The organism is Paraburkholderia madseniana (genome assembly GCF_009690905.1).
In the GTDB taxonomy this organism is placed as follows: Bacteria; Pseudomonadota; Gammaproteobacteria; order Burkholderiales; family Burkholderiaceae; genus Paraburkholderia; species Paraburkholderia madseniana.
This window is the reverse complement of sequence record NZ_VOSW01000019.1, coordinates 38,801-96,185: the sequence shown is the minus strand read 5'-3', so window position 1 is coordinate 96,185 and position 57,385 is coordinate 38,801. Positions and strand designations below refer to the sequence as shown.

The window sequence follows — 57,385 nt, the reverse complement described above, 5'->3', positions numbered from 1 at the left end:
GCTCCATGCGAATCCAAAACAGCCTTGGATTATCGCGCGGATTAGTCGTTAAGCGAAGCACTCAAGCGTCGCGCTGACGGACTTTAAATCGAGATAAATCGATAGCGAATGATTCGGTCGGATGGACGTACCCGTCGCGAAATAAAAGATTTCAGATAAGACGAAAACGCAACAATTTGACTCGCGCATGACTCATGCGGACGTTTCCCAATCTGCATGGCGTTCGCGCGAATCCAACATCAAGCAGAGCTGCAATATGGAGATAGGCAGCAGCTTGATAAGCCACCGACGATGACCGGTGCATCACCCGCATAACCCGTAAAGGCCCTGATAGCGAAGCGAAGACGAACGGAAAGCCGCAGTGGGAAAACAACCTCACGGGGCGCCGCCGCCAAACATGGCGGCGGCCCGTGACAATCGTGCTTGAAAGACCGGACTCGAAACTCGAAAGCGCGGTTTAAAGGTGTGGCCTTAAAACCGCGTTTCGCGCGCCACTCGCAGGAAGGTGTCGAGCAACGGCGTGCAATCGAGCAACTCCGGACCGCCCGCGCGATGAAACTCCGGGTGCCACTGCACGCCCATCACAAACGGCGCACGCCGATAGCGCACGGCCTCGATGATGCCGTCCGACGCCGACACCGCCTCGATATTCAGATCGCGGCCGATGGTTTTGACCGCCTGATGGTGAATCGAGTTGACGATTGCCTCGCGCCGGCCCGGAAACATATTGGCCAGCGTCGAGCCGTCCGGGAAGTGAATGCCGTGCCGATGCTGATCGTAGTGCTCGTTGACGTGAGTGCCGGCGGTCGGCACTTCGGTGGCGATATCCTGGTACAAGGTGCCGCCGAACGCCACGTTGATCAACTGGCAACCGCGGCACACGCCGAGCACCGGCTTGCCCGACTCGATGAACTCATGCAGCAGTTCAAGTTCGTACATGTCGCGCACGCGGTCGCCCGGCCACTCGGGGCTCGTCGCCTGTTCCGCGTACGATTGCGGCGAGACGTCCGCGCCGCCTTGCAGCAGCAGACCGTCGAGATGCTTCGCGTAGTCGCGCAAACGGATATTGCTCGGGTGCAGCATGCCCTGATGGCCAACCGTCGGAATCATGAACACCAGCACGTCGCGCGACATCACCCAGTGCGCAATCGATTCCTCGAGGTATTGCAGCGTCTTGCCCCGCAGCCCCTTCGCACCCGGTTCCGGGTGAAAGATGCGCGCCGACACGCCGATGCGCAGCGTGCGCTGCGTGATCCGTTGGCCAGCGCGATCGAATAACTGACGCGCGCGCGCCGCGATGATGCGGCCGAACACGGTCCACGCCGAATCGCTTTGCCGCAGATAGCGCGGCGGCGACGGCGGCAACGCATTCGGCGGCGGCGGGTTCGTTGCGGTGAAGTCAGGCGCGGCGCCGAAACCCGGCGGCGGCGAGCCGGCCCGGCGGGCGGAAGCGGCCGCTTCTTGCGCTTTTTCCTCGTTTCCGGTGAGGGCAGCTTCGTCGGCCGGAGCGCTCAATTCGCCGGTGAGCGGTTCGCTGCTCTCGAGCGTGCCAGGAGGTGTGGCTGGACTCTTGTAGGCCTGTCCCGCCTTGCGTGCCGCCCGCTCGTGAACCTCGGCCTCCTGCTGTGCGGTCGACGCAGCCGCTGAACTGCGTGCTTCAGCCGCGTCGCGTTGCCGCGCCGTCTGCGCATCGGTGGGGGTGACAGTGGATGCGCTGTCAGGGTCGTCGGTCGACGATCTCGCCGCGGCCTCCCCGGCAGCCGGCAATGCAGCCGACGGCGCGACCACGTCCTTGATCGGGGACTGGATGGAATCTTCGTGGGAAAGCGGTAACGAGGCCGCCGGCTCAGGCGGCAAAACGTCGGGTTTCGACGCGCCGGGAGTTGCGCCGGACGACGTGGAAGGCCTTAAGGGCGTTGAGGACGCTGGCGTCGCCGAAGGCGACGATGGGCTGCCGGGCTTACCGGTGTTTTCAGGTTTGTTTTCGCTCATGACAGTCAGACAGGCCCCTTCCACGCGAACGAATGAATATGCCCTGATTATCCGCTAGCGCGGCAAGCCCGGCAAACCCGCACACAATTACTCACATTGTTGCGGTTCATAACGCAGGTCGTCCAACTCAGGGATCCGGCTGTTCTTCGAACGTTTCGCGCAGAGCGATCTGCATCGCCGCATGGATTTTCACGCACCAGCGCCACACCAGCGCCAGCAGTAGCGCAGCGCACACCAGCACCACAGTCAGGAGACCCGTCGGCGGCAAGATGCTGCTGGAGAGCGCCGCGACCAGCAGAAACACGCCGACCATCGAGACCACCGGCACCAGGTCGGAGATCGCGTAACGAATCGCACTGGTGAAGCGCCCCGCTGTCGCCGGCTGCACGCTCACCTCGGCGAGCAACAACGCAAGCGACTTGGTCTTGCGATAGACCGCGACCAGGAACGGCATCGACAGCACCAGCGCGATGCTCCACAGCACGACGCGCTGCATCGGCTCGGAATTCATCCACTGCCCGAGCAAGGTGCTGGTATAAGGCGCGCTATACGACACGATCAGGAAGATCGCCGCGACCAGCGCGAGATTGACGGCAATCTGCAAAATGATCCGCCGCGTCATGCTGAACAGCGTCGGCTCGCCGGTTCCCGTGCTCAAACTACGCAGCCACTGCCCGTACATGCCGAACACGTTGACGAGCGTGCGTGGCATCGCCTGCCCGAGACGCTGCGTCAGCGGATCGGCGGCACGAATCAGGTAAGGCGTGAAAAGCGTGGTCAAAGCGGAGACGGCCACCGCTATCGGATACAGAAACGCGCTCGTCACCTTCAAGGTCAAACCGAGCGACGCAATGATGAACGAGAACTCGCCGATCTGCGAAACGGTCATGCCGACCCGCATCGCCGTGCGCCCATCCTTGCCCGCGAGAAAAGTGCCGAGCCCGCACGACACGATCTTGCCGACGATCACCGCCACCGTAATCACCGCAATCGGCCAGGCATAGTCGACCAGCACGGCCGGGTTCAGCATCAGGCCGATCGTCACGAAGAAGATCGCGGAAAAGGCGTCGCGCAGTGGCGCGATCAGGTGCTCGATCCGATGCAGATGGCGCGACTCGGCCATGATCGCGCCGATCAGGAAAGCGCCAAGCGCAATGCTGTAATCGAGCTTCACCACCAGCAGACAGAAGCCGAAGCAGAAGCCGAGCACCGACACCAGCAGCATTTCGTCGCTCTTGGCGCGCGCCACGTAGTTCAGCGCGCGCGGCACGACCAGAATGCCCACCACTAACGACACCGTCATGAAGAGCAGCAACTTGCCGAGCGTCACGACGGCGACACCCGCGCTCAACTGCCCTGTCTGCGCAATGCCGGAGAGCAGCACCAGCATCGCGATGGCGAGAATATCCTCGACGATCAGAATCCCGAACACCAGTTGCGCGAAGCCCTCGCGCTTCAGGCCCAGCTCGGAGAGCGCCTTGACGATGATGGTCGTCGACGAGATCGCGAGAATCGCGCCGAGGAACAGCGAGTCCATCGAACTCCAGCCGAACGCGCTGCCGATCTCATAGCCGATCCAAAGCATCAGCACGATTTCGGAGAGCGCCGCGACGATCGCCGTCGCGCCGACCTTGAACAGCTTGCGCAGGCTGAATTCGAGTCCGAGCGAAAACATCAGGAACACCACGCCGAGTTCACCGAGCGTCTGGATGGTCTGCTCGTCGTGAATCAGTTGGAACGGCGGCGTGTACGGCCCGATGATCACGCCCGCGGCGATGTAGCCCAGCACCACCGGCTGCTTCAGGCGATGGAACAGCACGGTGACGACGCCGGCAAGCGCCATCACGACCGCCAGATCCTGAATGAAGCCGATGCCATGATGCATTGATGCGTCCCTTACAAAAAGTAATGTCTCAAAAACGCAGTGTAACGCACCCGCACGACGCGCCGAATCGCGCAAACGTCGAAAGGGCGTGGGATTGGCCGGATCAGGGGCCTAGCAACCGGACCGTAGGCCCGAAACTTTTTTGACACGCTGGACGCCAGTGAAATATCACAATAATATTTGCCGCATATTTTCTTGGGAGTCGGGTGATGCAGGTGTCCTTCAATGTCGTAAATCGTTCCGGCGACAGTCGCGCCGATATCGTCGAAGTGAATCGACTGACGATCGCCGGTTGGGCCGGGCGCGATCAGGCGGCGATCGAGCATCACATCGCCGAACTGGCGGAACTCGGCGTGAAGCGGCCGTCGACCACACCCTGCTTCTACCGCCTCGGCGCCGAGCTGCTGACGCAGGCCGAACAGATCGACGTGGTTGGTGTGAAGTCGAGCGGTGAAGCCGAGTGCGTGCTGGTGCGCTCGAAGGCGGGGCTCTTCGTCACCGTCGGCTCCGACCATACTGACCGCGAAGTCGAGGCCTACGGCGTCACCGTCTCCAAACAGGTCTGCCCGAAACCGCTCGCACGCGACGCATGGCGTTTCGACGATGTCGCCGGGCACTGGGATCAGCTCGAATTGCGTGCTTTCGCCGTGACAAAGAACGGCGAGCGGCGCGTCTACCAGCAAGGCACCGTCGCGTCGCTGCTGCCGGCCGCCGATCTGCTGGAACGCGCGCCCGTAGCGGATGGCGCCGCGATGTTCTGCGGCACGCTGGCGGTACAAGGCGGCATCGTCGGGATGGCCGACGGCGACGCGCTCGAACTCGAACTGCACGACCCCATCCTGAACCGCACGCTGCGCCACGCTTACCGCGTGCACGCGCTACCTATCGTCGAATGAGGCACCCATGAATCCCCCTTCGCTATCCGCCAACGCCGACGCGTCTTCCGACGCGTGGCTCGAAGCCGCCGCCCTGCGCAAGATCACCTGGCGCATCATGCCGTTCCTGTTTCTCGTCTACGTGCTGTCGTATCTGGACCGCGTCAACATCGGGTACGCGAAGCTGCAGTTCACCGGCGACCTCGGGCTTTCGAACGCGGCTTACGGACTCGGCGCGGGGATCTTCTTCTTCGGCTATTTCGTGTTCGAGGTACCGAGCAATCTGCTGCTGAAGAAGTTCGGCGCGCGCGCCACCATCGCCCGCATCACGATGCTGTGGGGGCTGCTGTCGTGTCTGATGATGTTCGTACGCTCGGAAACGATGTTCTACGTGCTGCGCTTTTTCCTCGGCGTCGCCGAGGCCGGACTGGTGCCGGGCGTGGTGCTGTATCTGACCTTCTGGTTTCCGTCCGACCGGCGCGCGCGGATGGTCGCCGTGTTCATGGCGGCGATTCCGGTGGCAGGGATCATCGGCGCGCCGTTGTCGGGCTTTCTGATGTCGGCGCTGCATGAAGCTCACGGCTTGCGCGGCTGGCAGTGGATGTTCCTGATCGAAGGTATTCCGTCGATCCTCGCCGGCTTCTGGGCGCTCGCCGTGTTGCGCAACACGCCCGCCGAAGCCGCCTGGCTTACCGACGACGAAAAGCGCGTGATCCTCACCCGCCTCTCGCGTGAAAACACGGCCGCTGCGGCAGCCGGCGCCGAGCAGAGTCTGGCGGTTGCCTTGCGCTCGGGCCGCTTCTGGCTGCTGACGCTGATCTACTTCTGCCTCGTCACCGGCAATGCGGGCTTCTCGTTCTGGCTGCCACAGATCGTCAAAGACCTCGGCGTCACGAATCTCGTTACGAACGGCTTCGTCACCGCGATTCCTTATCTCGCGGCGGGCATCGGCATGATTCTGATCGGCCGCTCGTCGGATATCACAGGCGAACGGCGCTGGCATTACGCCGTATGCTGCTTCATCGGCGCGGCGGGCCTGCTCGGCAGCGCCTCGGTGACCAATTCGATTCCGCTCGCCGTCACTGGTTTGTCGATCGCCTACATCGGCATTCTGGCGGGCTTCGGGATTTTCTGGTCGATGTCCACCACGTTCCTGCAAGGCTCCGCAGCCGTGGCCGGCATCGCCGTGATCAACTCGATTGCGAACCTTGCCGGCTATGTGAGCCCGTATGTGCTCGGCATCGTCAAAGATGCGACGCATAGCGTGACCTTCGGGCTGGTGCTGATCGCGGGGGCGTTGATCGTCGGCGGGTTGGTTACGTTGATGATGCCGCGCGTCAAGGTGCAGCACGCAGCGGCGGTGACGCCGAGGAGCGCCTGACACGTTGTGATTGCCGTGATTGCTGTGACGTGTGAGAACCACGCGTCATGCGCAAACGGCGCCGGGTGAGCAACCGCCCACCCGGCGCCGTCCGCGCAAAACCTTGTTCTACAATGCGGACGACAACGCCCGCACCTTCTTCACATGACGCTTTTGCAGACTGCCCGCCGCTCCAGTACCCCCCGCGAGACCGCCACGGCCAGCCTCGCCGAACAGGCCTATGCCTTCGTCAAGCGCGAGATCATCACGATGCGCCTGCGGCCAAGCGAGGTACTCAACGAAGCGGAATTGATGGTGCTGACCGGCATCGGCAGAACGCCCGTGCATCAGGCGCTGCACCGGCTGGTGCACGAGGGCATGCTGACCATCATGCCGAGAAAGGGCATCATGGTCCGCCCGGTTTCGCTCGACGATGTGCTGGCGATCATCGACGTGCGGCTCGTCAACGAAAGCTACTGCGTCGAGCTGGCCGCGCGCCATGCGCAGCAACACGATTTCGACGCGATGCAGGCCTTGTTGGACCGCTCGTCGGTGTGCGTCGCGGCGCACGATATCGAAGGCATGATGGATATCGACCGCGAGTTTCATCTGGCGATTTCGGCGGCGTCGCGCAACCCGGTGCTGGCCGACATTCTGCGTGGGCTGCATGAACGCTCGCTGCGCTTCTGGTTCATTTCGCTGTCCGAGCTGCATCATCTCGAAGACGTCCACGAAGAACATCTGGAGCTGTTTCGCCTGCTGCGCGAACGCGATGCCGAAGGCGCCCGCCAATCGGTGCAAAAGCATATCGAAGCGTTCCGCGCGACGCTTTTCAACCGCATCTGATCGACCGCGTCCCATCGACCGAATCTCTCGACCGCTTCCCATCCACCTTAACCGGCTTCCCCCGGTTCAACCGGATTCTCCCGACATCATGGCCACCGAATTCACGCCCTTCCCGCCGCTCGCCCAGCTTGCCGCCGACCTCGCCGCCGGCCGCACCACGAGCCGCGCGCTCGTTGAAACCGCGCTCGAACGGATCGCCGATCCTGCCGGCCAGGGTGCGGTCGCTTTCATGCACGTCGACGCCGACAGCGCCCGCGCCGCGGCCGATGCGCACGACCGCCTGCGCGCCGCCGGCACCGTCCTCTCGCCGCTCGCCGGGATTCCGGTGTCGGTCAAAGATCTGTTCGATATCGAAGGGCAGCCGACCCGCGCCGGTTCCGTGGTGCTAGCCGACGCGCCCGCCGCCAAAGCGGACGCGGTCGCGGTCGCGCGCCTGAAACGGGCGGGCGCGGTGATCGTCGGGCGCACCAATATGAGCGAGTTCGCGTTTTCCGGACTCGGCCTGAACCCGCACTACGGACATCCGCTGTCGCCGTATCAGCGCGACGTGAAGGGCGACGAGCGGATTTCGGGCGGCTCGTCGTCGGGGGCGGCGGCGTCGGTCGCGGACGGCATGGCGGCCGTCGCGCTCGGCACTGACACCGGCGGTTCGATCCGCATTCCGGCTGCGCTGTGCGGCCTGACGGGCTTCAAGCCGACCGCTGATCGCATTCCGAAGCAAGGCGGCGTACCGCTCTCTTCCACACTGGATTCGTTCGGGCCGATCGGCGTCTCAGTGGCGTGCTGCGCGCTGGTCGACCGCATGCTGGCCGGGCTCGAGCCGCGCATTCCGGCGGCCCGGCCGCTCGAAGGCGTGCGCCTTGGCGTATTGACCAATTTCGTGACCGACGGCGTCGAACCGGCGGTCGCCGCCGCGATCGACACGGCGCTCAAACATCTGGAAGCGGCCGGCGCGATCGTCACGGAAGTGCGCTTTGCACCGCTCGACCGTCTGCCCGAGATCAACCGCTTCGGCTTTTCGCCGATCGAAGCGTATGCATGGCACCGTCCGCTGCTGGAAAAGCACCGCGATCAATATGATCCGCGCGTGCTGGTACGCATCCTGAAAGGCCAGCCGGCCAGCGCCGTCGACTATCTGGACCTGCTCGCCGAGCGCCAGGCCATGCTCGACGAAGCCGCACGCACGCTGTGGCAGCGTTTCGACGCGGTGGTCGCACCGACCGTGCCGGTGGTGCCGCCGCGCGTGGCCGATCTGATCGACGACGATGAAGCATTTGGCCGCACCAACGCGCTGATCCTGCGCAACCCCAGCGTGTTCAACTTCCTCGACGCCTGCGCGCTGTCGCTGCCTTGCCATCTGCGCGGCGACGCGCCCGTCGGCCTGATGCTGGCAGGCGCACCGCACGCCGACGACGCCTTGCTGGCCATCGGCCGCGGCGCCCAGGCGGTGCTCAACGCGATTCGCTGATTGGGGCGCTGAACGGGATACGGCGCAGACACTGAGCGGGGATTGCGACTTAAAAGCGCGATAAGCGCCAGGGCGGGGGTTCGCGCTAGAATCGCGGGCACCCGCCCTTTTCGTTTCCAGACAGCCACACGACCCATGAATAACGACAATGCGATGCTGCGCCGCGAGCGCTCCCTGCTGGTTCTGCTTGGCCTGATCTGCGTCGGCCTCGTCGCCGGCGCGTTGTATCTGCAATACGGCTTGCACGAAGACCCGTGTCCGCTGTGCATCATCCAGCGGTATTTCTTCCTGCTGATCGCGATTTTTGCGTTCCTCGGCGCGCGCTTTAACAGTTGGCGTGGCGTGCGGCTGCTGGAAGTGCTGGCGGCCCTGTCGGCCCTGGGCGGCATCGTGACCGCCGCCCGGCACGTCTATGTGCAGGCCAATCCGGGCTTCAGTTGCGGCTTTGACGCGCTGCAGCCGGTGGTCGACAGCTTGCCGCCCGCGCAGTGGCTGCCGGGCGTCTTCAAAGTGGCAGGGCTCTGCGAAACAGCCTATCCGCCGATTCTGGGCCTGTCGCTGCCCACCTGGTCGCTGGTGGCGTTCGTCGTGGCTTTCGTGCCGCTGGCGCTGAGCCTGGTTAAGAATCACCGCCGGATCGCCTGATCGGCGCTTCCGGTCGATCTGATTGAATCGGCGCCGGCCTTTGATCCGTCTTCTCTGACGGGGCGAAGGCCGGCGTTTTCACGTCCGCTCCGCCCCCTTTTCTCGCCGTGCCCCGTCCCTCAAGGCTTTGCGCCACTCATCCCGCCTCACGCAACTTCCCGCCCTGGCGCGAATCGTACTTATCTCATGACTGCTTCCGAATAAGCTTCATGCGAGTTGGGAAATCTTTTCGGGACGAGGTAGTGCTATCTTCGGAACTGGATGGCGATCTACGTGCGCGAGGCCGGCTTTGGCGCGACCCCATGCGTAACGCGCGCCCGGTCCGCACTGTCTTTCGGATTCGCCATGACAACGCAAACCATCCGCTTTTATCACCAGGGGTCCGTCCGTGAGGTCGCGGGCGCCCCGGCGTCGCGCACCGTGCTTCAGCACCTGCGCGAGGACTTGCATTGCACGGGCACCAAGGAAGGTTGCGCGGAGGGCGACTGCGGCGCCTGCACGGTGGTGATTGGCGAACTGGATGCACAAGGCGGGCTCGCGCTGAAAGCGGTCAACGCCTGTATTCAGTTCCTGCCGACGCTGGACGGCAAAGCCCTCTTCACCGTCGAAGACCTGCGCGCCGCCGATGGCGCCCTGCACCCAGTCCAACAGGCCATGGTCGATTGCCACGGCTCGCAGTGCGGTTTCTGCACCCCCGGCTTCGTGATGTCGATGTGGGCGCTGTATGAAAACCAGCCGGCCGCCGCCGGCCTGCCCACCCGCGATGAGATCAACGCCGCGCTGTCCGGCAATTTGTGCCGCTGCACTGGCTACCGGCCGATTGTCGATGCGTCGCAGAAAATGTTCGACTATCCGCAATACCCACGCGTGACGCTGGACCGCAAGGCGGTCGCCGACAAGCTGCGTGAGATCCAACGCCGCGACACCTTCGAGTACAGCGCGCCCGATACGCGTGGCGCCACGTTCGGCTCGCCCACTTTCCATGCACCGATCTCGCTCGACGCGTTCGCCAAACTGCGCGCCGAGCATCCGCAAGCGCGTCTGCTGGCCGGCAGCACCGATGTCGGCCTCTGGGTCACCAAGCAGTTCCGCGATCTCGGCGACATCCTGTACATCGGCAACGTCGCCGAATTGAAGACGATCGAGCGCGATGCGCAGACGCTGACAATCGGCGCCGCCGTGACGCTCGAAGACGCCTACGCGGCGCTCGCCGTCGACTACCCGGAACTGGCCGAGATGTGGACGCGCTTCGCGTCGCTGCCGATCCGCAATGCCGGCACACTCGGCGGCAACGTCGCGAACGGCTCGCCAATCGGCGATTCGATGCCTGCGCTGCTCGCGCTCGACGCCGAAGTCGTGCTGCGCCAAGGCGCCAAAACCCGCACGCTGAAGCTCGACGCGTTCTACCTCGGCTATCAGAAAACCGCGCTCGCGGCCGGCGAATTCGTCGCAGCGCTGCGCGTGCCGCGTCCGGCGCGTGATCTGCGCTTCCGCACCTACAAAGTGTCAAAGCGTTACGATCAGGACATCTCCGCGGTGTGCGCCGCATTCGCGCTGCACATCGGCGAAAACGGCGCGATCAGGGAAGCCCGTATTGCATTCGGCGGCATGGCTGCGACGCCTAAACGCGCCGCGCAAACCGAGGCCGCGCTGAATGGCGCAACATGGAACGAAAGCACCGCGCGGCAAGCGATGAACGCACTCGTCGCCGATTACCAGCCGCTCACCGACATGCGCGCCTCGAGCGCCTATCGACTGAAGGTGGCGCGCAACCTGTTGTGGCGCTTCCACCTCGAAACGCGCGATGACGCGCCGCTCGCCCTCTTCGACGTGAATGCGTTCGCGTACGAAGCCGGCGCGCCCGACGCGGCCGTTGCGAAGGAGTCGTCGTGATGAACCGGACCGATGCTTTCGTCGAACATGCTGCCAGGCACGCCGCCGCTCAGGAGAGCGAGACGGCGATCGGCATCTCCTTGCCGCACGAATCGGCCGCGCTGCACGTGAGCGGCGAAGCCACCTACACCGACGACGTCCCCGAATTGCAAGGCACGCTGCACGCGGCGCTTGGGCTGTCGCGGCATGCACACGCCCGGATCGTGTCGCTCGATCTGGACGCTGTCAGAAAAGCGCCTGGCGTGATCGCCGTGCTGACCGCCGAAGACATCCCCGGCGAGAACAACTGCGGCCCGGTGCTGCACGACGATCCGATTCTCGCTGTGGACGAAGTGCTGTATCTCGGTCAACCGGTGTTCGCGGTGATCGCCGAAAGTCATGATCTCGCGCGGCGCGCGGCAGCGCTGGCGAAAAGCGATGACGTCGTGCGATATGAACCGCTCGAGGTCGTCCTCACTCCCGCCGAAGCGAAAGCCAATAAGCAGTTCGTCCTGCCGCCGCTGCATCTGAGGCGCGGCGAACCCGATGCGAAAATCGCTGCCGCGCCGCATAAGATCCGCGGCACGTTCGAAGTCGGCGGCCAGGAACAGTTTTATCTCGAAGGCCAGATCGCGTACGCCGTGCCGAAGGAAATGGACGGCATGCTCGTCTACAGTTCGACGCAGCATCCGAGCGAAATGCAGCAGGTCGTCGCGCATATGCTCGGCTGGCCGGCGCACAACGTCGTGTGCGAATGCCGGCGAATGGGTGGCGGCTTCGGCGGCAAGGAATCGCAATCGGCGGTGTTTGCGTGTGTGGCATCGTTGGCGGCGAAGCTGCTGCGCCGGCCGGTCAAACTACGTGCCGACCGCGACGACGATTTCATGATCACCGGCAAGCGCCACGACGCGGTCTACGAATACGAAGCAGGCTTTGACGATAGCGGCCGCATCCTCGGCGCACGCGTCGAAATTGCCTTGCGAGCCGGCTATTCCGCTGACTTGTCCGGTGCGGTCGCAACCCGTGCCGTCTGTCACTTCGACAACGCGTACTACCTGTCCGACGTCGACATCGTCGCGCTGTGCTGCAAGACCAATACGCAATCGAACACCGCATTCCGCGGCTTCGGCGGCCCGCAAGGCGCGCTGGTGATGGAAGTGATGCTCGACAGCATCGCGCGTCAATTGCACTGCGATCCGCTCGACGTGCGCCTCGCCAACTACTACGGCATCGGCGAACGCGACACGACGCCGTACGGACAGCCAGTCGAAGACAACATCATCGCCCCGCTAACGGATGAGTTGCTTGCAACCAGCGACTACCGCGCGCGCCGCGACGCGATCGCCGCGTTCAACGCAAAAAGTCCTGTGCTCAAACGCGGCCTCGCGTTCTCGCCGGTGAAGTTCGGCATCTCGTTCAACGTGCCGTTTCTGAATCAGGCCGGCGCGCTGGTGCACGTGTACAAAGACGGTTCGGTCCTCGTCAATCACGGCGGCACCGAAATGGGCCAGGGACTGAATACGAAGGTCGCGCAAGTCGTCGCGAACCAGCTCGGCCTGCCGCTTTCGCGCGTGCGCGTGACGGCGACCGATACGTCGAAGATCGCCAACACCTCGGCGACCGCCGCCTCCACTGGCAGCGACCTGAACGGCAAAGCCGCCGAAGCCGCTGCGCGGACCATTCGCGACAGGCTCGCCAAACTCGCGGCGAAGCAACTCGGCGGCACCGCCGATGCAGTGGAATTCGCCAGCGGTGAAGTGTCGGTGAACGGCGGTGCGATGCCATTCGAGCAACTGGTCGCCGCCGCATATCTGGCCCGTGTGCAGTTGTGGTCGGATGGGTTCTACACGACACCGAAAGTGCACTGGGATGCGAAAACGCTGACCGGTCACCCGTTTTATTACTTTGCCTACGGTGCGGCCGTGTCGGAAGTAGTGATCGATACGCTGACCGGCGAATGGAAATTGGTGCGAGCGGACGTGTTGCACGACGCCGGCCAATCGATCAATCCGGCGATCGATCTCGGCCAGGTGGAAGGCGGCTTCATTCAGGGCATGGGCTGGCTCACCACCGAAGAATTGTGGTGGAACCGCGATGGCCGCCTGATGACGCACGCGCCGTCGACCTACAAGATTCCCGCCGTCAGCGATACGCCCGCGGCATTTAACGTGCAGCTTTATCAGAATCAGAACGTCGAGCCGACCGTGTTCCATTCGAAGGCAGTAGGCGAGCCGCCACTGCTGTTGCCGTTCTCGGTGTTCCTCGCGATTCGTGACGCGGTCGCGGCCGCGGTGCCGGGCGCGGAAAACGCACCGCAGCTTCGCGCGCCGGCGACACCTGAAGCGATTCTCGACGCGCTGGACGCGTTGCAATCGCCCGCGACGACGACAGAACCCGCGACAGGACAGCCGACGGAACAAGCAACGGAAGCGGCAGCCGCAGCCGCATCCGCCACCACGCCGGTTTAGCAAATTGATGAAGCGTTGAACGACGTTAAGCAACTTAAAGCCTGGGCCCGACGCGACACGAACGCGTCCCGCCACACTCAACCGGCCGCACGGACACCCCGCGCGGCCATGTATGGAGAACCGCCGGATGCAAGCCTGGCTACCTGACCTGCAACAACTGCTCGCGCACGGCGACGCCGCCGTGCTGGTGACGGTCGCACGCGTCGAAGGGTCGGCGCCCCGCGAAGCCGGCACCAAGATGATCGTCACACGCGATTCGGCCAAGCACACGATCGGCGGCGGGCACCTCGAATGGAAAGCCATCGAGACCGCGCGCCAGGTGCTGCGCGACGGCATGCGCTCGCCGCATATGCGCCGCCTCGAACGTTTCGCGCTTGGCCCCAGTCTCGGCCAGTGCTGCGGCGGCGCCGTGATTCTCGCCTTTGAACGCCTCGACATCGGCGACCTCGGCTGGATCACCTCGCTCGCGAAACGCGTGGCCGCGGGCCTTTCGACGGTGCGTAGCGTATCATTCGGCCCCGCACCGGATGCGGTGATGCTGTCCGACCCCGAACCGGGTGTCGATGCCTCCGACTGCCTGCTGTGGGACGGCGCCGGTTTCGACGACAGCGGCGCGCTGCTCACCGAAACCATCGCGCCAGGCGATTTCCAGGTCGTGCTGTTCGGCGCCGGTCACGTGGGCGCGGCGCTGGTTCGCGTGCTGGCCACGTTGCCTTGCACGGTACGCTGGGTCGACGAACGCGACGCGCAGTTTCCCCCCGTGGAGACGCTGCGTGCGCCCAACGTGAAGATCGATCCGAACGATGCGCCCGACGAAGCCATCGACCAGGCTGCGCCGCACACGTACTTCATCGTGATGACGCACAACCATGCGCGCGATCTCGAGTTGGCCGAGCGCATTCTGCGGCGCGGCGATTTCGCGTTCTTCGGCATGATCGGCTCGCACAGCAAGCGCAAGCAGTTCGAACATCGGCTGGCCGCGCGTGGCATCGATCCTTCGCAGATTGCGCGGATGAAGTGCCCGCTCGGCGTCGACGGTATCGTCGACAAGTCGCCGGAGATCATTGCGATTTCCGCGGCTGCTCAAGTGTTGCAGGCAGTAGAGGCGAATGCGGGCGCGCACGCGGCGCAGACGGTCTGATTTGCCGCACAATCGACCTGCCGCCCCACAGCGATTGCGTTCTGTCCTGCATCCCGCATCCGGCGCGAAACGACTCCAACGAACTTCTGACCGACCATGAATACAACAACCGCTACCCCCACGGCACTCATTGAGAAAACCGCTCGCGCCCCGAAGGCCGAGTTGCACATTCATATTGAAGGCTCGCTCGAACCCGAGCTGATCTTCGCGCTTGCCGAACGCAACGGCGTGAAGCTCGCGTACGAGTCGATCGAAGCGCTGCGCGCCGCGTATGCGTTCACCGATCTGCAATCGTTCCTCGACATCTACTACGCCGGCGCGAGCGTGCTGCTGCACGAGCAGGACTTCTACGACATGACGACGGCGTATGTCGAGCGCTGTCTCGCCGACAACGTGATCCACAGCGAAATCTTCTTCGATCCGCAGACGCATACGGAGCGTGGCGTGCCGATCGCAACCGTCGTCGCAGGCATTGATCGCGCGTTGGCCGATGCGGAAAAGCGCGGTATGACGAGCAAGCTGATTCTGTGTTTCCTGCGTCACCTATCGGAAGAAGACGCGCTCGCCACGTTCGAAGAAGCGCTGCCGCTGTTCGAGCAATACAAACATCGGCTGATCGGCGTGGGTCTCGATTCGTCCGAACGCGGCCACCCGCCTTCGAAGTTCGAACGCGTCTTCGCCAAGGCACGCGCGTTCGGTCTGAAACTGGTCGCCCATGCGGGCGAAGAAGGCCCGCCGTCGTATATCTACGAAGCGCTCGACCTGCTCAAAGTGGACCGCGTCGACCACGGCGTGCGCAGCATCGAAGACCCGGCGCTCGTCACGCGTCTCGCCGATTCGCGCGTCGCGCTGACCGTGTGCCCACTGTCGAACCTGAAACTCTGCGTGTTCGACGACATGACCAAGCACACGCTGAAGGACCTGCTCGATCGCGGCGTCGCCGTCACGGTGAATTCCGACGATCCGGCTTATTTCGGCGGTTACGTGAACGCCAACTATTTCGCCACGATCGACGCGTTGAAGCTCAACGATGCCGAGGTCTACACGATCATCCGCAACAGCTTCGAAGCGTCGTTCGTCACGCCCGAGCAACGCAGCGAACTGATCGCGAAGCTCGACGCGCACTGGCACCCAGGCGGCCCGCACTGACGGGCCAATGAATGGCAGCCGGCGGCGGCACGGGTTCGTTTCGGACCCGGAATCAAGCCGCCGTCTGCGCTGTTTAGCTCCTCACAAATACGGAGACGGTTTTTCCATGACTCAACCGACACAATCAGCGTTCCGCGCACAACTGCTGACCTTCAACGGCGACCCTGCGCAATCGCCCAACGCGGCGGTCTTCAACGAGGACGGTTTGCTGATCGTCGAAGACGGCCATGTCGTCGCAGCGGGCGCGTATGCAGCGCTCGCGTCGCAACTCGCGCCGGGCACCCAGGTGCAGGAAATGCGCGACAAGCTGATCGTGCCGGGTTTCATCGATACGCACATTCACTATCCGCAGACCGACATGATCGCGTCGCCGGCGCCGGGTCTCCTGCCGTGGCTCGACACGTACACGTTCCCGACCGAGCGCCGTTTCACCGATCCGGCGTATGCACGCGATACGGCAAGCTTCTTTGTCGAAGAGCTGCTGGCTTGCGGCACGACCACCGCGCTCGTGTATTGCACGGTCCACAAGGAATCGGCCGACGCCCTCTTCACCGAGAGCGAAGCACGCAATTTGCGCATGGTGGCCGGCAAGGTGCTGATGGACCGCAACTGCCCCGAGTTTCTGCGCGACACCGCGCAATCGGGTTATGACGACAGCGCCGAGTTGATCGGCCGCTGGCACAACCGTGGCCGCCAGATGTACGCGCTCACGCCGCGTTTCGCGCCGACCTCGACCGAAGCGCAACTCGAAGCATGCGGCGTACTGGCGGGCAAGCATCCGGACATCTTCATCCAGAGCCACGTCGCGGAGAATACCGACGAAGTGAAATGGGTCGCCGATCTGTTCCCGGGCCACCGCAGCTACCTGGACATCTACGATCACTACGGCCTGCTGCGCCGCCGCGCGGTGTACGGCCATTGCATCTACCTCGACGAGGAAGACCGCAAACGCATGGCGCAAACCGGCACGGTCGCCTCGCATTGCCCGACCTCGAACCTGTTCCTCGGCAGCGGCCTGTTCGACTTCGACAAGGCCGACGAAGCCGGCATGCCGATCGCGCTAGCAACCGATGTAGGCGGCGGCACCTCGTTCTCGATGCTGCAAACCATGAACGAAGCGCACAAGGTCGCGCGGTTGACTGGTCATCATCTGACGGCCACGCGCATGTTCTATCTCGCCACCGCAGGGGCGGCCGAAGCGCTTGATCTGGCCGACAAGGTCGGCACGCTGAAGCCGAAGTCGGAAGCCGACTTCGTCGTGCTCGATCCGCAGGCCACGCCGCTGCTCGCACGCCGTACCGCACGCACCGAATCGCTCGAAGAACTGCTGTTCGCGTTCGCGCTGCTCGGCGACGACCGCGCGATCTACGAAACATATGCCGCGGGCAAGCGCGTGCATCGTCGCGACGACGTGCGTCAGCATGCGCCGCGCGTGGCGAAGATCGCGGCCTGATTGGATGGCCTGCTTGACTCTCTAGCGGACTCAGTCGATTGAGAAAAACGGCGCTTCTTTACAGAAGCGCCGTTTTCTTTTGCCCGTGCGGAGCATGGAAATGTTCCGATGCTTACAGCCTTGATCAACGATGCGTGCACACCTCATGCAACGCATTCAAGCGCCGCACCGGATCGGCGACATACGGATTCGTTTCGTCCCACGCGTAACCCGCCAGCACTGAACTGATCATGCGGCGAATCGAAGGCGTCTGGTCCGGATAGAAAATGATGTCCTGCAGCTCGCCCGTGTACCAACGCTCGACGAACGCGCGGAACGTATCGATCCCCTTGCGCAACGGTACGTCGTAAGCGGCCGACCAATCGACCTGTTCGCCATTTAGTTGCCGGTTCAACGTCTGCACCGCGAGGTGCGCGGAACGCAACGCAATCGTCACGCCGGATGAGAACACCGGATCGAGAAATTCACCCGCATTGCCGAGCAGCGCATAACCCGGTCCATGTAAACGCTCGACGTTCGCCGCGTAGCCGCCGATATGACGCACCGGCATCAGGAACGGTGCATTGCCGATCAACGGCCCGAGCGTCGGCTCCTGCTGGATCAACGCCCGCAGTTTCGCGTCGCGCTCAGCCTCCGGCACATCGAGGAAACTGGCCTCGGCAACGCATCCCACCGACGACCGGCCGCCCGCCAGCGGAATCATCCAGAACCACACGTCGCGGCGCTCCGGGTGCGTCGCCACGCAGATCTTGTTGCGATCGGTCGCGCCAGCCGGAATGCCATCGCGTACGTGCGTGAAGATCGCGGCACGTGTCGGCATGCGCGTAGGCGCTTCGAGGTTCAGCAAGCGCGGCAGCACGCGGCCGAAACCGCTCGCGTCGAACACGAAGTACGCCTCCACTTCATACGCGTTATCCGCTTCGTCGATCACGTCGAGCACCGGCTTGCTGCCATTTTCACCGGTTTGCATCGCACGCACCGTATGGCCGAAGCGCACGTCGGCGCCCTGCTCCGCCGCGCAGCGAATCAGAATATCGTCGAACACCGCGCGCTCGACCTGGTACGTGGTGCCCCACCCCGGCGAATGCTTGTCGCGGAAGTCGAACGCCGACGACTGGTCGCGGTAAACGAAATGCGCGCCGTTCTTGTACTGGAAACCGGCTTCGACCACCGCCTGCAGCATGCCCGCCTCTTCGAGGTAGGCCATGCTTTGCGGCAGCAGACTTTCGCCGATCGAGAAGCGCGGAAAATGCTGGCGCTCCAGCACCAGCACCGAACGGCCCGCCCGGCGTAAGAGCGCCGCCGCGACTGCGCCTGCCGGACCCGCACCGATGATCGCTACGTCGACAGTTATGCGCTTTGACGAATGTGTACTCAAGGTTGCCTCAATCGTTTGCTTGCACGGAACAGCGTTACGCTGCGCCCTTACTTTTCGTTACAATTACGCTTCACAGCAAGAACAATATTTCGTCGGGGAGCCCAGCGTGTCGCCATCCGAAACATCCAGTGTGCCTTTCGTGCCGGAAACGGCCTTCGGGATCTGGTTCCTGCGCACTTACACGTGGGAACATCACGTCCTGCGGGTCGCGATCAACGACCTCAAACGCCTGATCGACGCGCCCTTGCCAGCCGCGCCGGTTATCGTCGACGTCGGCTGCGGGCAAGGCATTTCGTTCCACCTGCTTGCCGAAGCGTTCAAGCCGCGCCGCCTTGTCGGCGTCGATTTTCACGAACCGTCGCTGGCGCTTGCCGCCAATGCAGCCCGCGCGTGCCGCGACAAGCTCGCCGATATCGAAGTGCTGCACGGCGACTGCGCGAAATTACCGCTGCCCGATGCCAGCGCCGACATCGTGTTCTGCCATCAAACTTTCCACCATCTCGTCGAGCAGGACCGCGCGCTCGCCGAATTCCGCCGCGTGCTCAAACCAGGCGGCATCCTGCTGTTCGCCGAATCCACCGACGCGTACATCAAATCGTGGGTGATCCGGCTGCTGTTCCGTCATCCCATGCATGTGCAGAAAAGCGCGGACGGGTACCTCGACATGATCCGCCGCGGCGGTTTCCGCTTCGAGCAGCGCAACGTCTCGCTGCCGTATCTCTGGTGGAGCCGCGCGAAAGACTTCGGCCTGCTGGAACGCCTCGGCATGTACCACCCGCAGCCTGGCAAGCGTCGGGAAACGTTGGTCAATGTCGCTGCAGTCAAGGCAGATTGAATCTCGCCAGGGCGGTGGCATGCCACCGCCCTGGTAAGCATCACGGCGTGCTTATTTGCGTGCTTATTTGCGTGTTCGATTCGACCTAGTTCGCTTCCAGCACGACAAGCTGGCCGCTCACGGCGATGGCGGCCGCGCTCGGGCTCACGCCGCAGGTGAAGTCGGTCGACGAGTTGCTCTCGGTGCTATGAAAGCGCGTCGACACGTCGATCACGGCGTTGGCGTTGCGTTCGTGGGCTGCAGCGCGCAGCTTCTGCACGGCTTGGGCAAGCGCTTCGTGGCATGCGTCATCCGGATTCGCCACCTTGCGCGCGATCCGCACAGAATAGGACACATCGCCCAACTGGCTCTTCACTGCCGGGTGGCTCTGCTGGCCAAAATAGATCTGCACACCACCGCGCGACTGGCCGCCGGCCGCCGCGAGCGGCACCGACTTCACGTCCGTGGCGCACCCCGTTTGCGTCAGCACCACCACTGCCAGTGCACCCAGTACAAAACGTTTTTTCATTTTTATTGCCCTCGTTTTTTTAAATGACGGCCGGTTCAGCCGCCCTGCCACACTTCAAACATCAGGCTTGCGCAACTGCCGCCGAACCCGAACGAAATCGACATCGCGGTGCCGATGCGCGCGTCACGCGTCGTGCGCACGAGCGGCATACCGACGACGCCCGGCTCCGGCGTCTCGATGCCTGCCGTCCCCGCGATGAAACCGTCGCGCATCATCAGCAACGTGTAGATCGCCTCGTGCGCGCCGCATGCGCCGAGCGGATGCCCGGTCATACCCTTGGTCGACGAAAACGCGGGGACTTCAGCGCCAAATACGTCAATCAAAGCGCGCAATTCCTCGACATCGCCAAGCGGTGTCGACGGTGCGTGTGTGTTGATGTAGTCCGGACGCTTGCCCGCTTCGCTCAACGCACCGCGCATTGCTCGTGCGATGCCTGCCGCACGCGGCGTGACCATGCCGGCCGCGTCCGTGCAGTCGCCGAAGCCGGTCAGCTCGGCGTAAATGCGGGCTCCACGCGCCAACGCATGATCGAGCGATTCGAGCACCAGCACACCGCCGCCCGAGGCGATCACGAAGCCGTCGCGTGCCGTGTCGTAGGGACGCGAAGCGCGCTGCGGCGTGTCGTTGAAGTTGCGCGACAGTGCGCCCATGGCGTCGAACATCAGCGTCATGTTGTCGTGCAAGGACTCGCTGCCACCGGCCAGCACGATGTGCTGGCGGCCGGTCTGGATCAACTGCATCGCCTGGCCGATGGCGAGCGCCGACGTCGTGCATGCCGACGATGGCGAATAGCTCACGCCCTCGAGTCCGAACACTTGCGCGACGTTGGCCGACGCGGTGCTGCTCATCGCATGCGGAACCGTATACGGCGGCACTTTGTCGACGCCGCGGGTATTCGCAATCGACATGGACACGTCGTAACTCGACATCGTGCCGACGCCCGAACCAATCACCGTCCCGGCGCGCGGCGAACGCAACGCGGCGAGGTCGAGCCCGGCATCGTCGATCGCTTTCTTCGCGGCATGGCACGCAAAGCGCGCGGTGTCGCCCATGAAGCGTTCGAGCTTGCGATCGAACGGCGGCTCCTGCGCGACCGATGCGACGCCCGCCACCTGCGAACCAAAACCGCGCTCACGCCACGCGTCGATCCGCTCGATGCGCGAGCGGCCCGCGCGCAGCGCGGCGGACACGTCGTCGAGCGTATTGCCGAGGCACGACACGATCCCCATGCCGGTGACGACCACGCGTTGCAGTGGCACGCTCATCGAACGCGCCTGAAAATCAGCGACGTGTTGATGCCGCCGAATGCAAAGTTGTTGCTCATCACATATTCGGCGTCGATCTCACGGCCTGTGCCGACGATGTAGTCGAGCGATGCGCAGGCCGGATCGACGTTCTCCAGATTCAAGGTCGGCGCATACCAGTTGCGCTTCATCATCTCGATGGTCCACCACGCCTCCAGTGCACCGCACGCACCGAGCGTGTGGCCGACATAGCTCTTGAGCGAACTGATCGGCATGCGTGCGCCGAAGGTCTGCGCGGTCGCATGGCTTTCGGCGATGTCGCCGCGGTCCGTCGAGGTGCCGTGCGCGTTCACGTAGGCAATCGCTTCGGGCGGCAGTTGCGCATCTTTCAAAGCGAGCTGCATGGCCAGCGCCATGGTTTCGGCGGTCGGCTGGGTCATATGCGCGCCGTCCGAATTGCAGCCGAAGCCGACGATCTCCGCGTGAATCTGCGCGCCGCGCGCCACCGCGTGTTCGTATTCTTCGAGCACCAGCGTCGCCGCGCCTTCGCCGACCACGAGGCCGTCGCGCGCGGCGTCGAACGGACGCGGCGTGAGATGCGGCTCGTCGTTGCGCGTGCTGGTGGCGTACAAGGTGTCGAACACGGCGACCGCCGGGCCCGACATTTCTTCCGCGCCGCCCGCCAGCATCAGCGTCTGCTTGCCGGCCTGGATCGCTTCATACGCGTAGCCGATCGCCTGGCTGCCCGATGCGCACGCGCACGAGGTCGGAATGATCCGCCCTTTCAGATCCCAGAACAGGCTGACGTTGACCGCCGTGGTGTGCGGCATCATCTGCACGTAGCTGTTCGACGTGACGTCGCTCATCGAGCCGGTTTCGAGCATCGTGCCGAACGCGCGAATCGGCTGCACCGAGCCCGACGACGAACCGTAGGCGACGCCCATGCGGCCGTCCTTGATGCTGGTGTCGTCGGCGAGGCCCGCGTCGGCGAGCGCCAGCTCGCTCGCGCGCACCGAGTACATCGACACCGGCCCCATCGAGCGGGTTTTCTTGCGCGGATAATGCGCAGGCACCGTGAAACCCGGCAACGGACACGCGAGCCGCGTGTGCAGCGACTCGAAGTAATCCCACTCAGGCATCCGGCGCACCGCGTTCACGCCGCTCTTCAGGCGTGCTTCGATTGCGTTCCAGTCGTCACCGAACGCCGTGACGCCCCCCATGCCCGTAATGACGACGCGTTTCATTACACCATCCCACCATTGACGCCGATCACTTGACGCGTGACATACGAGGCCGCATCGGACATCAGGAAGCTGACCACGGACGCCACTTCGGCAGGCTGGCCGACGCGGTTCATCGGCACCGTCTTCAATGCCTGCTCGAGCGGCATGTCGTCGAGCATGCCGGTATCGATCAAACCCGGCGCGACGCAATTGACGGTGATGTTGCGCGTCGCCAGTTCGACGGCGAGCGCCTTGGATGCGCCGATCAGGCCGGCCTTCGCCGCGCTGTAGTTGACCTGGCCGCGATTGCCCATCACGCCGGAGACCGACGCGATCGTGACGATGCGCCCGCCCTTTTTCGCCCGCACCATCGGCATGGTCAGCGGATGGACGACGTTGTAGAACGAGTCGAGACCGGTTTCGATCACGATGTCCCAGTCTTCTTCGGTGAGCGCAGGGAACGCGGCGTCGCGCGTCACGCCCGCGCTGCATACGATGCCGTAGTACGCGCCGTGCGCCACAACATCCACTTCGAGCACTTCGCGGCACGCGGCGCGATCGCGCACATCGAATTGCAGCACGCGCGCCGAACCGCCTTGCGCGGCAATGCCCGTTGCCACGGCTTCGGCTTCGGTGCGGCCCGTGCGGCAATGCACCGACACCGCGAAGCCGTCGGCGGCCAACTGATACGCAATCGCACGGCCGATGCCGCGGCTTGCGCCGGTAACGAGAACACGCCGGCTCATGAACTGAAACTCCCTTCGATGAATGACTGAAAATCACGCGGCTGAAAGATCTTGATGACCGCCTCGGCGCAACACACGTCGCCATGATGGATCGTGCATTCGTAGGCGCCGTGGCCTTCTTCGCTGCGCAGCAATTCTGTTGCGTGGATCAGCAACTGGGCATCGCCGGCAAACGACGGTTGCAAAGCGCGATAGCTGCGCGAGCCGAGCAGCACACCGGGGCGCGCCTGGCCACCGCCGCGCATGGCCAGCAGCGCGACGTGCGCCGCGATGGCCTGCGCCATCAACTCGATGCCGATCCATGCGGGCATCGCCCCGTCGGCGTCGGCATACCACGCGTCGGCATGAACAGTGGCACGCGCGCTCAGTGCGTCTTCGCTGAAAGTGCTCACGGCATCGATCAGCAGCATGGTGCCGCGATGCGGGATGATCGTTTCGATCGGTTGCAGGATGAGATCCTGAATGGAGGGCGTCTGGGTCATCGCGCGCGTCACCGTCCCAGGATCAGGCTGACATTGCTGCCGCCGAACGCAAACGAATTGCTCATCACGTACTGCGGTCCCGTGCCTTGCGGCAAAAAGCGTTCGGTTTCGACCAGGTCGAGCACCGGTAACGCGGGATCGGCAGCGCCGTCCCACAGATGACGCGGCAGCGGCACGGGTTGCGACTCATTCGCGCGTGCCAGCGTCAACCACGCGAAGGCGAGTTCGGTCGCGCCCGCCGCGCCGAGTTGGTGACCCGTCAGCGGCTTGGTGCCGCTCGTCGCCACGCCGTTGGGGAAGACACGCGCCATCAGCTTCGCTTCCATGTCGTCGTTCTTGCGTGTGGCGGTGGCATGCAGATTCACATAGCCGATTGCCGACGATGCGATGCCCGCGTCGGCCAACGCCGCTTGCAGCGCGAGTTCGCCGCCCACGCCTTGGGGGTCCGGCGAGGAAATATGATGCGCATCGCTCGATTCGCCGACACCCGCGAGGCGTACTGCCGCTTCTTCGCGGCTCATCAGGAACACGGCTGCGCCTTCGCCGACGTTGATCCCGCAGCGATTGCGGCTCATCGGATTGCTGCGCACACCGCTGGTCGATTCGAGCGAGGCGAAACCCTGCACCGTCAACTCGCACAGCGAATCGACGCCCCCCACCACCACCGCGTCGCACAGCCGCAATTGCAGCAGACGGCGCGCCGACGCAAAGGCCTTCGCGCTCGAAGTGCAAGCGGTCGAGATCGTGAATGCCGGGCCCTGCACGCCGAGCGCGGCGGCGGCGAACGGCGCGGCGGTGCCGATCTCCATCTGCCGGTAATTGAAATTGGCGGGCAGGTCGCCCGCTTGCGCGTGATAGACGAACGCGGCTTCGGCCGCTTCGATACCCGACGTGCTGGTGCCGAGCACCACGCCGATCCGATGCGCGCCGTAACGCTCGCGCGCCGCGTCGACCGCGGGCGCGATCTGTGTCAGCGCGGCCAGCAGCAAGCGGTTGTTGCGGCAGTCGTACCGTGCGAGCCCGGCGGGCGGCGCAATATCGAGCGGCGTGAGTACGCTGCCGACAAACGCTTCGCCAATGCCCGTATGCGCGTGCGCCATACCGGGTGCGTGACCGGCGGCAAGCGCCGGGACGATTGCATCGAGGTCGCCGCCGAGCGCATTGATCATGCCGAGCGCGTGCAAATAAACTGATGGCGCCTTCATGCGGCCCTCCTTGATTCCGATGGCATGCCGATCGGTGCGAGCAGCACCGATACGAGGATGCCGAGCGCGAGCGTGGCGCCGAAACTCTTCAGCGCGGGCATCGCGCTCATGCCGAGCATGCCGAACGACAACAGCGTGGTGGCCGATGACAGCAGCACGCCGGTCCACACCGCGCCGAGATCCGCGTCCGCGCGCAAACAGCCTTCGCGCAGAAACACCGCATAGTTTGCGCCAACGCCGAGCACCAGCATCAGCGCGAGCCAGTTGAACAGATTGAGCGGCACGTGAACGTAGCCGAACACCGCGAGCGTGACGACGACCGCGAGCAGCACCGGCAGCGTCACGGCAATGCCGCCGCGCGCGCGGTAGCGCAGCATCAGCAGGACGAGCACGAGCGCGAGCGCACCGCCGAGCCACCACCCGCTGTCCACGCGATACGCGCCGAACAGCTTCGAGACGCTCGCCGCCTTGTCGACGAATACGACGCCGGGCAGCGCCTGCGCGGTGGCGATCAGCGCGGGTTCGTTCTGCGGCGTCACGCCTTGTGGAATCACGACCGCCGCATACGCTTTGGTGGCCGAATCGACTTCACCCAGCCACAGATGCCTGTAGGGCTGCGACCACGGTGCGGCGAGCCATGTGTCGACCGTAAGCAGCGGCTGCGGTTTCGCATACGCAGCGAGCCAGGCATCGGCGACTTCGTCTTTAAAGCCCGCCTGCAGCAGCGTCGCACGCAATGCCGCGGGATCGTTGAATACGTGCTGCGCAAGCAATGCACGGTCTTCGTTTTGCTGCTTCGCGGACGGCACGAACTGCGCCACCGACTGATAGCTGCCGACCTTGTTCGCCGTGCCGCTCAACCCGTCGAGCTTCGCGCCCAGCGCTTCGGCGCGCTGCAAGACGATTTCCGGCGTCTCGCCACGCACGACAAAAAACTGCGCGCTGTTATCGACACCCACCGCCGCGCGCACCTGGTCTTCCTGCGCGACCAGCGAAGGATCACGCTGGATCAGCAGATGGATATCGTCGTCGCTCGTCAGACGCAACCAGCCGGGAATCGCCAAGATCAGCAACAGCGCCGCGACGAACCATGCGCGCTTGCCGCCGATCGTGCGATGCCAGACCGTCAGCACACGCGCCGCACCAGCGAACAGGCGCCGCGGGCCGCGCTTCGGCGGGTGCGTGAGCAGCGCGGGCAACAACCACAGCACGGAGGCATACGCCGTCACAATGCCTGCCATCGCGAAGCATGCAATCTGCTTGAGCGCGGGGAACGGCACCCACGTGAGGATCGCGTAGCCGAGCAGACTGGTGGCAAGCGCAACCGTCAAAGCCGGACGTACCGCACGCGCACCACGGCGCGAATCCCAATCGCGCTCCGCGCCGAGATAGACCACGAAATACTGAATCGAATAATCGACCGCTTCGCCGATCAGGCTCGCGCCGAACACCAGCGTCAACAGATGCAATTGACCGAACATCAGCATCGTGACCGCGAGCGCACATACGATGCCGAGCGCCGTCGAAACGAAACCGAGCAGCAACAGACGCGGCGAGCGGAACACCCACATCATCAGCAACGCAATCCCGCACAGCGACGCGACGCCGATCAGATGCACCTCGTGTTCCGATGCGCTACGTGCCGACTCCGCGTAGAACACCGCCCCGGTTCTCGCCACCGACACTTCGGGGAACGCCTGCTTCAAGGCGCTTTCGCCTTGCGCGAGCGCGGCGAGCACGGCGTGCTGCGTCTTCGATTCGTAGGCCGAGCCCGGCAGCGTGGCGACGATCAGCACACTGGTCGCAGCACCGCGATGCGCCACCAGCATGTTGTCTTCGAGTTCGAGATTCGACGTGGCGACCGGCAAACCGCCGAGCCAGTGTTCGAGCCAACCGAACGGATCGTCGGCGAGCGGCGTGGTCAGGCCGCCGTGCAATGGGCTGTAGATGCGCTGCGCGAGTGCGTCATGCAGCGCGGGGCTTGCCGCATTGCTCTGCGCGAGTGCCGCGCCGTCAACGGGCGCCAGCAAACCGAACCGATACGGCATATACAACGCGGCGATCTGTGACAGATCGAACGGCGGCAACTCCGCCGTCACCGAGCCGAACGCCCCGCTCTTCTGCAACGATGCGCCGAGTTGTTTCGCTGCCGCTTTGGCGTGCGCGTCATCGTTGCTGGTGACCAGAAAAACCGTGCGGTCGCCCAGCGCGCTCGCCAGCGTATCGACCGCCTTCTCGGCGACCGGATCCGCTTCCGTGGCAGGCAGCAACGCCAGCAGATTGGTCTGCAGCGGCGAAGGTCCCGCGAAACGCCAGCCGCAATACAGCACCGCGGCGAGCGCGAGCAGCAGCCACGCGGCGCGCATGCCCCACGCCTGTTTCGCGGACCGCTGTTGCAGCACCAGCATTACGGCGCTCCGAGCAGGCTGCGCTCAGCCGGCGTTGGTTCGGTCACCGCTGCGCTTTTAGCAAAGTCGAGTTTTGTGATGTCGCCGTTCGCGAGCGTGATGCGCAGGCTTTGAAGATAGTCGCCGCCGTTCATCTGCAAAACTTTGATCGACTGCGCGATCTGCGGCTGGTTCGGCGTGAGTTGCATGCGCCACTGCGCGGCGCTGCCTTCGGCCTGCACGTCGAATTGCGAATACAGCGCCGACAGATCGCCGCCGAGCATCGCGCGCATCATCTTCGAAACCTGCGCGACGCCGCGTGTGCCCTGGGCACTGTGAGCCGTCACGCGCTGGCCGTTGGTGTCGACTTCGGCGACGCCCGCATCGGTGATCACGTAGGTGGCTTTGTACGGCGTGTCGATCTGCCAGATCACGCCACGATCGCGGAAGAACAGCAGTGAACCCGTGCTGACGAGCGGCTGCTTCATCGCCGCGAGCGTTTGCGTTTGCGTGAATTGCGCGCGGACGCCCTTGGCCTGCGCGAGATGGGAGGCGATCTGCGAAACGAGAGCGGGGTTGCCGGCGGACTGTGCAGTTTCAGCCGCAGACGCCACAGTCGGCCATGCTGCCAGACTCGATACACTCAATACGCTTAGCGTGCCTAGCGCGAGAAACCCGCCCGCTGCCACACCGCGCAAGTTCATCGTCCCCATACACGCTCCAGCTTTTCGAATACGACGGGCGGTGACACGAACTGCAATTCCTGCGTCGCGGCATCGACTGCGACCTGGATCGTGTAGCCCTTCGTCAATCGCGTACCGGATGCGCAATCGACAATTTCATAGCCTATTTTCAGGCGGTTTTCGTGTTCGAGCAGTTGCGTGCGCACTTCGAGCGCCTGGCCGTAGGTGGCCGGGCGCACATACTTCAGATGCGCCTCGACGATCGGCCATAGGTAACCCGAGGCCTGCATCTCGCGGTAGTCGTAGTCGAAGGTGCGCAGGAGCGCCGCGCGGCCGATCTCGAAGTACTTAAGATAGTGGCCATGCCAGCACACGTTCATCGCGTCGACGTCGTGAAACGGCACTTCGACCATCGCGCTGGCTGTCAGCACTTTAGGGGAGCCGGTCATGCGTGCAATCCTCCCCGATAGTCGTTCAACAAATCGCACGCGGCGATGCGCGCAGTCAGCGCGCGCAGGTCGCTTTCCAGCGCGCGGTCCTCGTCGACGAACGGCGACTGCGCCGTCACGCTATCGATGAATACTTGTAGCGGCGCGGGAACCGGCGTGGTGCTGTCGATCTTCAACCGCAGGCGCGCGGCTTGCACCGTCGCCAGCGTATGCGCGGCGGCGACCTGCTCGGTCAACTCCAGCACGCGCAAACAGTCGCGCGCAGCGATCGTGCCCATGCTGACCTTGTCCTGATTGTGCGCCTCAGTCGAACGCGAGAACACGCTCGCGGGCATCGTGTTCTTCAACGCTTCGGCCGTCCATGCGGACGACGAAATCTGCACCGCCTTGAAACCGTGATTGATCGCGGCGCGCGCGGGCGCCGCACCCGACAGGTTGCGCGGCAAGCCGTTGTTGAAATTCACGTCGACCAGCAATGCAAGCTGCCGGTCCATCAGATCGGCGAGATTGGCGACCGCGACTTTCAGCGAGTCCATCGCGAACGCGATATGGCCGCCGTAGAAGTTGCCGCCGTGCAGCACGCGCTCGTTGTCGGGATCGATCAGCGGGTTGTCGTTCGCGCTGTTCAGTTCGTTCTCGACATCGCGGCGCACCCACGACAAGGCATCGCGAGCAACGCCGATCACATGCGGCGCGCAGCGAATCGAATAGCGATCCTGCAGACGATGCCCCGGCGTATCGTCGCGCCCGCTCAGATCGTCGCGAATCCACGCCGCGGCTTCAGCCTGGCCTGCATGCGGCTTCACTTCGAACAGCATCGCGTCGAAGTGCGCGGCACGGCCGTCGAGTGCAACGGTACAGAGCGCGGTGAGACGTGCGGTGAGGCGCGTCAGATGATCGGCACGCGCGAATGCGAGACAGGCGAGGCCCGTCATCACCGCGGTGCCGTTCATCAGCGCGAGGCCTTCTTTCGGCGCGAGCGTCAGCGGCTCGTGACCCAGTTCGGTCCAGACCTCGCGCACGTTGCGCAGACTGTCTTCGAACATCACATCGCGTTCACCCGCGAGCGCGGCGGCCACATACGAGAGCGGCGTCAAGTCGCCGCTTGCACCGACCGAGCCTTCCGACGGAATGCGCGGCAACACGCGATGATTGATCAGATCGGCAAGGCGTTCGAGCAACACCGGGCGTACGCCGGAGAAACCGTAGGCCAGCGAGTTGAGTCGCGCGGCGATCACCGCGAGCGTTTGCGCGTCGTCGAGATACTGGCCCATTCCGCAGCCGTGGTAACGCGTCAGTTGCAACGGCAAGGCTTCGACGAGTTCCATCGGCACGTCGACCACGCACGCGTCGCCATAGCCGGTGTTGACGCCGTACACGGTCGCGCCCGATGCCAGATGCCGGCGCAGAAAATCCGCGCCGCGCTGGATGCGCGCACGCCACGCCGGATCGGCGCTCAACGCAACTGGTGCGCGATGGTGGGCGATCGCAACGACTTCTTCGATCGTCAGCTTGCGGCCGCCGATCGTTACCGCCGCCGCCGCGTTTGCGTTTGCGTTCCCGCGGGCATTCTCACTTGAGCTAGCGCTCTGCGCCTCGATCAGATCATGTTCGGCCATGTGTGCCTCGCTTGGGGCTGGCCCAGAAATCGAAGAAATTGAACCATTGATAGGGTGCCTTGCGGCAATAGTGTTCGAGGCGCGCCGCGTAACGCTGCGCCCACGCGGCAAGATGCTGCGCGCGTTCGCGGCGCGGCAACTCGATGCGCTCGGCGAACGGTTCGAAATACAGACGATAGCCGTCGCGCTCTTTCAGACAGAAGAACAGATAGACAGGGCAGCCCAACGCATGGGCGAGCACGTAGGGGCCTTGCGCGAACGGGGCGGTCGAGCCGAGAAATTGCGCTTCGGTCGTGCGGCCCGCTTCGTGTGCCGGCACGCGGTCGCCGACGATCACCAGCAGCTCGCCCGCATCGACGCGCTCCTGCATCATCATGGCGGTCTCGGGACCGAAGTCGCTGACTTCGAGTAGATGCCGCGCGAACTGGCTATTCGCCGAAGCCAGTACGCTATTGAAGCGCCGCGCGTGTTCGGTGTAGACCACGGCAGTGACTTTCGCGTAGGCGCCCTGCGCGGCGAGCGCGCGGGTCATTTCCAGATTGCCGAGATGCGCGCCGATCACGAGCGCACCTTTGCCGCTTGCGACCAATGCTTCGAATGCCGATGGGTCTTCGAATTTGACGTCGGCGTTGTTGACGCGGCCAGACCATGCCGCGAGCTTATCGAAGCCCGATTGCGCGAACGCCAGCATGTGGCGATAGGCGGACAGCCAACCCGGACGCGGCGTATCGCCGTGCGGTGCGGCTTCGCCAAGACGCGTGAAGTAGTTGCTCGACGCCTCGCGTGCGGCGCGGCCCGTCAGCAGAAAATACGCGACGATCGGATGCAGCCAGAGCGCCGTGAAACGGCGGCCGAACAGCTTGCAACTGAGCGCGAGCAAGGACATGCCCAGATGGCTGCCGCGTTCGGCGATCCGCCACCAGTCCTGGGGGCTTTGTTCGTTTTGCTCAGCGTGCTGGCCGGGTTCGCTCAGGTTGCCCGGCTTGCCCGGTTCGCTCTGCTTAACCGCCTCACTTGCGATCGCCAGACGGCGTGGCATCACTTTGTGCGCGAGCAGCATCGGCAGACGCCACAGCATGCCGAACACGAGGCGCGTGTGGCTGCGGCTGATGCGCACGTTGTCCCACAGCACGTCGAAATGCGAGACGCCATCGCTTGCATAGGTGACGCGCGTCGGAATCGAGCGGAACGCGGCGCGCCGCCAGTACAAACGCACGAGAATTTCGATGTCGAAGTCCATGCGCGTCGGCAGTTGCACGCTGTCGATCAGCTCGCAGGCCAGCGCCAGCGGATACAGACGGAAGCCGCACATCGAATCGCGGATCGTCAGCGAGAGCGTTTCGATCCACACCCATACGTGCGTCAGATAACGGCCGTAGAGGCGCGATTTCGGCACGCTCTCGTCGTAGACCGGGCGGCCGAGGATCACCGCGCCCGGTTCGGCGAGCGCCGCTTCGATGAAACGTGGCACATCGGTCGCGTCGTGCTGGCCGTCGGCGTCGATCTGCAGAGCGTGCGTGTACTCCGCAGTGCGCGCGGCGCGCAGTCCCGCCATCACGGCCGCGCCCTTGCCGCCGTTAACTGGCAAACGCAGCAGCGTGAGCTGCCCCGCGTACTGTTGCGCGAGTGAGGCGAGCACCTGCTGGGTCGCCTCGTCGCTGCCGTCGTCGACGACAAAGATCGGCAAGCCGTGCACCGCGAGATGGGCAACGGTCGCGTCGACCGCGTCCTTGTGGTTGTAAATCGGAATAACGATGCAAGGAGCGAAGCGCATCATGCAGGCTCCCGATACACGATCACGCCCGATGCGCATTCACGCCCGCTCAGCCGGTACGCGAACTGCACGCGGCCACGCGCTGCGTCGTGTGCGAGCGTGAGATTCAGCACCGCGCCCGGCGGCACCGGCGCCATGAACTTGAGACGGTCGACCGATGCCAGCGCGCGCACGGCCGGCACGTGTTCGGCCGCCAGATGCATCGCCCAATGCACCTGGACCACGCCCGGCAAAATCGGCAGACCGGGGAAGTGGCCGGCGAAATGCACAAGCGTCGGCGGCACGCGCAGTTCGTAATGCAACGTGTCGGCACTGCGAGCTTCGGCGAGCACTTCCACGCCGTCCGCGCGCGGCTCGAATGCCGCCGCGACCGCAGCCACCGGCAGTTTGCCGCGCGCGTCGAACGGCAATGTGAGGCGAAAACGCCAGTGACGCGGCAGCACCACCACATCGAAATAGGCAGCGAGATGCCGGCGCAGGGTTTGCGCGAGCAGCACACGGCCTTCGTCCCGCAATGCCTCGCAGCCGGCTTCCGTCAGCGCCACGACGGCGCCGACGCGCTCGCGCGAGGCGCCTTCAAGCGGCACGATCGCCGCTTGCGCGACATACGGATGCAGCGCGAGACGCGCTTCGAGCTCCGGCAGCGACACGCGCTTGCCGTCCAGCTTGAGCACGCGATCGAGCCGACCTTGCAGGCGGAAGCGGCCATCGGCGTCGAACGCGATCTTGTCGTCCGTGCGATGCCAGCCGGTGTGATCGAGATGCGGCGAGCGGACGTTCAGCGCGCCGTCTTCGTCGCGGCGCACTTCAATGCCGACGACCGGCTGCCAGGCATCAGTCTGATCCTGACGACGCCACGCGATGCCACCGGTTTCCGTACTGCCGTAGATTTCGAGCGGCGCAGCGCCATAAGCGGCGGCGTATTCCTGCGCGGCTTCCAGGGTGAGCGGGCCGCCCGAAGAAAAGAATGCGCGCGGCGCCGGCGTCAACGCGGCGAAACCAGGCAACGCGGGCCAACGCGACAACTGCGCGGGCGTCGAGACAACCACCGTCGCGCCGCATTGCTCGATCTGCGTTTGCAGATGCAAGGGCTCGATGCTGATCGCGCGGTCGAACGCGCGGCCCGCTGCAAGCGGCCACAGCACGCGAAACAGCAAACCGTAAATGTGATGATGCGGCACGCTCGCGAGCATCGTCGCATCGCCGACCAAAGCGCCCCACTGTTTTTCGAGCGTGTGCACTTCGGCGTTGAATTGCGCGAGGGTCTTGCGGATCGGCTTGGGGGCGCCGCTGCTGCCGGAGGTGTAGAGCGTCAACGGAGCTTGCGGATCGATCGTGTGCGAGGCGCCTGGCGTGTGTGTGGCATCGGCATCGGCATCGGCATCGGCATCGGCATCGGCGTCTCGCACACCGCGCGGCAGATCGGCGTCGGTCAGCACGGCGTCGTACGCGTCGGCAAGATCGGCGAGATAGCCCGGCGTCGCATTGGCCGGAATCACCGGCTCTTTGCCGCACGCGAACAGCGCAAACAGCGCGCAGGCGAAATCGAACGGATCGTCGATGCATAACGCGTAGCGGCGCGCGTCTTGCGTTTGCATCAGCGTGACCAGAGCCGACACGCGCGCGCGAAACGCTGCGCGGTCGAGCACCGTCGCGCCGTCGCGGCATACCGGCGCATTCACAATGGCGGCCCCATGGCCCGCGGACAACAGATCATGCAGCGCAATCATGCCGCCTCCGAACGCGCGGCTCGCGGCAACACCACCAGATAACGCCAGATGACCTCGGCCACCAGCAGCACGCCGATCAACCCATACGCAATCGCGCCGTTATAGAGCGACCAGTTTGCGCGGCTCCAATAGAACGCCGTATAAGCGGAGAACGCGCCGTTCAGCGCGAAGAAAACACACCACACCTGGGTCACACGCCACGTATGGCGCACGGCGCCAGGTGGCAGATCCGGATTGCCCAGCCGCGCGAATTTTTCGATCATCGACGGCCCGCGCACCAGCGTCGCACCGAACGCGATCAACAGGCCCAGATTGACGAGCGACGGATAGAGGCGCAGCAGCAGCTCGCTGTTGGTGAACACGATCGCCGCCGAGGCGCAGCTCAGCAAGCCGACCACGGTCCAGTCGATCGTGGAGAGCCGGCGCAGCGAGGTTGCGACCGGACCACTGCCGGCCCAGCGTTGCAGCCACAGAATCGCAAACAGCATGCAGCCGACATAGCGCGGCGTGTCCCAGCGCCAGGCACACAGAATCAACGCGGGATATGCGAGTTTCAGCAGGACCTGCACCACCGTTTTGGCCCAGTGGCGCTCAGTGCCGGGCGATGCCTCGGCGGGCCGACTCGCCGCCGCTTGCATTCGCGAACGCACGGATGGCATCAGCCTTGTGCCGCCAGCAGGGACTCGACCGCACCGATCACATCGCCGACCGTGCGCACCGACTTGAATTCTTCCGGCTTGATGCGGCGGCCGGTCATTTCCTGCAGTTTGATCGCGAGGTCGACGGCGTCGATACTGTCGAGATCGAGGTCTTCGAAGAGATGTGCGTCGGGCGTCACGCGCTCCGGCTCGATCGCGAAGTTCTCTTTGAAGATGGCGCGGATGCGTTCAAGAATCTCTGCCTCGGACACGATTAATCCCCTTTTATTGTGGTTTCGTTCACAGCATGCGCCGTTTCGCGTTGACTCGCGACCAGCGCGGCCAGCGTGCTGATCGAGCGGAAGTGTTCGCGGGTGCGTTCGTCGTTCGCTGCGATGGTCAGTTGGTATTGTTTGCGCAGCACGATGCCGATCTCGAGCGCGTCGATCGAGTCGAGACCGATGCCGTCGGTATCGAACAACGGGGCGTCGTCGTCGATATCGGCCGGGCTCAGGTCTTCCAGATCGAGGGCTTCGATCAGAAGCTGTTTAATTTCCAGTTTTAAAGAATCCATAATCGAACAGGTGCTGAGTAATGTGGGCTTCGATGGCGCTGGTCACGCTGCGCGCCGCGAGAGACGGTGAAGTGTCGTGGTCGGCGAGTTGCTCGACGCCAAGCGGCTCGAGCACGTTCACCCGGATCCGGAAAGCGCGCGCCGGCACGTCGTACCAGCGCATCTGCTTGGTGAACGCTGGCGGATCGCAGTCCATCAGCACCGGCACGATCGGCGCGCCGACCTTCAACGCCATGTGCGCGAACCCGCGTGAAAACGCGTGCAGCCGGTTCGGCGCGGGGCTGCGCGTGCCCTCGGGAAAAATAATCATCGTGTAGCCCGCTGCTAGCTGCCGCGCGCCGGCTTCGACGAGCTCCGAGGGATCGGCGTTGCTCACATATTCCGCCGAGCGCACGATTCCCCAGAAACACGGGTTGCCCCAGTGCGCGTTTTTCACCACGCAACAGGCGCGCGGCGTGAGCGACAACAACACCATCACGTCCAGGTACGTCGGGTGATTGGCGACCACGATCGCCGGGCCGCCGGCGCGCAATGCCTGCCCACCCGATACCTCGAGCTCCATCACACCGATGCGCTGCAACACCGCGACCAGTGCGCGGAAAAACCAGTGAATCACGGTCGTCACCACGCGCTGACGCGACGCCCGGTGCGGCCACAGCCACGCGAGCGGGAACACCAGCACCGAAAACAGCACGCCGCAGATGCCGAACACCACGAAGGCCATGCCTGTCGCACAGAACCGCCAAACGTAATCAAGCCGCGCGTTCATGCCACCTCCAATGCCAGGCCGCGCCGGCGCCTTGCCAGACGGCGGGCCTGCCCGTTTCCAGACAGTGCTGCAGCGCCTGGCTCTGGGTCGCGAAACTTTCTTCCGCGCTTGCCTCCGCGCTTGCCACCGCGGTTGCCACCGCAGTTGCCATATTCCCCGCGTCTGCGTGATTTGCCTCCTGCGCGGCCCGGGCTGCCTCCGGCTCGCCTCCGCCGGACAACGTGCAGACCAGTTGCCCCGTCGCCGCTTCGCCGTTCAGCAGGATCGCGATCGCGCCGCCCTGCACTTCGTCTTCAATCGTGCCGTACGCCGGATCGGCCGGTTCGTCAGCGTACACCAGCAATACCGGTGAGCCGGGCTGCGTTGCGTATTGCGCGTACGCTTCCAGCAACGCATAACCGAGCGTCTCGGCGCCGGCCGAGATCGCGCTGGCAGCGGAACGGTCACCGCGCGCAATGCCGAAGACACCGGTCATGGCGTTCAGCACCGACAGGCTGAAGGCGGTCGGCGAGACCGGCTCGCCCGCGCTGATGGTACGCAGGATGTCCGTGGTGCGCCGCAATTCGCCATGGCGTGAAGCGAACACGACTCTGACCTCGTCTTGCGCCACGCAGTCGTGCGCGACCTTCAGGGCGACTTTGGACAGCGTGCTCAGGCGACGCCGCACGATCGGCTCGATAAAGCCGATGTCGGGTGCGGCAGATGCGGCAGCAGGCCAGCTAGACCAGCGAGCGACCGGAATGGTCCAGTGCAGATCGGGCATATCGGTGTTCGCGCGTAGAAGCGAGGAGAGGCTGAGGGTGCCTGACGGAATACGCAGCCGTCACAGCGTATGCGCGCCGCGCGGAACGACAATCTCCAGCCGGGGGTCAATCCAATCTTCTTATATAGGGTTCAGCGATTTAACGGCACTTGGCCCCGATTATTTAGGTGCCTTTGCCAATTAGTCTGATGGATTGACTCAGGCTCCCTGTGGTCGCCGGAATCATACTGAATATTGTGGATTAAATCAGCCACAAAAGACGTATCTATCTGTATCCGTATCGCGGGTGCGACGGATGCCTGGACAACGTCAAAATATAGGCCTGGCGGCCCTTGCGCGTCCGTGAAAAGCCTGCAAAGCCGCTTGCAGCGAGCTCCGCGGGCCAGACAGGCGCTGTCGCATCCGTAAATAGACGCGAATACTTTCATTTAGCTTTCTAAACAAGTGTTTCGTTTCGGAACACTTCAATGCGTCGGTGCCGCTCTGCTGAGTTAGATGCCGCGCGTCTCCCAAATCTCACGCGCCACTTACGGGCGCTTACCCCCGCGCCGGTGTAGCGCTTATTGCACGCCCTATTGCACGCCCTATTGCACGACCTTCGCACCCGGCGCCGAAGCCGGCGCGGCCGCGGGCGCGGCGCCCGTCGTTGCGACTTCGTTCGAGATCCCACCGTTCTTGTCGACGGGAATCTTCACGGTATGGACCACGCCGTTACCGAGCGGGAAGTCAGCCAGCGCGCTGCGTGCCAGATACGGCATGGCCCTCACCAGCGACGATTCTTCGTCCGAGTTGCGCGCCGTCACGTTATAGACCTCTTTGCCACTGGCGCGCTCGGTGATCCGCACGCCGAGCAGGTGCGTGAAGATCGGGTAGCTCTGGTTCACATAGGCGGTCGGAAACGCGCCCCACGGGCCCCACGGATCGAACGGCCGGCCCCAGTACGGCGCCGGCCAGGGGTTGTAATACACCGGCTGCGCGACCGTCACCATGTCCGAGCGAATCCCGTAAGAGAGCCCGACCAGATAACGCGCCTGGGAAGTGTCGACCTGGCGGAACGCATGCGTGGCAAGCTCATTGCCGACGAGACGCTCGTAGGTGGTGAGCTCGAGATTGTTCTGCTGATCCCCCGCCCGCGTGAAGGCATAGGTACGGGTGGCGTCGTTGCCGCTCCAGTCGGAAAACGCCGTGACCTGGGAGGTCACATAGCTCGTGCAGCCGGACAACAGCACCGTCAGCGTGGCCAGCAGCAGCGTGGCGCGGCGGGTCCATCGATCGAATTTCATGGTCTACCTCGTGATGCCTGTTATTGCCATTCTTGAGCGGGTTGGCTCATGCGCATGCTTTGCTGCGCCGAGCGGCCCCGATAATACGCTGACCAGGCGAATCGGTAAAAAGTTCGACCCGCACAATCCGCCGAGCCTTTGTACAATGGCTCGACAAGCCCGGCTCGCGCGCCATAAGCACGCGTGACGGCTCGAGTCCCATCACTACAGAACGCCATGGCCGATACCGCAACGCCCAATGTGATCCGCCGCGCCGATTACGCGCCGCCCGCCTTCCTGATCGACACCGTCGCACTGGAGTTCGATCTGATCCCCGAACGCACCGTCGTCAGGAACACGATGCGGGTGCGCCGCAACCCGGACGCGTCCCACGCCGCGAATTTCGAACTGATGGGCGAACAACTCGAGTTCGTCGGCGCCACGATCGACGGCGCCCCGTTCGCCCACGCGCATGCGCACGAACACGGCCTCACGCTCGACAACGTGCCGGATAACTTTGAGCTCACGCTCACCAGCATCTGCAATCCGGCGGAAAACACCACGCTGTCGGGCCTGTATGTGTCGGGCGGCAACTTCTTCACGCAGTGCGAGGCCGAGGGCTTTCGCCGCATCACCTATTTCCTCGACCGCCCTGACGTGATGGCGACCTTCACGGTCACACTGCGCGCCAGCAAGGCCGACTATCCGGTGCTGCTGTCGAACGGCAATCTGCTCGAAGAAGGCGATCTGCCGGACGGCCGCCATTTCGCCCGCTGGGAAGATCCGTTCAGGAAGCCGAGCTATCTGTTTGCGCTGGTCGCGGGCAAGCTGGTCGCGCTCGAAGAACGCGTGAAGAGCGGCTCGGGCAAGGAAAAGCTGTTGCAGGTGTGGGTCGAACCGCACGACCTGGACAAGACCCGTCACGCCATGGATTCGCTGATCAACTCGATCCGCTGGGACGAGTCGCGCTTCGGGCTGGAACTGGATCTGGACCGTTTCATGATCGTCGCGGTGAGCGACTTCAACATGGGCGCGATGGAGAACAAGGGGCTCAACATCTTCAACACGAAGTACGTGCTGGCGAACCCCGAAACGGCAACGGACACCGACTTCGCGAACATCGAGGCGGTGGTCGGCCACGAATACTTCCACAACTGGACCGGCAACCGCGTAACGTGCCGCGACTGGTTCCAGCTAAGCCTGAAAGAAGGCCTGACGGTGTTCCGCGATCAGGAATTCTCGGCCGACATGGCGGGCGGCGCGACCGACGAAGCCGCACGCGCCACCAAACGCATCGAGGATGTGCGTGTGCTGCGCCAGATGCAATTCGCCGAAGACGCGGGTCCGATGGCGCACCCGGTGCGTCCGGAAAGCTACGTCGAGATCAACAATTTCTACACGATGACGGTCTACGAAAAAGGCTCCGAAGTCGTGCGGATGTATCAGACGCTGTTTGGCCGCGACGGTTTCCGCAAAGGCATGGACCTGTACTTCAAGCGTCACGACGGCCAGGCTGTGACCTGCGACGACTTCCGTCACGCGCTCGCCGATGCGAACGGCCGCGATCTCGCGCAATTCGAACGCTGGTACAGTCAGGCCGGCACGCCGCGCGTCTCGGTACGCACGAAGTACGACGCCGCGCAGCAACGCTACAGCGTGACGCTCACGCAAGGCTACGGCGATGCCGCGCCAGCCGCGCGTGAAACGCAAAAAGGCCCGCTGCTGATCCCGTTCGCGATCGGTTTGATCGGCAAGGACGGCCACGACATGCCGCTGCAACTGGAAAGCGAAGCCAAGGCGTCGGACGCCACAACGCGCGTGCTGGAATTCACGCAGGCCGAACAGACCTTCACGTTCGTCAACGTCGCGCAGGAACCGCTGCCCTCGCTGCTGCGCAATTTCTCGGCGCCGGTGATCGTCGAATACGACTACTCGGCCGATCAGCTCGCGTTCCTGCTAGCGCACGACAGCGACCCGTTCAACGGCTGGGAAGCCGGTCAACGGCTCGCCACGCGCGAGTTGCTGACGCTCGCCGGGCGCGCCACAACCGGCGTGCCGCTGCAGCTCGACGACTCGGTCGTCGCTGCGTTCGCGCGCGTGCTAACCGACGAAACGCTCTCGCCGTCGTTCCGCGAACTGGCATTGATGCTGCCGTCGGAAGCGTATCTGGCTGAACAGATGGCCGAATCGAACCCGGCTGCCGTACACGCCGCGCGGCAATTCGTGCGCAAGCGCCTCGCGAATGCCCTCAGGAAGGACTGGCTTGCCGTGTACGAAAAGCACCGCACGCCGGGCGCCTATGAAGCGACGCCGGAGGCTTCCGGTCATCGTGCGTTGAAGAATCTTGCGTTGTCGTATCTCGCGGAACTCGACGATCCGGCTGAAGCCGTGCGTCTTGCATCCGCGCAATACGATGCCGCCAACAACATGACCGACCGCTCGGCGGCGCTCTCGGCGTTGCTCAATGCGTCGGCGGCGAACGGCGGCAGCGTTGAGGCGCAGCAGGCGCTGGACGACTTCTACCGGCGCTTCGAAAAGGAACCGCTCGTCATCGACAAGTGGTTTGCCTTGCAAGCCACGCAACGTGGCAGCGCGCAGCGTCCGGTGATCGAGATCGTACGCAAGCTGATGGCGCACCCGGCTTTCAACCTGAAGAATCCGAACCGGGCTCGCTCGCTGATTTTCAGCTTCTGCGCGGCGAACCCCGCACAGTTCCACGCCGAAGACGGTTCGGGCTATGCGTTCTGGGCCGAGCAGGTGATCGCGCTCGACGCCATCAATCCGCAAGTGGCCGCCCGCCTCGCCCGCTCGCTGGAACTGTGGCGCCGCTTTACGCCGACACTGCGTGACGGTATGCGCGCGGCGCTGGAGAAAGTGGCGTCGCAGGTGAAGTCGCGCGACGTGCGCGAGATCGTGGAGAAAGCGTTGGCGTGACGATCGTCTGACAGCGCTTTGCGCAGCGAAAAGCCGGCACGTGTTGCCGGCTTTTTTTCGTCCTGAATTTTGCGATGAAGCGGTGTGCGGACGTCAACGTTAGCCGTCTGGACGACTGTTCGTATCGGTTCGGCGGGTGGAAAGTAAACGCATTCATTTAACGGTTTACGTTTAACGCAACGCGTTATATCATCCCATGATCACGACATTCGGCGACAAGGCCACGGCAGCAATCTTTCAGGGCAAGTTCGTGCATTCACTGCCGCTTCATATGCAGGCGCTCGCGCGCCGCAAGCTGCTCATGATCGACGCCGCCAGGTCAATCCGCAACCTGCATGCGCCGCCGGGTAATCGGCTCGAATGCTTGCAAGGCCAGCGCAGCGGGCAGTGGAGTATTCGCATCAACGCGCAGTGGCGCATTTGTTTTCACTTTGTCGACGGGGAGGCGCTGAATGTCGAAATTGTCGACTATCACTGATTATTGGGAGACCGGCATGGTCATCAAACGCTCCGAGCTGGGCAGCATCGATTTCTCCGACATCAGCACCGGCGAAAGCATCCCGGAAATCCATCCCGGCGAGATTCTGCGGTGCGAGTTCCTCGAACCGCTCGGCATGTCCGTCAACGCGCTCGCCCTTGCGCTGCGCGTACCGGCGCCGCGCATCAACGACATCGTGCGCGGCAAACGCGCCATCTCGGCCGACACCGCGCTACGGCTCGAACGCTACTTCGGCGCGAGTGCGCAGTTCTGGCTGAATCTCCAGATCGCCTACGACCTGCGTGTCGCTACCGCGGCGGCCGGGGAGCAGATCGAGCGCGAGATCGAGCCGATGCCCAAGGCGAACCGGCCCAAAATGCCGAAGGTCCCGGCCGAACACGCCCGTGCCGCCGCGCTTGCCACCCACGTGGCCGGCCATGTCACGGCCATCAAGGCTCGCCGCAAAGCCTGAGTTTCACGCGCGTTTACAGCCCTCAGCGAGGCGGGCGCACGCCCTCGTATCTCAAAAGCACGGAACCGACACAGCGAGCGGTTAAAATCGAGACATTCCCTAAGCCTTCCCGGAGTACAGCAATGGCTTTGCAACGTCGTACCACTCTCACGAAGTACCTGATCGAGCAGCAGCGCGAGACCAACAACCTGCCGGCCGACCTGCGCCTCTTGATCGAAGTCGTCGCGCGCGCGTGCAAGGCGATCAGCTACCACGTCAGCAAGGGCGCGCTGGGCGATGCGCTCGGCACCGCGGGCAGCGAGAACGTTCAGGGCGAAGTGCAGAAGAAGCTCGACATCCTGTCGAACGAAATCCTGCTCGAAGCGAATGAATGGGGCGGCAACCTGGCGGGCATGGCGTCCGAGGAAATGGAGCAGTTCTTCCCGATCCCCGCCAACTACCCGAAGGGCGAATACCTGCTGGTGTTCGATCCGCTCGACGGCTCGTCGAACATCGACGTCAACGTGTCGATCGGCACAATCTTCTCGGTGCTGCGCTGCCCGGACGGCCAGCAGCCCACCGAACAGTCGTTCCTGCAACCCGGAACGCAGCAGGTCGCGGCAGGTTATGCGGTGTACGGCCCGCAAACCGTGCTGGTGCTGACCACCGGCAACGGCGTGAACTGCTTCACACTCGACCGCGAACTGGGTTCGTGGGTACTCACGCAAAGCGATATGCGCATTCCGGTTGAAACGCGTGAATATGCGATCAACGCGTCGAACGAGCGTCACTGGTATCCGCCGGTCGAGAAATACATCGGCGAGTTGAAAGACGGCAAGGACGGTTCGCGCCAGAGCGACTTCAACATGCGCTGGATCGCATCGATGGTGGCTGACGTGCACCGTATCCTGAACCGCGGCGGCATCTTCATGTACCCGGCCGACAAGCGCACGCCGGACAAGCCGGGCAAGCTCCGCCTGATGTACGAAGCAAACCCGATGGCGTTCATCGTCGAGCAGGCCGGGGGCGCCGCGACCAACGGCGAGAAGCGGATTCTGGACATCCAGCCGAAAAGTCTGCACGAACGTGTGGCGGTGTTCCTCGGCTCGAAGAACGAAGTCGACCGCGTCACGCGCTACCATCTCGAAACAAAAAAGTGACCGCGGGGGCTTGCCAAGTTCCTGAAGAAGTCCCTATAATCTCGTTTCTCCTGATGCCGGAATAGCTCAGACGGTAGAGCAGCGCATTCGTAATGCGAAGGTCGGGGGTTCGATTCCTCTTTCCGGCACCACAAGATTCAAGCAAAAAGCCCAGTCCTCGTGACTGGGCTTTTTGCTTTCTGGTGCCGGTTTTCAACGCGGCTCCCGCTTCAACCGACCGTCACAACGATCAACGGTAGCGCCCCTTAAGCCGCCAAAATCCAATCGATCGCTTCGCGCGGTCACGCCGAGATTGCGAACGACGACCGCATCTTCAACAATCACGTTCTCAGCCGGCTTCGTGCCATATGCCAACACGGCTTCCTGCGGCGCCGACGAAAACCACAAGGTCCGGCCAGCGCACTCGATACCGACCTGACGTCCTTTCCAGTAGACAGCGTTTTCCATGGCGAACTCTCTGAAGGGCGAAGACAGCCATCTTCCGCGCCGGTGCCGGCGCTTCCGTTATCCACCGCACCCTGTGCCGCAGATAGCCGCTTCAATGATAGTCGGCGGCACGATCGAGGCGAACGACAAACCAACGGCAGTTGCAGACACCACCCGGGGAGAGCCGCACGGCATCCTGTCCGACGCAACGATTCACAGCCTGAAGCTGCAGCAACACGCGAGGTCTATCGGACTTCGCGCTTCTCCCGGAGGAAATCGATCAGCGCGCGCAGCTTGAACGGCATTTGCGCGCGGCTCGCCGTGTACAGATAAAAGCCCGGAAAGCTCGGACACCACCCGTCCAGCACGCGGACCAGGCGGCCGTCTTCGAGTTGCTCGTTCACGTAGTCGTCGATCACGTGGAGGAGGCCCACTCCCTGCTCCGCCGCCCGCACCATCGTGTACAGATCGTTGGTGACGAGACTCCCGCGTGTCTCGACTTCGAACACACGCGACGGATCGTCAGGCTGCGCGAACTCCCATCGATAGATGCCGCCGCTGGTCGAGAAGCGGTAGCGCAGGCAATCGTGAGCGGCGAGATCGGATGGCGTCGCCGGCGCCGGATAGCGCTCGAAATAGGCCGGTGAGCCGGCTACGACAATGCGGATCTCGCCGCCCAAGGGTACCGCCACCATGTCCTGCGCGATCCGTTCGCCGAGCCGGATTCCCGCGTCGAAACCTTCGCCGACCAAGTCAGCGAAACCATCGTCGAGTGTCAGATCAAGACGGATCTGCGGATAGCGACGCGTGAACTCGGCCAGATGCGGCAACACCAGCAGCTCGCTCGCGACTCTCGGCAAATTGATGCGCAGCGTGCCGGCGGGCTGCTCGCGAGTTTCATCGAGCGCCTCGAAGGCCGCCTCCAGTTCACCCAGCGCAGGCAGCACGCGCGCGAGAAACTGCGCGCCAGCTTCCGTCAGGGCAACACGCCGGGTGGTCCGGTTGAACAGGCGCACATTCAGTTGAGTCTCAAGCGAACGAATGCTTTGCGACAACGCCGATGCCGTCACGCCGGTTTCCGCAGCCGCGTGCGTGAAACTGCCGTGGCGCGCCACGCTCGCGAATGCCATCAACGCCGGCAACTGGGCTGGGTCCATCGCGATCTCCATTATTAAGCCAGACTTCACAATCCTTGCAGACGGACGGCATTTTTCCAAGCAAAGAATCGGCGCACGATAACGCCATCGATTCAACGCTTCCCGCCTCACCGCTCAAGGAGACTGATATGACGATGGACCGCTACACCCTGCTCGGCCGCTCGGGCCTTCGCGTGAGCCCGATCGCACTCGGCACGATGACCTTCGGCACCGAATGGGGCTGGGGCGCCGACGAACAAGCGGCGCAACGCCTGTTCGATCTGTACGTGGATGCCGGCGGCAACTTCGTCGACACCGCGGACCTGTACACCGAAGGCACCAGTGAGAAATGGCTCGGCAAATTCGTCGCGGCGCGCGGTCTGCGCGACCGGCTCGTGATCGCCACCAAGTACGGCTACAACGCCGAGACCGGCAATCCGAACGCGGGCGGCAACCATCGCAAGAATCTGCTGCGCGCGCTCGACGGCTCGCTCAAGCGTCTGGGCACCGACTACATCGACCTGTATTACCTGCACACATGGGATCGCGTCACGCCGGTGGACGAAGTAATGCGCGCGATGGACGACGCCGTGCGCGCAGGCAAGATCCGTTACGTCGGCCTGTCGGATACGCCCGCGTGGTTCGCGGGCGGGCGCAGACGCTTGCCGACTGGCGCGGCTTCGAACCGGTCGCGGCGATGCAACTCGAATACTCGATGATCGAGCGCAACGCCGAAAACGAGTTCGCCGATCTCGCCGCCAATCTGGGCATGGGGCTCGTGCCGTGGAGTCCGCTGGGTATGGGCGTGTTGTCGGGCAAATACCGTCCTTCGCAAGGCGGAGCGGCGAGCGCTGTTTCCGGCGACGGGCGCCTTGCGAGCATGGCCAGCGCGCCGCCGCCGGGATTCGACAAGCTGACCGAGCGCAACTTCCGCATCGTCGCGGAACTGGAGGCCGTCGCGAATCTGGCGGAGCGGCCGATGGCGCAAGTTGCGCTGAACTGGCTGCATCACAAGCGCGGCGTGTCGAGCATCATTGTCGGCGCAACCCGGCCCGAGCAGCTGCAGGAATCGCTCGGCTCGCTCGATTTCACGCTCGCGCCGGAATTGATCGCGCGTCTCGACGCCGTCTCGGAACCGGCCCGTCCATTCCCGTACTACATGTTTGCCGACGGTCATCAGGCGCGGATTCATGGCCAGGTCGAAGTCGCCGATAAACCTGCGGCCTACTCCGCGCCCGTGACAATTCCGGCGCCGAACGCGTAAAAATCGTCCACAGCGAGCGCCGCGCTTCGTCTGGAGCGCGGCGCTTTTTATTTGCAAAAAATATTCAGGAAAGTATTCCTGTTCGTCAACGAAGTCGCGCAATCGTTCGTTTACAAACAATTAGGGGGCTGAATGAGCGCGCTGAACCAATCGGTAATAAACGAACGTTCGGACTAACGCGGAGAAAATCCTTCCGATGCGGCAGCGCACAAAAATCGCCGCGATTTGTTCATATCAACGGGTACGAACAGGCTGTTGCTGTGACGCAACAGAGATAATGCGCGGAAGGCGCATGGGGCAAGGCTGGGAAGGGAATGGCGAAGATATCGGACTGTTTTTGATTGGCTGCTGCAAATTCAGTTCTGCGCAGTCAACCGATAAATTCTATTCAAACATTCCGTTCCAATGTAAGGCTGTACCGTTAAAGCAACACACAACATGTGAGCCGCATCGGACACTGGTGCAAAACGGGGACCGAGGCAGATAATCGGTTTGTAAAGGAGAGAGATCATGGATGCCAAACCACCGAAGATTCCGACCCCGGATAAAGTTTTTAGCCCGGATCCGGAACCCGCTGGCGTCGAGTTTCTGGGTGCCGAACTGCCTGAGCACGTTCGCGCATTTTTCGACGAACAACGTAAGTCGTGCGACTCGAAGTAAGTGTGCGGTGGCGCGATGCAGCATCAGCGTCCGCGCGTCCGGCGCGCGGCGAAAGTTGCTACGTGCCCCTACGATTGTCGTTTGCCGCTTTCGCGACGCGGGTTACGCCTGCTTGATTGTGACGCCCGGCTGATTTCGCCCGGCGCACTGAGAGCGCTCGTCTCTGTCTCTGTCTCTGTCTCTGATAGGCGCCTAGGGCGCCTTTAAATATCCCGGCAGCTTGTTTTCAGTCGTTCAGCGCGCCCGCTTGATCCGCGCATCGTCTATTCTTCTGTTTTTTCTTCCGCGGCCACCGGCCACTCCCGCCTTCCATGAATCGCTCGTATCGCTTTGGAGCGTCATGCGCGCTCGCGTTGTTCACGGCGCTTGCGCTCGCGCCCGCCCCTGCCGTCGCGGATGGCGACGACACCGCTCTCACCAACCTGATTGCACTGGCTTCGCAGCGCCTCGCGCTCGCGGAACCCGTTGCGCGCTGGAAGTGGGCGAACCACCAGGCGATTACGGATACACCGCGCGAGAATGCGTTGCTCGCCGACGTCGAAAAGCGCGCCGTCGCAGCGAACGTCGATCCAGCGTTTGCGCGCGCCTTCTTCCAGGATCAGATCGACGCCAGTAAGGAAGTGCAAAACGCGCTGTTTGACACCTGGCGCAGCACGCGGCCGCCCGAAGGCCCTGCGCCCGACCTTGCCACCAGCACGAGGCCGGAGTTGGACCGGCTGACGCAGTCGCTCGTGGCCGGACTCGCACGGGTGCAACCGCTGCGCACAGCGCAGGATTGTCCGTCGCGCGTGGCGCAATCGCTTGCTAACTGGAAATCACTGACGCGCTATGACTCGGCCCATTCGAGCGCGTTGACGCGCGCTCTCGGTCATGTGTGCGAAGCGGGTGGAGTCGGTGCGACGGGATGATCGGTTGGTGCGGTCGAACGGAGTCTGAGACTCCGATCGGTCCAACGCTCTCAGGTGCGGATTGAACCCGCCCTGATGAGCGGGTTGTCGCACGAAACTCGCGTTAAGCCAGACTCGGCACAGGCGTGCCGCTCGAGACGCTCAAGGGCATCACGCGCAAGCCGCGCGCCAGATGGCTTTGCAGAAGACGATAGGTCGACAGTTCGAACGGTCCACCCTCGCTCGAAGCATGCAGCGCGGCCGCCTGGGCGAGCGAAGGCGCATGCCCAAGGTAACGCCACCGGTCGACGACATGAAAGGCACGCGCGTGCGACGCTTCTTCACGCTCCTCAAACACGATCGGACCTTCGAACGGCCACGGCGCATCCACGGGATCGCTCTTCAAGACGCGCGGCACCCGGTTATGGCCGGGACGCAGCGTCGCGATCCATTGCGCCTCCGCGAGCATGGCGCCCAGCTCGCCACCGGTCGCGAGCCACTCGACACGCCGTACTTGTTGCGCGAGCCTCACGTCCTTCGACGACCGCCGCTCCCCCGTCAAGTGAGAACGCAGCCGCTGACGCACACGCACGCTTCGCCCAACATAGAGCGGCAGGTCGCCTTCTCCATAGAACGCGTAGACACCGCATCCGGCTGGCGCCGTGTCGAGCAGATCTTCGGTGATGTCGCCTGCAAGCCGGTAGCGCCGCGTAGTTCGCTCGATCTGCGCCTGCAAAACGTCCGGTGGCACGAGACCGCCATGCAGACGTTGCCAGAACTGCCAGATCAGATCGGCGTCCGCAAGTGCGCGGTGACGATCGGACGGGACGAGACCATGACGCTCCACCAATGCATCGAGCCCATGGCGCTTTTCCGCCGGAAACAACGCGCGTGACAGGCGCACGGTACACAACACATCCGGATCGAACGCTAGTCCGGCCCGGCGAAACTCCCCACGCAGAAAACCGCGATCGAAACTGGCGTTGTGCGCGACGAACAGTTTGCCGTTCAGGCGCTCGAACAATGCCGGCGCAATGACGTCGAAAGTAGGCGCGCCTCGCACCATCGCATTCGTGATGCCGGTGAGCTGCTGAATGAAGGAAGGAATCGGTTGCTGAGGGTCGACCAGGCTGCTCCAACGCGACACGCCGGCCGGTCCTATTTCAACCACGCCGACTTCGGTAATGCGATGCTCACTGGTCGAGCCGCCGGTGGTTTCAAGGTCGACGAAGACGATTGGCACATCTAGGGCCGGTTGCGGCAGAAACTGTTCAGACATGGAAAGGGATACTTTGGACGCGTGGCTTTGCGGCAAGTATGCACCAGTTAGCCGCCGCGCACCCAGCCAGTATTGCTTTGCCCTTGTCGCCGTGCGGCACAAAGACTGGATTCCGGCACGACCTGCGATTCGCTCATAAAGCTGTTAATTATTATATTTCTATGATGTCGATTTTAGATTCCAGGGCTCAATTTTACGCCCCCGATCTTCTCCAGATTAATTCGAACCAGGTAGTTAATCGTTTATGCCGCGATGATAATAACGAATGCCCATAAAAAAGCCTTCGCGTCGTGCGAAGGCTTTCCGGCGATCAGGCTGCCCGGCGACATACGCGGAGCAGCGCGGTGCGGCTTACAGCGGTTGAATGTTCGCCGCTTGCTTGCCCTTCGGGCCGGCCTTGACCTCGAAGGAGACGCGCTGGCTTTCCTTCAACGACTTGAAGCCTTCGGTGCGGATCTCCGAAAAGTGCGCGAACAGGTCTTCGCCACCCGAATCCGATGTAATGAAGCCAAAGCCCTTAGCATCGTTGAACCATTTGACGATACCAGTTTCCATATTCCAGTTTCCCTCGAGGATTTATCAAAATCGGGGCATTGCCCTCAAACTGCATTTCATGGCCATTTCATCTGCGATCGGGCATTTCTGAAGCCTTCGGCACTTTCATATCTGGCAATTGAAATTCAGCTTTGCTGTTATACGGGGAACGAAGAAACAACGTCAAGCGAATTTTTCATATTCACTTAGCATGCGGCGCGATAAGTCAATGCCAAATGAATCGACGAATTCCGACCGCATATTCAGCGAAAACAGAATCGCTTTTCACGTCAATATTACTCACTCGATATCGGGCACAACCGATATCGGAAAAAAATTCGGCATACCCACGAAAACATGTAACAGAAGATGTTTTTAGTAAGTGTTTGTCCGAGTTGTTGCGCCGCACTCATGCCAGCATCATGGAAATCAGTAGCGCGAAGTAATGCGCGTCAGGAGATTGCCATGCTGTTCAATGAATTCCGTCGCTTCATCGCCTGGTTCACCCAATCCCACGCAAAGACAGTTCCCTCGCAATCCGAGCCGGTCGCTCCATCACCCTCGGCCTTCGAGGTCGATCCCATGTGGCATGGGGATCACTGGCAAAATCTGCTCTCGTCCCCCATGGATGCACGCCGCTATGTGATGGAAGACTGGAGCGTCTCGGTGACAACCGACTGGAGTGATGTGGACGGTGCTGCGCCGGCGCACTGACTAACGTCCGCGAATCCGCAACCGGAAGGCAAAAAAAAAGCGCGACTGGGAAGTCGCGCCGACAAAGGTTTGGAGATCTTTTTCGTCAACGAAAAAGTCTGCTTCGGAAAGCAGAGATTTCAGTATAACGGCTTAGTCGAGATCGATTATTCGCATAATCGACAACCATCTATTGCTATAGCGACAACAATCCTTTTTTACGATTTATCGCGTTGTTTTTTTGCATCGATTACTGTAGCGAATGTGCAACGCAATTCAGTTGACTCACCTCTCACGCCCCCCTCAATAGCGCTGCAAGCCTTTATCAGCAAGGCTTAAACGCTATTCGCCTATCGTTTCATATCCAGTAATACTTTATTGTGGAAATCGGAACATCCGCTTTGCGAGCGTCTCTCTACACTCTGCGTAACCGGAAACCGGCGCGCGTGGCGTACAGCGCGCTTCTCATGCGGATTTCGCCTCTCGCAGCGCCCGCGTGATGGTCTCCTTAAGCCTGGGTTCAACGCCCACTCTAGCTCTCGGAGTTACAAGATGAAAAAGACTCTCATGGTCGCGGCCCTCACGGGCGTTTTTGCAACGGCAGCACATGCCCAGAGCAGCGTCACGCTGTATGGCTTGATCGATGCCGGCATCACCTATACCAATAACCAGCACGGCCACAGCAATTGGCAAGAAACCAGCGGTTCAGTGAACGGCAGCCGTTGGGGCTTGCGTGGCTCTGAAGACCTCGGTGGCGGTCTCAAGGCCATCTTCACGTTGGAAAACGGTTTCGGCATCAACAACGGCACGCTGAAGCAAGGTGGCCGTGAATTCGGCCGTCAAGCGTTCGTCGGCCTGTCGAGCGACCAGTTCGGCGCCGTGACCCTCGGTCGTCAATACGACAGCATGGTGGACTACGTCGGCCCGCTGTCCCTGACGGGCACGCAATACGGCGGCACGCAGTTCGCCCACCCGTTCGATAACGACAACCTGAACAACTCGTTCCGCGTCAACAACTCGGTCAAGTACACCAGCGTGAACTACGGCGGCTTCAAGGGCGGCGCCATGTACGGCTTCTCGAACCAGGCTGGCGGATTTGCGAACAACCGCGCATACAGCGTTGGTGGAACGTATAACTGGGGTGGCCTGAACGTCGCAGCTGCGTTCATGCAGTTGAACGGCAGCGGCACGGCGAATACCGGCGGCGCAGTGTCGGACGACTTCACGTTCGGAGCAAAGCGTCAGCAAACCTGGGGGGCAGGCGCGAACTACACGTTCGGCCCGGCAACGGCTGGCCTCCTGTACACGCAAACCAACCTGACCGGCCTGACCAGCATCAGCTCAGCTGCAGGGGGTACCTCGGCTGCCGTCTCCCTGCCGAGCAACAGCGCTCACTTCCAGAACTTCGAAGTGAACGGCCGCTATGCCCTCACGCCGGCAGTGAGCGTGGCGGGTTCGTACACCTACACGCGCGCCAGCCTGAACGGTGTGCGCCCGAACTACAACCAGTTCAACCTGCAAACGGACTACGCGCTGTCGAAGCGCACGGACGTGTACCTGCAGGGTGAGTATCAGCGCGTCAACGAAGGCTCGGGCCTGGTTGCAAACATCAATGGCCTGGGTGCGGCGTCGTCGACGAACAGCCAAGTCGCTGTGACCGCTGGTCTGCGTCACCGCTTCTAAAGCGGCCGGCAACATCCGCAGCATCGAAGGCGCCGTTCGCGGCGCCTTTTTTTATGCTGCACCGCCGCCGGTATCAGGCAGCGGATACTTGACGTCCAGGATGTCGATCGGCTGTGGGCCGGCGGGCGTGTACAAGGTCACCGTATCGCCAATTTTGGCCTTGAGCAGCGCTCGCGCGATCGGCGAGATCCAGCTCACGTGGCCGACATCCAGGTCGACCTCATCGACGCCAACAACCGTCAGCGTATGCACCTCGCCGTCTTCCGTCGCATATTCGACAGTCGCGCCGAAGAACACCTGATCGACGTTTTCCTGTTTGCTGCTGTCGACTATTTCAGCGATGTCGAGGCGCTTGGTCAGAAAGCGGATCCGCCGATCGATTTCTCGCAGACGGCGTTTGCCATAGATGTAGTCGCCGTTTTCCGAGCGGTCGCCGTTCGAGGCCGCCCACGACACCAGTCTGACCACCTCCGGCCGCTCGACATCGATCAGATGCAGCAGTTCGTCGCGCATCCGCCGGTAGCCGGCGGGCGTGATGTAGTTTTTCGTACCCGGGGGGATTTCGGGCTGGGCGACGTCGAGATCGTCGTCATTCTCTTCACTCGACTCTTTGACAAAGGCCTTGTTCATGATGGTCCGTTAACTGCAGCAAGCGACTGCCTATCAAGGGTACACGATCAGGGCAATGAGACAAATCGCAGTTACATGCTTCCCTTTTTGAAAACCTTTGCTATAATCTCGTTTCTGCGTGCGGCTGTAGCTCAGTTGGATAGAGTACTTGGCTACGAACCAAGGGGTCGTGGGTTCGAATCCTGCCAGCCGCACCACTTATTCGAGGGCCTCCCTCCGGGGAGGCCCTTACGTTTTACCGAGCCTCATTGCAGTATCATCGTATTTAGCGTCACCTGTTTAGCGTGCGGCTGTAGCTCAGTTGGATAGAGTACTTGGCTACGAACCAAGGGGTCGTGGGTTCGAATCCTGCCAGCCGCACCACCTATGAAGGGCCTTCCGATCGGAAGGCCCTTTGTTTTTTACGTGACCGGTTCTGCTCAACCGGTCCACTCTGCCAGGGCCCAGGCCTTGGCAGCGTCACCGCAGCTATCGCGGTATCGACTGAATATCACCGATCTGCCCATCGGGACTCGGCACATCCACGAACGAACTTTCCGCCGATTCCTCGCCGATCAGCGCCGCGCGCTCGCCAGTCACAGCCTGCGCCTGCCGCAATACCTCACCCACGCTATCGCCGAAACGGCTTTCAACAAACGCCCGCAGCAGCGCAACCCGTAACGAGTCTCCCCGCCCTTCCACGGTTCGATGGCCGCCCTCGAACTCAGCGATGCAATGTGCCGCGCCATGATCGGTCCGCTCACGCACCTCCAGCCGCTGCGCGCGCTCCAGCACCGCCGCGGCCGCTTCCCATGACGTGGACGGCGTAAAACGGCCATCCCACGGGCGGCCACGGTCATTGCCTCGGATCGAGACGGTTTCGCCGCTGTCGGTAAAGTAGATTTCGCGCACGAAGTCGTGCAGGCTGCGGGCCACCCAATAGTCGAGCGCCACGCCGGTGAGGTCAGCTACGTTCATAAGCGTTCTCCCTGAAGTTCCGGTGAGACTCGCTGGCGGGCAGGTGCGTTCAGATTCAAACGAAAGCCGCCTGAAGCCGCCCGAGGCGACCAGACGTCCAACGTGGTCGAGCAGACCCAGCCAGCCGTCAGATCAGTAATCCGCGCGCTCGCGGTCGATCCGCATCCCGCCGTCGTGACGGTGATGCCCTTCCTCGCTCGGCCGCTCGCGCGCAATACGCATCACGTCCGGATTCGTACGCACGCGGCGCATGACGTTGGCGAGATGGACGCGATCGCTGACCTGGATCACGAAACGCAGCACCGTGGATTCCTGCGACAGGTCTTCGTCCATCGCGATGTGGACGATGTTCGCATCCGCCGATGTGATGTCGGCCGCCACGCGGGCGAATACGCCCTTGGTGTTCTTGACCAGCACCTTCACCGCGACGTCGAACAGACGTCCCGGCTGCGGCGCCCACGCCACATCGATCCAGCGGCCCGGATCGCGCCGGTGGATACGCTGCGCGACGCGGCAGTCCGTGGTGTGGATCGCCATGCCGAGGCCGATGCCGATGTAGCCCATGATGTCGTCGCCCGGAATCGGACGGCAGCACGCGGACAGTTGCACCGACATGCCTTCTGTACCAGTGATCACGACCGGCGGCGCATGCGATGCTGTGCCGTCGCGCGAGCCGTCGTCGTCCGCATCGCGGCCGCTCATCAGCACTTCGATGCGCTTGGCCATGACTGCGGCAACACGGCGGCCAAGACCGATATCCGCGAAGATTTCCTGACGGTTCTTGTTGCCCGTCCACTGCACCAGCTTTTCCCACGCTTCAGGCGTGACGTCCGACAGCGCCAGCCCGTAGCCCTTCAGCGCCTGGTCGACGAGACGCTCGCCGAGCTGCACGGACTCGTTCAGACGCATGGTCTTCAGGTAGTGGCGGATCGCCGAACGCGCCTTGCCGGTGCGCACGAATCCAAGCCAGGCCGGATTCGGCTTCGAATAGGGCGCCGTAATGACTTCGACGATATCGCCGCTCTTCAGCTCGGTGCGCAGCGGCAGGAGTTCATTGTTGATCTTCACTGCGACGCACTGGTTGCCCAGATCGCTGTGGATCGAATACGCGAAATCGAGTGCGGTGGCGCCGCGCGGCAGTGCCATGATCTTCGACTTCGGCGTGAACACGTACACCGCATCCGGGAACAGATCGATCTTGACGTGCTCGAGGAATTCGCTCGAATCGCCCGCTTCGCTCTGAATGTCGAGCAGCGACTTGAGCCACTGGTGCGCGCGCTTTTGCACGTCGTTCAGATCCGCGCCGCCGTTCTTGTACAACCAGTGTGCGGCGACGCCCGCTTCGGCGATCTCGTGCATCTTGCGCGTGCGCACCTGAAACTCGATCGGCGCGCCAAACGGGCCGACCAGCGTGGTGTGCAGCGATTGATAGCCGTTCACCTTCGGGATCGCGATGTAATCCTTGAACTTGCCCGGCACCGGCTTGTAGAGCGCATGCAGCGCGCCGATGCAGGTGTAGCACTCCAGCGCACTTTCGACCACCACGCGGAAGCCGTACACGTCGAGCACCTGCGAGAACGACAACTGCTTGTCGCGCATCTTCTTATAGATACTGAAGATGGTTTTCTCGCGGCCGGTGACTTCGGCGTTGAGCTTCGCGTCGGCAATCGCGCGCTGCACCGACTCCAGAATCTTGCCAACCACTTCACGCCGGTTGCCGCGCGCGGCCTTGACGGCCTTTTCGAGCGTGGCGTAGCGATGCGGGTTGAAGTTCGCGAAGCTCAGGTCCTGCAGCTCGCGATAGGTATTGTTCAGGCCAAGCCGGTGGGCGATCGGCGCGTAGATGTCCAGCGTCTCACGCGCCACGCGGCGGCGCTTTTCATGCGGCACCGCACCCAGCGTGCGCATATTGTGCAGCCGGTCGGCGAGCTTGACCAGAATCACGCGGACGTCGCGCGCCATCGCGAGGAGCATCTTGCGGAAGTTTTCCGCCTGCGCCTCTTCGCGATTGCGAAACTCCATCTTGTCCAACTTCGACAAGCCGTCGACCAGTTCCGCGACCTTCGCGCCGAATCGCTCGGCGAGTTCGGCCTTGGTCACGCCCTGGTCTTCCATCACGTCATGCAGCAGCGCCGCCATGATCGACTGGGCGTCGAGATTCCAGCCGGCGCAGATTTCCGCGACGGCGACAGGATGGGTGATGTAGGGCTCGCCGCTCTGGCGATACTGACCAAGGTGGGCTTCGTCGCTGAAATGGAAAGCTGCCTTGATGTCCTTGATTTCTTCCGGCTGAAGATAGCCGGACAGAACGCCTGTCAGCTTGGCAATCGAAACGACGTCATGCCGGCGCGGTTGCTCCGGTGTGGCGGTCGGCCCGAACAGATGGCGAAACGACTGTTCGAGGACCGCGTCGATGTACTTCCGTGCAGACGAGGGAGAATCGGCGTCGTGTTCCACTTCCGTGGCGGTGGGCGGGGTAGCACTCAATTTCGCCTCCGTAGCGGTTAGGGTTGGACGCCGGTCTGTACGTTGATGCAATTACATGGCAACTGGGCAATCGAAAACGGAAGCGTGCGCCTTAAACAGGCACCTTCTTCAACATTTCGACGCCAACCTGGCCAGCTGCGATTTCGCGCAATGCGACGACCGTGGGCTTGTCGCGGCTTTCGATCTTCGGCGTGTGACCTTGTGCGAGCTGACGCGCGCGATAGGTCGCGGCAAGCGCGAGTTCGAAACGGTTCGGAATCTGTTTGAGGCAGTCTTCGACGGTAATGCGGGCCATGTTGGGTTCCTTCTTTCCAGAAAACGCTGGGCCGCCCCAAGTCTTCTTGTTGCCCTCGGGGGGCCGGCGCGAAGCGACGGGTCTGGGGGCGTTAATTGATGTTGCTTATTCTACCTTATGTGCTCAATATGCCGCCGCGTTCACGCGTGTGGCAGGTGAATGCCGAGTTGCACGAAAAGCTGCGTGTGACGCGCGTATTGCGAGGCGAAGCGCGAACGCGTCGCCGCCACGAGGCAGCGCAGTTCGCCGAGCGCGCGATCGAAGTTGTCGTTGATCACGACATACTCCGCTTCGGCCGCGTGCGCCATCTCGCTGCCGGCTGCGAGCAGACGGCGCGTGATCACGTTCGGCTCGTCCTGGCCGCGCTTTTTCAAACGCTCTTCGAGCGCATCGAGAGACGGCGGCAAGATGAAAATTTCAACGGCGTTGTGAAACTGTTTCTTTACCTGCTGCGCGCCTTGCCAGTCGATTTCGAGCAGCACGTCATGCCCGCTTTTCATCTGCTCTTCGATCCACACGCGCGAGGTCGCGTAGTAGTTACCGTGCACTTCCGCGCTTTCCAGAAACTCGCCGGCCGCGTGACGCGTCAGGAAATCGTCGACCTTCGTGAAGTGATAGTGCTCGCCGTCCTGTTCCTTCGGACGCGGCGGGCGCGTCGTGTACGAAATCGACAGACGGATCGCTTCGTCGCCGGCGAGCAGCGCGTTCACGAGCGTCGACTTGCCCGCGCCCGAAGGCGCGACCACCATGAACAGGTTGCCGGGATAAGCACCGGCGTAAGGGTTGCGCGGTGCGCTGGTTTCGCGTGTGTGGTCGGTCATGTTATCGAGGCTCCTGCCTTACTCCAGATTCTGTACTTGCTCGCGCATCTGTTCGATGAGCAGCTTCAGGGTCATCGACGAATCGGCCAGTTCCTTCGCCGCCGCCTTCGAGCCGAGCGTGTTCGCTTCGCGATTCAGTTCCTGCATCATGAAGTCGAGCCGCTTGCCGACCTTGCCGCCCTTCTCGATCACGTGACGCGTTTCGTTCAGGTGAGCCGTGAGGCGCGACAGTTCTTCGGCGATGTCGATGCGGATGCCGTACATCGTCACTTCCTGGCGAATCCGTTCGTTGATTTCTTCGCGCGAGACGCTCGTTGCCGTCGTGTCGGGCGCGGCGATACCCAGCGCTTCCTGCAGACGTTCGACGATCTTCTGCTGATGCTTGGCGATCAACTCCGGCACGAGCGGCGTGATCTTCGTGACGATCGTTTCCATTTCAGTGACGTTGGCGAGCAGCACCGTTGCCAGTTGCGCGCCTTCGCGCGCACGCACGTCGATCAGATCGGTAATCGCCTGCTTGCCGCATGCGAGCACCGCATCGCGCAGCACGTCCGGCGCCACGCCGGTTTCGGCCAGCACCCCCGGCCAGCGCAGAATTTCTCCGGTGCGCAGGCGCCCTGCTTCCGGGAACGTCGACAACACCGTGCGCTCGAGCAGCGCGAGTTGCGTCAGCGCATCGCGATTGACCGAGCCCGCGTTAGCCGACTGTTCGCTGCGTTGCAGGTTGATACGGATGTCGACCTTGCCGCGCGAGAGCTTGTTCATCAGCATTTCGCGCAACGTCGGTTCGCAGACGCGCACGTCTTCCGGCATCCGGAAGTTCAGATCGAGAAAGCGCGAGTTCACCGTGCGCAGTTCGACCGATACGCTCACGCCGCCTGTGCCTGAGGCCGGGACGAGTTCGCGCGTGGCGCTCGCATAGCCAGTCATGCTGTAGATCATCGTATTTCTCGCGATTGTGGCCATGCGTTTGACGATGGCCGAAGAGTCGAATCGCCCGGCGTGTACGAGACGCGGGGCGGAGAATCCGCATTATCCCATTTTTACCGACGAGGCCCCTTCGTACGCGGGCGGCAGCCGGGTAACGCGCGCGCCGCCGCGCGCGAAGTGCTACCCCGCGCAAAGCCCCGGCACACGCGGGCGGCCGTGCGATCGACCGGCCGCGGCGCGCCCGGCCCGCTCGGGGG

Annotated in this window: 51 protein-coding genes and 3 tRNA genes; 24 read left to right on the top strand and 30 right to left on the bottom strand. The window is 63.1% G+C overall.

Translation table 11 applies throughout. The annotated features are described in order from the left end of the window. Positions 1–471 precede the first annotated feature (471 nt). Both FSO04_RS12455 and FSO04_RS12450 read right to left on the bottom strand, forming a co-directional pair. Positions 472–1,992, bottom strand: coding sequence for a gamma-glutamyl-gamma-aminobutyrate hydrolase family protein (locus tag FSO04_RS12455; RefSeq protein ID WP_154559966.1), 1,521 nt, complete (start codon positions 1,990–1,992; stop codon positions 472–474). Positions 1,993–2,119: 127 nt separating this feature from the next. Continuing rightward, a complete protein-coding gene (locus FSO04_RS12450; protein ID WP_154559965.1) occupies positions 2,120–3,877 on the bottom strand; it encodes a cation:proton antiporter in 1,758 nt (585 codons plus the stop codon). Between the two features lie 209 nt (positions 3,878–4,086). On the opposite strand from FSO04_RS12450, the gene FSO04_RS12445 reads away from it, so the two are divergent. The 10 genes from FSO04_RS12445 to guaD all read left to right on the top strand — a co-directional run bounded on the left by FSO04_RS12445 (position 4,087) and on the right by guaD (position 17,154). Then, positions 4,087–4,773, top strand: a complete 687-nt coding sequence (locus FSO04_RS12445) for a DUF2848 domain-containing protein (protein ID WP_154559964.1) — start codon at positions 4,087–4,089, stop codon at positions 4,771–4,773. A 7-nt stretch (positions 4,774–4,780) separates the two neighbouring features. After that, the gene (locus tag FSO04_RS12440) at positions 4,781–6,133 is read left to right on the top strand and encodes an MFS transporter (protein WP_154559963.1); all 1,353 of its coding nucleotides are present in this window, start codon (positions 4,781–4,783) and stop codon (positions 6,131–6,133) included. 144 nt (positions 6,134–6,277) lie between these two features. Beyond that, positions 6,278–6,958: a GntR family transcriptional regulator gene (locus tag FSO04_RS12435; RefSeq protein ID WP_154559962.1), complete on the top strand. Its 681-nt coding sequence runs from the start codon at positions 6,278–6,280 to the stop codon at positions 6,956–6,958. An 88-nt stretch (positions 6,959–7,046) separates the two neighbouring features. Continuing rightward, the gene (locus tag FSO04_RS12430) at positions 7,047–8,426 is read left to right on the top strand and encodes an amidase (protein ID WP_154559961.1); all 1,380 of its coding nucleotides are present in this window, start codon (positions 7,047–7,049) and stop codon (positions 8,424–8,426) included. Positions 8,427–8,561: 135 nt separating this feature from the next. Further along, positions 8,562–9,071 (top strand): disulfide bond formation protein B, encoded by a 510-nt coding sequence (locus FSO04_RS12425; RefSeq protein ID WP_154559960.1) that lies wholly within the window; start codon positions 8,562–8,564, stop codon positions 9,069–9,071. A 345-nt stretch (positions 9,072–9,416) separates the two neighbouring features. Next, positions 9,417–10,964: a xanthine dehydrogenase small subunit gene (gene xdhA / locus FSO04_RS12420; protein ID WP_174825285.1), complete on the top strand. Its 1,548-nt coding sequence runs from the start codon at positions 9,417–9,419 to the stop codon at positions 10,962–10,964. Beyond that, the gene (gene xdhB / locus FSO04_RS12415) at positions 10,964–13,411 is read left to right on the top strand and encodes a xanthine dehydrogenase molybdopterin binding subunit (RefSeq protein ID WP_154559958.1); all 2,448 of its coding nucleotides are present in this window, start codon (positions 10,964–10,966) and stop codon (positions 13,409–13,411) included. The genes xdhA and xdhB overlap by 1 nt, the downstream gene beginning before the upstream one ends. A 127-nt stretch (positions 13,412–13,538) precedes the next feature. After that, positions 13,539–14,552: a xanthine dehydrogenase accessory protein XdhC gene (xdhC, locus tag FSO04_RS12410; protein WP_154559957.1), complete on the top strand. Its 1,014-nt coding sequence runs from the start codon at positions 13,539–13,541 to the stop codon at positions 14,550–14,552. A gap of 96 nt (positions 14,553–14,648) precedes the next feature. Then, positions 14,649–15,701, top strand: coding sequence for an adenosine deaminase (locus tag FSO04_RS12405; RefSeq protein ID WP_154559956.1), 1,053 nt, complete (start codon positions 14,649–14,651; stop codon positions 15,699–15,701). 106 nt (positions 15,702–15,807) lie between these two features. Further along, positions 15,808–17,154, top strand: coding sequence for a guanine deaminase (gene guaD, locus FSO04_RS12400; protein ID WP_154559955.1), 1,347 nt, complete (start codon positions 15,808–15,810; stop codon positions 17,152–17,154). 124 nt (positions 17,155–17,278) lie between these two features. On the opposite strand, the gene FSO04_RS12395 is transcribed toward guaD, so the two are convergent. Further along, positions 17,279–18,532, bottom strand: coding sequence for an NAD(P)/FAD-dependent oxidoreductase (locus FSO04_RS12395; protein ID WP_154559954.1), 1,254 nt, complete (start codon positions 18,530–18,532; stop codon positions 17,279–17,281). A 106-nt stretch (positions 18,533–18,638) separates the two neighbouring features. Between FSO04_RS12395 and FSO04_RS12390 the strand changes: the two genes are divergently transcribed. Then, positions 18,639–19,367, top strand: coding sequence for a class I SAM-dependent methyltransferase (locus FSO04_RS12390; RefSeq protein WP_168435659.1), 729 nt, complete (start codon positions 18,639–18,641; stop codon positions 19,365–19,367). Between the two features lie 85 nt (positions 19,368–19,452). Here FSO04_RS12390 and FSO04_RS12385 read toward each other — a convergent pair whose 3' ends face one another. The 18 genes from FSO04_RS12385 to FSO04_RS12300 form a co-directional block, all read right to left on the bottom strand. Then, positions 19,453–19,875, bottom strand: coding sequence for a signal peptidase (locus FSO04_RS12385; RefSeq protein ID WP_154559953.1), 423 nt, complete (start codon positions 19,873–19,875; stop codon positions 19,453–19,455). Between the two features lie 35 nt (positions 19,876–19,910). Then, positions 19,911–21,140, bottom strand: coding sequence for a beta-ketoacyl synthase N-terminal-like domain-containing protein (locus FSO04_RS12380; protein WP_154559952.1), 1,230 nt, complete (start codon positions 21,138–21,140; stop codon positions 19,911–19,913). Continuing rightward, positions 21,137–22,363: a beta-ketoacyl-ACP synthase gene (locus tag FSO04_RS12375; RefSeq protein ID WP_154559951.1), complete on the bottom strand. Its 1,227-nt coding sequence runs from the start codon at positions 22,361–22,363 to the stop codon at positions 21,137–21,139. Before FSO04_RS12375 ends, FSO04_RS12380 begins: the two co-directional genes overlap by 4 nt. Then, on the bottom strand, positions 22,363–23,088 hold the full coding sequence (locus tag FSO04_RS12370; protein WP_154559950.1) for a 3-ketoacyl-ACP reductase FabG2: 726 nt from the start codon (positions 23,086–23,088) through the stop codon (positions 22,363–22,365). Before FSO04_RS12370 ends, FSO04_RS12375 begins: the two co-directional genes overlap by 1 nt. Beyond that, positions 23,085–23,570 (bottom strand): hotdog family protein, encoded by a 486-nt coding sequence (locus FSO04_RS12365; protein WP_154559949.1) that lies wholly within the window; start codon positions 23,568–23,570, stop codon positions 23,085–23,087. Before FSO04_RS12365 ends, FSO04_RS12370 begins: the two co-directional genes overlap by 4 nt. 8 nt (positions 23,571–23,578) lie before the next feature. Continuing rightward, complete coding sequence (locus tag FSO04_RS12360; RefSeq protein WP_154559948.1) at positions 23,579–24,775, bottom strand: beta-ketoacyl-[acyl-carrier-protein] synthase family protein; 1,197 nt, start codon at positions 24,773–24,775, stop codon at positions 23,579–23,581. Then, positions 24,772–27,183 (bottom strand): MMPL family transporter, encoded by a 2,412-nt coding sequence (locus tag FSO04_RS12355; RefSeq protein WP_154559947.1) that lies wholly within the window; start codon positions 27,181–27,183, stop codon positions 24,772–24,774. Before FSO04_RS12355 ends, FSO04_RS12360 begins: the two co-directional genes overlap by 4 nt. Further along, positions 27,183–27,875, bottom strand: coding sequence for a LolA family protein (locus tag FSO04_RS12350; protein WP_154559946.1), 693 nt, complete (start codon positions 27,873–27,875; stop codon positions 27,183–27,185). Before FSO04_RS12350 ends, FSO04_RS12355 begins: the two co-directional genes overlap by 1 nt. Continuing rightward, positions 27,863–28,294, bottom strand: coding sequence for an acyl-CoA thioesterase (locus tag FSO04_RS12345; protein ID WP_154559945.1), 432 nt, complete (start codon positions 28,292–28,294; stop codon positions 27,863–27,865). Before FSO04_RS12345 ends, FSO04_RS12350 begins: the two co-directional genes overlap by 13 nt. Further along, positions 28,291–29,913: an HAL/PAL/TAL family ammonia-lyase gene (locus FSO04_RS12340; RefSeq protein WP_154559944.1), complete on the bottom strand. Its 1,623-nt coding sequence runs from the start codon at positions 29,911–29,913 to the stop codon at positions 28,291–28,293. Before FSO04_RS12340 ends, FSO04_RS12345 begins: the two co-directional genes overlap by 4 nt. Further along, on the bottom strand, positions 29,900–31,687 hold the full coding sequence (locus FSO04_RS12335; protein WP_154559979.1) for a glycosyltransferase family 2 protein: 1,788 nt from the start codon (positions 31,685–31,687) through the stop codon (positions 29,900–29,902). The genes FSO04_RS12340 and FSO04_RS12335 overlap by 14 nt, the downstream gene beginning before the upstream one ends. Beyond that, a complete protein-coding gene (locus tag FSO04_RS12330; protein ID WP_154559943.1) occupies positions 31,687–33,417 on the bottom strand; it encodes an ApeI family dehydratase in 1,731 nt (576 codons plus the stop codon). The genes FSO04_RS12335 and FSO04_RS12330 overlap by 1 nt, the downstream gene beginning before the upstream one ends. Next, the gene (locus FSO04_RS12325) at positions 33,414–34,076 is read right to left on the bottom strand and encodes a COG4648 family protein (RefSeq protein ID WP_154559942.1); all 663 of its coding nucleotides are present in this window, start codon (positions 34,074–34,076) and stop codon (positions 33,414–33,416) included. Before FSO04_RS12325 ends, FSO04_RS12330 begins: the two co-directional genes overlap by 4 nt. Then, positions 34,076–34,327 (bottom strand): acyl carrier protein, encoded by a 252-nt coding sequence (locus FSO04_RS12320; RefSeq protein ID WP_020069032.1) that lies wholly within the window; start codon positions 34,325–34,327, stop codon positions 34,076–34,078. Before FSO04_RS12320 ends, FSO04_RS12325 begins: the two co-directional genes overlap by 1 nt. A gap of 2 nt (positions 34,328–34,329) precedes the next feature. Further along, positions 34,330–34,629: a phosphopantetheine-binding protein gene (locus FSO04_RS12315; RefSeq protein ID WP_154559941.1), complete on the bottom strand. Its 300-nt coding sequence runs from the start codon at positions 34,627–34,629 to the stop codon at positions 34,330–34,332. Next, positions 34,604–35,398, bottom strand: a complete 795-nt coding sequence (locus FSO04_RS12310; RefSeq protein ID WP_093639093.1) for a lysophospholipid acyltransferase family protein — start codon at positions 35,396–35,398, stop codon at positions 34,604–34,606. Before FSO04_RS12310 ends, FSO04_RS12315 begins: the two co-directional genes overlap by 26 nt. Further along, positions 35,382–36,161 carry a beta-ketoacyl synthase chain length factor gene (locus FSO04_RS12305; protein ID WP_154559940.1) on the bottom strand — a complete coding sequence of 260 codons (780 nt, stop codon included), beginning with the start codon at positions 36,159–36,161 and terminating at the stop codon, positions 35,382–35,384. The genes FSO04_RS12310 and FSO04_RS12305 overlap by 17 nt, the downstream gene beginning before the upstream one ends. Before the next feature lie 584 nt (positions 36,162–36,745). Beyond that, a complete protein-coding gene (locus FSO04_RS12300; RefSeq protein WP_154559939.1) occupies positions 36,746–37,444 on the bottom strand; it encodes a DUF4136 domain-containing protein in 699 nt (232 codons plus the stop codon). Positions 37,445–37,660: 216 nt separating this feature from the next. Between FSO04_RS12300 and pepN the strand changes: the two genes are divergently transcribed. The 5 genes from pepN (at position 37,661) to FSO04_RS12275 (ending at position 42,577) form a co-directional block, all read left to right on the top strand. Then, complete coding sequence (gene pepN / locus FSO04_RS12295) at positions 37,661–40,357, top strand: aminopeptidase N (protein WP_154559938.1); 2,697 nt, start codon at positions 37,661–37,663, stop codon at positions 40,355–40,357. Positions 40,358–40,553: 196 nt separating this feature from the next. Continuing rightward, positions 40,554–40,835, top strand: a complete 282-nt coding sequence (locus FSO04_RS12290; RefSeq protein WP_154559937.1) for a type II toxin-antitoxin system RelE/ParE family toxin — start codon at positions 40,554–40,556, stop codon at positions 40,833–40,835. Positions 40,836–40,851: 16 nt separating this feature from the next. Then, positions 40,852–41,307 (top strand): HigA family addiction module antitoxin, encoded by a 456-nt coding sequence (locus tag FSO04_RS12285; RefSeq protein WP_154559936.1) that lies wholly within the window; start codon positions 40,852–40,854, stop codon positions 41,305–41,307. A gap of 122 nt (positions 41,308–41,429) precedes the next feature. Beyond that, positions 41,430–42,446, top strand: a complete 1,017-nt coding sequence (locus tag FSO04_RS12280) for a class 1 fructose-bisphosphatase (protein ID WP_054037301.1) — start codon at positions 41,430–41,432, stop codon at positions 42,444–42,446. A 55-nt stretch (positions 42,447–42,501) separates the two neighbouring features. Next, positions 42,502–42,577, top strand: a tRNA-Thr gene (locus FSO04_RS12275). 540 nt (positions 42,578–43,117) lie between these two features. Here FSO04_RS12275 and FSO04_RS12270 read toward each other — a convergent pair. Then, the gene (locus tag FSO04_RS12270; RefSeq protein WP_199203024.1) at positions 43,118–44,029 is read right to left on the bottom strand and encodes a LysR family transcriptional regulator; all 912 of its coding nucleotides are present in this window, start codon (positions 44,027–44,029) and stop codon (positions 43,118–43,120) included. A 128-nt stretch (positions 44,030–44,157) separates the two neighbouring features. Here FSO04_RS12270 and FSO04_RS48270 point away from each other — a divergent pair, with 128 nt between their 5' ends. The 4 genes from FSO04_RS48270 to FSO04_RS12260 all read left to right on the top strand — a co-directional run bounded on the left by FSO04_RS48270 (position 44,158) and on the right by FSO04_RS12260 (position 46,840). After that, positions 44,158–44,727 carry an aldo/keto reductase gene (locus tag FSO04_RS48270; RefSeq protein WP_267905027.1) on the top strand — a complete coding sequence of 190 codons (570 nt, stop codon included), beginning with the start codon at positions 44,158–44,160 and terminating at the stop codon, positions 44,725–44,727. Then, a complete protein-coding gene (locus FSO04_RS48265) occupies positions 44,706–45,272 on the top strand; it encodes an aldo/keto reductase (protein WP_267905026.1) in 567 nt (188 codons plus the stop codon). The genes FSO04_RS48270 and FSO04_RS48265 overlap by 22 nt, the downstream gene beginning before the upstream one ends. A gap of 510 nt (positions 45,273–45,782) precedes the next feature. Continuing rightward, on the top strand, positions 45,783–45,932 hold the full coding sequence (locus FSO04_RS46320; protein WP_028200145.1) for a hypothetical protein: 150 nt from the start codon (positions 45,783–45,785) through the stop codon (positions 45,930–45,932). Positions 45,933–46,243: 311 nt separating this feature from the next. Next, positions 46,244–46,840, top strand: a complete 597-nt coding sequence (locus tag FSO04_RS12260) for a chorismate mutase (protein WP_154559934.1) — start codon at positions 46,244–46,246, stop codon at positions 46,838–46,840. 103 nt (positions 46,841–46,943) lie between these two features. On the opposite strand, the gene FSO04_RS12255 is transcribed toward FSO04_RS12260, so the two are convergent. Together FSO04_RS12255 and FSO04_RS12250 are read right to left on the bottom strand one after the other, a co-directional pair. After that, positions 46,944–48,098 (bottom strand): exonuclease domain-containing protein, encoded by a 1,155-nt coding sequence (locus FSO04_RS12255; RefSeq protein ID WP_154559933.1) that lies wholly within the window; start codon positions 48,096–48,098, stop codon positions 46,944–46,946. A gap of 351 nt (positions 48,099–48,449) precedes the next feature. Then, positions 48,450–48,653, bottom strand: a complete 204-nt coding sequence (locus FSO04_RS12250) for a cold-shock protein (RefSeq protein WP_054037310.1) — start codon at positions 48,651–48,653, stop codon at positions 48,450–48,452. Between the two features lie 444 nt (positions 48,654–49,097). On the opposite strand from FSO04_RS12250, the gene FSO04_RS12245 reads away from it, so the two are divergent. Continuing rightward, a complete protein-coding gene (locus FSO04_RS12245) occupies positions 49,098–49,346 on the top strand; it encodes a hypothetical protein (protein WP_154559932.1) in 249 nt (82 codons plus the stop codon). A 531-nt stretch (positions 49,347–49,877) separates the two neighbouring features. After that, positions 49,878–51,008: a porin gene (locus FSO04_RS12240; protein WP_154559931.1), complete on the top strand. Its 1,131-nt coding sequence runs from the start codon at positions 49,878–49,880 to the stop codon at positions 51,006–51,008. Between the two features lie 51 nt (positions 51,009–51,059). On the opposite strand, the gene greB is transcribed toward FSO04_RS12240, so the two are convergent. After that, positions 51,060–51,638 carry a transcription elongation factor GreB gene (greB, locus tag FSO04_RS12235; protein ID WP_154559930.1) on the bottom strand — a complete coding sequence of 193 codons (579 nt, stop codon included), beginning with the start codon at positions 51,636–51,638 and terminating at the stop codon, positions 51,060–51,062. A gap of 120 nt (positions 51,639–51,758) precedes the next feature. Here greB and FSO04_RS12230 point away from each other — a divergent pair. Both FSO04_RS12230 and FSO04_RS12225 read left to right on the top strand, forming a co-directional pair. After that, a tRNA-Arg gene (locus FSO04_RS12230) sits at positions 51,759–51,835 on the top strand. A gap of 89 nt (positions 51,836–51,924) precedes the next feature. After that, positions 51,925–52,001 (top strand) — tRNA-Arg (locus tag FSO04_RS12225). A 105-nt stretch (positions 52,002–52,106) separates the two neighbouring features. Here the strand turns inward: FSO04_RS12225 and FSO04_RS12220 are convergent. The 5 genes from FSO04_RS12220 to FSO04_RS12200 form a co-directional block, all read right to left on the bottom strand. Next, on the bottom strand, positions 52,107–52,595 hold the full coding sequence (locus tag FSO04_RS12220) for a phage protein NinX family protein (protein ID WP_154559929.1): 489 nt from the start codon (positions 52,593–52,595) through the stop codon (positions 52,107–52,109). A gap of 132 nt (positions 52,596–52,727) precedes the next feature. Further along, complete coding sequence (locus tag FSO04_RS12215; RefSeq protein WP_154559928.1) at positions 52,728–55,082, bottom strand: RelA/SpoT family protein; 2,355 nt, start codon at positions 55,080–55,082, stop codon at positions 52,728–52,730. Positions 55,083–55,173: 91 nt separating this feature from the next. Further along, complete coding sequence (gene rpoZ / locus FSO04_RS12210) at positions 55,174–55,377, bottom strand: DNA-directed RNA polymerase subunit omega (protein ID WP_006025620.1); 204 nt, start codon at positions 55,375–55,377, stop codon at positions 55,174–55,176. A 140-nt stretch (positions 55,378–55,517) separates the two neighbouring features. Beyond that, positions 55,518–56,198, bottom strand: a complete 681-nt coding sequence (gene gmk / locus FSO04_RS12205; protein ID WP_154559927.1) for a guanylate kinase — start codon at positions 56,196–56,198, stop codon at positions 55,518–55,520. Positions 56,199–56,216: 18 nt separating this feature from the next. Then, positions 56,217–57,140, bottom strand: coding sequence for a YicC/YloC family endoribonuclease (locus FSO04_RS12200; RefSeq protein WP_154559926.1), 924 nt, complete (start codon positions 57,138–57,140; stop codon positions 56,217–56,219). Between the last annotated feature and the right edge of the window lie 245 nt (positions 57,141–57,385).

Excerpts from the sequence above, each read along its gene's own strand:
- FSO04_RS12445 (WP_154559964.1), top strand. The coding sequence starts at position 4,087 with ATGCAGGTGTCCTTCAATGTCGTAAATCGTTCCGGCGACAGTCGCGCC.
- xdhA (WP_174825285.1), top strand. The coding sequence starts at position 9,417 with ATGACAACGCAAACCATCCGCTTTTATCACCAGGGGTCCGTCCGTGAG.
- FSO04_RS12385 (WP_154559953.1), bottom strand. The coding sequence starts at position 19,875 with ATGAAAAAACGTTTTGTACTGGGTGCACTGGCAGTGGTGGTGCTGACG.
- gmk (WP_154559927.1), bottom strand. The coding sequence starts at position 56,198 with ATGACCGACCACACACGCGAAACCAGCGCACCGCGCAACCCTTACGCC.
- FSO04_RS12430 (WP_154559961.1), top strand. The coding sequence starts at position 7,047 with ATGGCCACCGAATTCACGCCCTTCCCGCCGCTCGCCCAGCTTGCCGCC.
- xdhB (WP_154559958.1), top strand. The coding sequence starts at position 10,964 with ATGAACCGGACCGATGCTTTCGTCGAACATGCTGCCAGGCACGCCGCC.
- FSO04_RS12255 (WP_154559933.1), bottom strand. The coding sequence starts at position 48,098 with ATGTCTGAACAGTTTCTGCCGCAACCGGCCCTAGATGTGCCAATCGTC.
- FSO04_RS46320 (WP_028200145.1), top strand. The coding sequence starts at position 45,783 with ATGGATGCCAAACCACCGAAGATTCCGACCCCGGATAAAGTTTTTAGC.
- greB (WP_154559930.1), bottom strand. The coding sequence starts at position 51,638 with ATGAACAAGGCCTTTGTCAAAGAGTCGAGTGAAGAGAATGACGACGAT.
- FSO04_RS12335 (WP_154559979.1), bottom strand. The coding sequence starts at position 31,687 with ATGCGCTTCGCTCCTTGCATCGTTATTCCGATTTACAACCACAAGGAC.
- FSO04_RS12365 (WP_154559949.1), bottom strand. The coding sequence starts at position 23,570 with ATGACCCAGACGCCCTCCATTCAGGATCTCATCCTGCAACCGATCGAA.
- FSO04_RS12325 (WP_154559942.1), bottom strand. The coding sequence starts at position 34,076 with ATGCCATCCGTGCGTTCGCGAATGCAAGCGGCGGCGAGTCGGCCCGCC.
- FSO04_RS12310 (WP_093639093.1), bottom strand. The coding sequence starts at position 35,398 with ATGAACGCGCGGCTTGATTACGTTTGGCGGTTCTGTGCGACAGGCATG.
- pepN (WP_154559938.1), top strand. The coding sequence starts at position 37,661 with ATGGCCGATACCGCAACGCCCAATGTGATCCGCCGCGCCGATTACGCG.
- FSO04_RS12280 (WP_054037301.1), top strand. The coding sequence starts at position 41,430 with ATGGCTTTGCAACGTCGTACCACTCTCACGAAGTACCTGATCGAGCAG.
- FSO04_RS12355 (WP_154559947.1), bottom strand. The coding sequence starts at position 27,183 with ATGCTGGTGCTGCAACAGCGGTCCGCGAAACAGGCGTGGGGCATGCGC.
- guaD (WP_154559955.1), top strand. The coding sequence starts at position 15,808 with ATGACTCAACCGACACAATCAGCGTTCCGCGCACAACTGCTGACCTTC.
- FSO04_RS12375 (WP_154559951.1), bottom strand. The coding sequence starts at position 22,363 with ATGAAACGCGTCGTCATTACGGGCATGGGGGGCGTCACGGCGTTCGGT.
- rpoZ (WP_006025620.1), bottom strand. The coding sequence starts at position 55,377 with ATGGCCCGCATTACCGTCGAAGACTGCCTCAAACAGATTCCGAACCGT.
- FSO04_RS12200 (WP_154559926.1), bottom strand. The coding sequence starts at position 57,140 with ATGATCTACAGCATGACTGGCTATGCGAGCGCCACGCGCGAACTCGTC.
- FSO04_RS12260 (WP_154559934.1), top strand. The coding sequence starts at position 46,244 with ATGAATCGCTCGTATCGCTTTGGAGCGTCATGCGCGCTCGCGTTGTTC.
- FSO04_RS12270 (WP_199203024.1), bottom strand. The coding sequence starts at position 44,029 with ATGGACCCAGCCCAGTTGCCGGCGTTGATGGCATTCGCGAGCGTGGCG.
- FSO04_RS12245 (WP_154559932.1), top strand. The coding sequence starts at position 49,098 with ATGCTGTTCAATGAATTCCGTCGCTTCATCGCCTGGTTCACCCAATCC.
- FSO04_RS48270 (WP_267905027.1), top strand. The coding sequence starts at position 44,158 with ATGACGATGGACCGCTACACCCTGCTCGGCCGCTCGGGCCTTCGCGTG.
- FSO04_RS12240 (WP_154559931.1), top strand. The coding sequence starts at position 49,878 with ATGAAAAAGACTCTCATGGTCGCGGCCCTCACGGGCGTTTTTGCAACG.
- FSO04_RS12440 (WP_154559963.1), top strand. The coding sequence starts at position 4,781 with ATGAATCCCCCTTCGCTATCCGCCAACGCCGACGCGTCTTCCGACGCG.
- FSO04_RS12290 (WP_154559937.1), top strand. The coding sequence starts at position 40,554 with ATGATCACGACATTCGGCGACAAGGCCACGGCAGCAATCTTTCAGGGC.
- FSO04_RS12405 (WP_154559956.1), top strand. The coding sequence starts at position 14,649 with ATGAATACAACAACCGCTACCCCCACGGCACTCATTGAGAAAACCGCT.
- xdhC (WP_154559957.1), top strand. The coding sequence starts at position 13,539 with ATGCAAGCCTGGCTACCTGACCTGCAACAACTGCTCGCGCACGGCGAC.
- FSO04_RS12380 (WP_154559952.1), bottom strand. The coding sequence starts at position 21,140 with ATGAGCGTGCCACTGCAACGCGTGGTCGTCACCGGCATGGGGATCGTG.
- FSO04_RS12370 (WP_154559950.1), bottom strand. The coding sequence starts at position 23,088 with ATGAGCCGGCGTGTTCTCGTTACCGGCGCAAGCCGCGGCATCGGCCGT.
- FSO04_RS48265 (WP_267905026.1), top strand. The coding sequence starts at position 44,706 with ATGCAACTCGAATACTCGATGATCGAGCGCAACGCCGAAAACGAGTTC.
- FSO04_RS12435 (WP_154559962.1), top strand. The coding sequence starts at position 6,278 with ATGACGCTTTTGCAGACTGCCCGCCGCTCCAGTACCCCCCGCGAGACC.
- FSO04_RS12350 (WP_154559946.1), bottom strand. The coding sequence starts at position 27,875 with ATGGGGACGATGAACTTGCGCGGTGTGGCAGCGGGCGGGTTTCTCGCG.
- FSO04_RS12360 (WP_154559948.1), bottom strand. The coding sequence starts at position 24,775 with ATGAAGGCGCCATCAGTTTATTTGCACGCGCTCGGCATGATCAATGCG.
- FSO04_RS12330 (WP_154559943.1), bottom strand. The coding sequence starts at position 33,417 with ATGATTGCGCTGCATGATCTGTTGTCCGCGGGCCATGGGGCCGCCATT.
- FSO04_RS12340 (WP_154559944.1), bottom strand. The coding sequence starts at position 29,913 with ATGGCCGAACATGATCTGATCGAGGCGCAGAGCGCTAGCTCAAGTGAG.
- FSO04_RS12305 (WP_154559940.1), bottom strand. The coding sequence starts at position 36,161 with ATGCCCGATCTGCACTGGACCATTCCGGTCGCTCGCTGGTCTAGCTGG.
- FSO04_RS12250 (WP_054037310.1), bottom strand. The coding sequence starts at position 48,653 with ATGGAAACTGGTATCGTCAAATGGTTCAACGATGCTAAGGGCTTTGGC.
- FSO04_RS12450 (WP_154559965.1), bottom strand. The coding sequence starts at position 3,877 with ATGCATCATGGCATCGGCTTCATTCAGGATCTGGCGGTCGTGATGGCG.
- FSO04_RS12455 (WP_154559966.1), bottom strand. The coding sequence starts at position 1,992 with ATGAGCGAAAACAAACCTGAAAACACCGGTAAGCCCGGCAGCCCATCG.
- FSO04_RS12345 (WP_154559945.1), bottom strand. The coding sequence starts at position 28,294 with ATGACCGGCTCCCCTAAAGTGCTGACAGCCAGCGCGATGGTCGAAGTG.
- FSO04_RS12315 (WP_154559941.1), bottom strand. The coding sequence starts at position 34,629 with ATGGATTCTTTAAAACTGGAAATTAAACAGCTTCTGATCGAAGCCCTC.
- FSO04_RS12285 (WP_154559936.1), top strand. The coding sequence starts at position 40,852 with ATGGTCATCAAACGCTCCGAGCTGGGCAGCATCGATTTCTCCGACATC.
- FSO04_RS12220 (WP_154559929.1), bottom strand. The coding sequence starts at position 52,595 with ATGAACGTAGCTGACCTCACCGGCGTGGCGCTCGACTATTGGGTGGCC.
- FSO04_RS12300 (WP_154559939.1), bottom strand. The coding sequence starts at position 37,444 with ATGAAATTCGATCGATGGACCCGCCGCGCCACGCTGCTGCTGGCCACG.
- FSO04_RS12425 (WP_154559960.1), top strand. The coding sequence starts at position 8,562 with ATGAATAACGACAATGCGATGCTGCGCCGCGAGCGCTCCCTGCTGGTT.